Source organism: Pseudomonas simiae (genome assembly GCF_900111895.1).
In the GTDB taxonomy this organism is placed as follows: Bacteria; Pseudomonadota; Gammaproteobacteria; order Pseudomonadales; family Pseudomonadaceae; genus Aquipseudomonas; species Aquipseudomonas simiae.
Genome location: NZ_FOKB01000002.1, coordinates 1 through 57671 on the forward strand (window position 1 = coordinate 1; position 57671 = coordinate 57671).

48 protein-coding genes and 1 tRNA gene (1 of these 49 running past the window's edge) are annotated in these 57671 nt (G+C 60.8%); 27 read left to right on the plus strand and 22 right to left on the minus strand.

Annotated elements, in window-relative coordinates; translation table 11 throughout:
- The first annotated feature begins 194 nt into the window (after positions 1-194).
- The 3 genes from BMZ57_RS05950 to BMZ57_RS05960 are packed head-to-tail and all read left to right on the plus strand — an operon-like array spanning position 195 to position 3760.
- Positions 195-854, plus strand: a complete 660-nt coding sequence (locus tag BMZ57_RS05950) for a paraquat-inducible protein A (protein ID WP_010213403.1) — start codon at positions 195-197, stop codon at positions 852-854.
- The gene (locus BMZ57_RS05955) at positions 841-1464 is read left to right on the plus strand and encodes a paraquat-inducible protein A (protein WP_010213402.1); all 624 of its coding nucleotides are present in this window, start codon (positions 841-843) and stop codon (positions 1462-1464) included. Before BMZ57_RS05950 ends, BMZ57_RS05955 begins: the two co-directional genes overlap by 14 nt.
- Complete coding sequence (locus BMZ57_RS05960) at positions 1457-3760, plus strand: PqiB family protein (protein WP_010213401.1); 2304 nt, start codon at positions 1457-1459, stop codon at positions 3758-3760. Before BMZ57_RS05955 ends, BMZ57_RS05960 begins: the two co-directional genes overlap by 8 nt.
- Positions 3761-3821: 61 nt before the next feature.
- On the opposite strand, the gene mksF is transcribed toward BMZ57_RS05960, so the two are convergent.
- The 3 genes from mksF to mksB are packed head-to-tail and all read right to left on the minus strand — an operon-like array spanning position 3822 to position 8633.
- Complete coding sequence (mksF, locus tag BMZ57_RS05965) at positions 3822-6662, minus strand: Mks condensin complex protein MksF (RefSeq protein ID WP_010213400.1); 2841 nt, start codon at positions 6660-6662, stop codon at positions 3822-3824.
- Positions 6659-7366, minus strand: coding sequence for an Mks condensin complex protein MksE (gene mksE / locus BMZ57_RS05970; RefSeq protein WP_010213399.1), 708 nt, complete (start codon positions 7364-7366; stop codon positions 6659-6661). The genes mksF and mksE overlap by 4 nt, the downstream gene beginning before the upstream one ends.
- Entirely contained in the window at positions 7356-8633 is a 1278-nt protein-coding gene (gene mksB, locus BMZ57_RS05975) for an Mks condensin complex protein MksB (RefSeq protein WP_010213398.1), read from the minus strand. The genes mksE and mksB overlap by 11 nt, the downstream gene beginning before the upstream one ends.
- A gap of 187 nt (positions 8634-8820) precedes the next feature.
- On the opposite strand from mksB, the gene BMZ57_RS05980 reads away from it, so the two are divergent.
- Entirely contained in the window at positions 8821-9567 is a 747-nt protein-coding gene (locus BMZ57_RS05980; protein ID WP_031291041.1) for a hypothetical protein, read from the plus strand.
- Positions 9560-10012 carry a ribosomal protein S18-alanine N-acetyltransferase gene (gene rimI, locus BMZ57_RS05985; RefSeq protein ID WP_010213396.1) on the plus strand — a complete coding sequence of 151 codons (453 nt, stop codon included), beginning with the start codon at positions 9560-9562 and terminating at the stop codon, positions 10010-10012. The genes BMZ57_RS05980 and rimI overlap by 8 nt, the downstream gene beginning before the upstream one ends.
- A gap of 120 nt (positions 10013-10132) precedes the next feature.
- Here rimI and BMZ57_RS05990 read toward each other — a convergent pair whose 3' ends face one another.
- Positions 10133-10537 carry a hypothetical protein gene (locus BMZ57_RS05990; RefSeq protein WP_010213395.1) on the minus strand — a complete coding sequence of 135 codons (405 nt, stop codon included), beginning with the start codon at positions 10535-10537 and terminating at the stop codon, positions 10133-10135.
- Positions 10538-10676: 139 nt separating this feature from the next.
- Here BMZ57_RS05990 and can point away from each other — a divergent pair, with 139 nt between their 5' ends.
- A complete protein-coding gene (gene can, locus BMZ57_RS05995) occupies positions 10677-11321 on the plus strand; it encodes a carbonate dehydratase (RefSeq protein ID WP_010213394.1) in 645 nt (214 codons plus the stop codon).
- Here can and BMZ57_RS06000 read toward each other — a convergent pair.
- The 4 genes from BMZ57_RS06000 to BMZ57_RS06015 all read right to left on the minus strand — a co-directional run bounded on the left by BMZ57_RS06000 (position 11318) and on the right by BMZ57_RS06015 (position 16661).
- Positions 11318-11845, minus strand: a complete 528-nt coding sequence (locus BMZ57_RS06000) for an SET domain-containing protein (protein ID WP_042571025.1) — start codon at positions 11843-11845, stop codon at positions 11318-11320. The two genes, can and BMZ57_RS06000, sit on opposite strands and share 4 nt — an antisense overlap.
- Before the next feature lie 143 nt (positions 11846-11988).
- On the minus strand, positions 11989-13158 hold the full coding sequence (locus BMZ57_RS06005) for a hypothetical protein (protein WP_010213390.1): 1170 nt from the start codon (positions 13156-13158) through the stop codon (positions 11989-11991).
- A gap of 122 nt (positions 13159-13280) precedes the next feature.
- A complete protein-coding gene (locus BMZ57_RS06010; protein ID WP_042571026.1) occupies positions 13281-14981 on the minus strand; it encodes an acid phosphatase in 1701 nt (566 codons plus the stop codon).
- Positions 14982-15242: 261 nt separating this feature from the next.
- Complete coding sequence (locus BMZ57_RS06015; RefSeq protein ID WP_010213387.1) at positions 15243-16661, minus strand: short-chain fatty acid transporter; 1419 nt, start codon at positions 16659-16661, stop codon at positions 15243-15245.
- A gap of 185 nt (positions 16662-16846) precedes the next feature.
- Between BMZ57_RS06015 and BMZ57_RS06020 the strand changes: the two genes are divergently transcribed.
- The gene (locus BMZ57_RS06020; protein ID WP_010213385.1) at positions 16847-18136 is read left to right on the plus strand and encodes an MFS transporter; all 1290 of its coding nucleotides are present in this window, start codon (positions 16847-16849) and stop codon (positions 18134-18136) included.
- A gap of 3 nt (positions 18137-18139) precedes the next feature.
- Here the strand turns inward: BMZ57_RS06020 and BMZ57_RS06025 are convergent, their stop codons facing one another.
- Positions 18140-19510: a GntT/GntP/DsdX family permease gene (locus BMZ57_RS06025; RefSeq protein ID WP_042571027.1), complete on the minus strand. Its 1371-nt coding sequence runs from the start codon at positions 19508-19510 to the stop codon at positions 18140-18142.
- A 242-nt stretch (positions 19511-19752) separates the two neighbouring features.
- Here BMZ57_RS06025 and BMZ57_RS06030 point away from each other — a divergent pair, with 242 nt between their 5' ends.
- From BMZ57_RS06030 to BMZ57_RS06040, 3 genes are read left to right on the plus strand one after another with little or no spacing between them, the layout of a single operon-like run.
- Positions 19753-20973 (plus strand): TolC family protein, encoded by a 1221-nt coding sequence (locus BMZ57_RS06030; RefSeq protein WP_044286595.1) that lies wholly within the window; start codon positions 19753-19755, stop codon positions 20971-20973.
- A gap of 18 nt (positions 20974-20991) precedes the next feature.
- The gene (locus BMZ57_RS06035; RefSeq protein ID WP_044286596.1) at positions 20992-22098 is read left to right on the plus strand and encodes an efflux RND transporter periplasmic adaptor subunit; all 1107 of its coding nucleotides are present in this window, start codon (positions 20992-20994) and stop codon (positions 22096-22098) included.
- An 18-nt stretch (positions 22099-22116) separates the two neighbouring features.
- Positions 22117-25254, plus strand: a complete 3138-nt coding sequence (locus tag BMZ57_RS06040; RefSeq protein ID WP_010213376.1) for a CusA/CzcA family heavy metal efflux RND transporter — start codon at positions 22117-22119, stop codon at positions 25252-25254.
- Here the strand turns inward: BMZ57_RS06040 and BMZ57_RS06045 are convergent.
- From BMZ57_RS06045 to BMZ57_RS06055, 3 genes are all read right to left on the minus strand, one after another.
- On the minus strand, positions 25178-26614 hold the full coding sequence (locus tag BMZ57_RS06045; RefSeq protein ID WP_010213375.1) for a heavy metal sensor histidine kinase: 1437 nt from the start codon (positions 26612-26614) through the stop codon (positions 25178-25180). The genes BMZ57_RS06040 and BMZ57_RS06045 overlap by 77 nt on opposite strands.
- Complete coding sequence (locus BMZ57_RS06050; RefSeq protein WP_069673382.1) at positions 26611-27285, minus strand: heavy metal response regulator transcription factor; 675 nt, start codon at positions 27283-27285, stop codon at positions 26611-26613. The genes BMZ57_RS06045 and BMZ57_RS06050 overlap by 4 nt, the downstream gene beginning before the upstream one ends.
- Before the next feature lie 344 nt (positions 27286-27629).
- Positions 27630-28949: an OprD family porin gene (locus BMZ57_RS06055; protein ID WP_069673381.1), complete on the minus strand. Its 1320-nt coding sequence runs from the start codon at positions 28947-28949 to the stop codon at positions 27630-27632.
- Positions 28950-29174: 225 nt separating this feature from the next.
- On the opposite strand from BMZ57_RS06055, the gene BMZ57_RS06060 reads away from it, so the two are divergent.
- The 3 genes from BMZ57_RS06060 to BMZ57_RS06070 all read left to right on the plus strand — a co-directional run bounded on the left by BMZ57_RS06060 (position 29175) and on the right by BMZ57_RS06070 (position 31572).
- A complete protein-coding gene (locus BMZ57_RS06060; RefSeq protein WP_044286599.1) occupies positions 29175-29507 on the plus strand; it encodes a DUF2790 domain-containing protein in 333 nt (110 codons plus the stop codon).
- A 106-nt stretch (positions 29508-29613) separates the two neighbouring features.
- The gene (locus tag BMZ57_RS06065; RefSeq protein ID WP_069673380.1) at positions 29614-30930 is read left to right on the plus strand and encodes a methyl-accepting chemotaxis protein; all 1317 of its coding nucleotides are present in this window, start codon (positions 29614-29616) and stop codon (positions 30928-30930) included.
- A gap of 54 nt (positions 30931-30984) precedes the next feature.
- The gene (locus tag BMZ57_RS06070; protein WP_044286600.1) at positions 30985-31572 is read left to right on the plus strand and encodes a flavin reductase family protein; all 588 of its coding nucleotides are present in this window, start codon (positions 30985-30987) and stop codon (positions 31570-31572) included.
- 174 nt (positions 31573-31746) lie between these two features.
- Here the strand turns inward: BMZ57_RS06070 and BMZ57_RS06075 are convergent, their stop codons facing one another.
- Positions 31747-32568 carry an AraC family transcriptional regulator gene (locus BMZ57_RS06075; protein WP_069673379.1) on the minus strand — a complete coding sequence of 274 codons (822 nt, stop codon included), beginning with the start codon at positions 32566-32568 and terminating at the stop codon, positions 31747-31749.
- A gap of 141 nt (positions 32569-32709) precedes the next feature.
- Here BMZ57_RS06075 and BMZ57_RS06080 point away from each other — a divergent pair, with 141 nt between their 5' ends.
- Both BMZ57_RS06080 and ddlA read left to right on the plus strand, forming a co-directional pair.
- A complete protein-coding gene (locus BMZ57_RS06080; RefSeq protein ID WP_069673378.1) occupies positions 32710-33348 on the plus strand; it encodes a LysE family transporter in 639 nt (212 codons plus the stop codon).
- Positions 33349-33392: 44 nt separating this feature from the next.
- A complete protein-coding gene (ddlA, locus tag BMZ57_RS06085) occupies positions 33393-34487 on the plus strand; it encodes a D-alanine--D-alanine ligase (protein WP_044286601.1) in 1095 nt (364 codons plus the stop codon).
- On the opposite strand, the gene BMZ57_RS06090 is transcribed toward ddlA, so the two are convergent.
- Genes BMZ57_RS06090 through BMZ57_RS06100 form a run of 3 tightly spaced genes read right to left on the minus strand, consistent with a single transcriptional unit; the run spans position 34477 to position 37873 of the window.
- Positions 34477-35202, minus strand: a complete 726-nt coding sequence (locus BMZ57_RS06090) for a purine nucleoside phosphorylase YfiH/LACC1 family protein (protein ID WP_021491951.1) — start codon at positions 35200-35202, stop codon at positions 34477-34479. The two genes, ddlA and BMZ57_RS06090, sit on opposite strands and share 11 nt — an antisense overlap.
- Positions 35203-35227: 25 nt before the next feature.
- The gene (gene ggt / locus BMZ57_RS06095; RefSeq protein WP_021491950.1) at positions 35228-37057 is read right to left on the minus strand and encodes a gamma-glutamyltransferase; all 1830 of its coding nucleotides are present in this window, start codon (positions 37055-37057) and stop codon (positions 35228-35230) included.
- A gap of 36 nt (positions 37058-37093) precedes the next feature.
- Positions 37094-37873, minus strand: coding sequence for a PhzF family phenazine biosynthesis protein (locus tag BMZ57_RS06100; RefSeq protein ID WP_010213357.1), 780 nt, complete (start codon positions 37871-37873; stop codon positions 37094-37096).
- Positions 37874-38053: 180 nt separating this feature from the next.
- Here BMZ57_RS06100 and BMZ57_RS06105 point away from each other — a divergent pair, with 180 nt between their 5' ends.
- On the plus strand, positions 38054-42352 hold the full coding sequence (locus BMZ57_RS06105) for an AvrE-family type 3 secretion system effector (RefSeq protein WP_069673377.1): 4299 nt from the start codon (positions 38054-38056) through the stop codon (positions 42350-42352).
- Between the two features lie 2 nt (positions 42353-42354).
- Here BMZ57_RS06105 and idi read toward each other — a convergent pair whose 3' ends face one another.
- The 5 genes from idi to BMZ57_RS06130 all read right to left on the minus strand — a co-directional run bounded on the left by idi (position 42355) and on the right by BMZ57_RS06130 (position 47118).
- A complete protein-coding gene (gene idi, locus BMZ57_RS06110) occupies positions 42355-42897 on the minus strand; it encodes an isopentenyl-diphosphate Delta-isomerase (protein ID WP_010213355.1) in 543 nt (180 codons plus the stop codon).
- 31 nt (positions 42898-42928) lie between these two features.
- The gene (locus tag BMZ57_RS06115) at positions 42929-43735 is read right to left on the minus strand and encodes a class I SAM-dependent methyltransferase (protein ID WP_044286604.1); all 807 of its coding nucleotides are present in this window, start codon (positions 43733-43735) and stop codon (positions 42929-42931) included.
- On the minus strand, positions 43732-45951 hold the full coding sequence (locus BMZ57_RS06120; protein ID WP_233094831.1) for a cytochrome P450: 2220 nt from the start codon (positions 45949-45951) through the stop codon (positions 43732-43734). The genes BMZ57_RS06115 and BMZ57_RS06120 overlap by 4 nt, the downstream gene beginning before the upstream one ends.
- Before the next feature lie 347 nt (positions 45952-46298).
- Positions 46299-46375: transfer RNA gene (locus BMZ57_RS06125), tRNA-Met, on the minus strand.
- A gap of 191 nt (positions 46376-46566) precedes the next feature.
- Complete coding sequence (locus BMZ57_RS06130; RefSeq protein ID WP_010213349.1) at positions 46567-47118, minus strand: RNA polymerase sigma factor; 552 nt, start codon at positions 47116-47118, stop codon at positions 46567-46569.
- A 263-nt stretch (positions 47119-47381) separates the two neighbouring features.
- Here BMZ57_RS06130 and sctW point away from each other — a divergent pair, with 263 nt between their 5' ends.
- From sctW to sctU, 11 genes are all read left to right on the plus strand, one after another.
- Positions 47382-48446 (plus strand): type III secretion system gatekeeper subunit SctW, encoded by a 1065-nt coding sequence (gene sctW / locus BMZ57_RS06135; RefSeq protein ID WP_010213348.1) that lies wholly within the window; start codon positions 47382-47384, stop codon positions 48444-48446.
- Entirely contained in the window at positions 48443-50536 is a 2094-nt protein-coding gene (sctV, locus tag BMZ57_RS06140) for a type III secretion system export apparatus subunit SctV (protein ID WP_021491945.1), read from the plus strand. Before sctW ends, sctV begins: the two co-directional genes overlap by 4 nt.
- A gap of 34 nt (positions 50537-50570) precedes the next feature.
- Positions 50571-51470, plus strand: coding sequence for an FHA domain-containing protein (locus BMZ57_RS06145; RefSeq protein WP_031290790.1), 900 nt, complete (start codon positions 50571-50573; stop codon positions 51468-51470).
- Positions 51471-51478: 8 nt separating this feature from the next.
- A complete protein-coding gene (locus BMZ57_RS06150) occupies positions 51479-52825 on the plus strand; it encodes a FliI/YscN family ATPase (RefSeq protein WP_217628733.1) in 1347 nt (448 codons plus the stop codon).
- Entirely contained in the window at positions 52812-53240 is a 429-nt protein-coding gene (gene sctO / locus BMZ57_RS06155) for a type III secretion system stalk subunit SctO (protein WP_069673374.1), read from the plus strand. Before BMZ57_RS06150 ends, sctO begins: the two co-directional genes overlap by 14 nt.
- Positions 53241-53428: 188 nt before the next feature.
- A complete protein-coding gene (locus tag BMZ57_RS30045; RefSeq protein ID WP_010213343.1) occupies positions 53429-53695 on the plus strand; it encodes a type III secretion system HrpP C-terminal domain-containing protein in 267 nt (88 codons plus the stop codon).
- On the plus strand, positions 53692-54705 hold the full coding sequence (locus BMZ57_RS06165) for a FliM/FliN family flagellar motor switch protein (RefSeq protein ID WP_044286608.1): 1014 nt from the start codon (positions 53692-53694) through the stop codon (positions 54703-54705). The genes BMZ57_RS30045 and BMZ57_RS06165 overlap by 4 nt, the downstream gene beginning before the upstream one ends.
- Positions 54702-55355, plus strand: a complete 654-nt coding sequence (gene sctR / locus BMZ57_RS06170) for a type III secretion system export apparatus subunit SctR (protein ID WP_021491941.1) — start codon at positions 54702-54704, stop codon at positions 55353-55355. Before BMZ57_RS06165 ends, sctR begins: the two co-directional genes overlap by 4 nt.
- A gap of 7 nt (positions 55356-55362) precedes the next feature.
- The gene (gene sctS, locus BMZ57_RS06175) at positions 55363-55626 is read left to right on the plus strand and encodes a type III secretion system export apparatus subunit SctS (RefSeq protein ID WP_010213339.1); all 264 of its coding nucleotides are present in this window, start codon (positions 55363-55365) and stop codon (positions 55624-55626) included.
- 10 nt (positions 55627-55636) lie between these two features.
- A complete protein-coding gene (sctT, locus tag BMZ57_RS06180; protein WP_044286609.1) occupies positions 55637-56425 on the plus strand; it encodes a type III secretion system export apparatus subunit SctT in 789 nt (262 codons plus the stop codon).
- Entirely contained in the window at positions 56422-57519 is a 1098-nt protein-coding gene (gene sctU / locus BMZ57_RS06185) for a type III secretion system export apparatus subunit SctU (protein ID WP_042571039.1), read from the plus strand. Before sctT ends, sctU begins: the two co-directional genes overlap by 4 nt.
- On the opposite strand, the gene BMZ57_RS06190 is transcribed toward sctU, so the two are convergent.
- Positions 57520-57671: the 3' end of a hypothetical protein gene (locus BMZ57_RS06190; RefSeq protein WP_021491940.1), read on the minus strand. Its footprint extends 187 nt past the window's final position; 152 of the gene's 339 nt are visible here — the last part of the coding sequence; the start codon falls outside the window, past its right edge; it ends in the stop codon at positions 57520-57522.

Sequence of the window (57671 nt, forward strand, 5' to 3'; positions counted from 1 at the left end):
GGTTTCCCCATGTGAGAGTAGGTCATCGTCAAGATTAAATTCCAGAACCCCTGTTTGCTAACGCAGACAGGGGTTTTGTTTTGGGCGGTCGAAAACATTAGCGCCTCGAATCCCCCGACAAATTTGCACAGTTATTTCTGAACCAGACCACTAGAATAGGCACCTAACCTTTTTTTAGAGTCCGAGCCCTACTTATGCCCGATCCGGTTGATGCCCTTGAGGTGTCGGATTTACCGCTGGACGACCTGGTGGCATGCCATGAGTGCGACTTGCTGATGCGCAAACCAGTGCTCGCCCTTGGCGAAAAAGCCCAATGCCCGCGTTGCGGTTACGAGCTATACGCTCACCGCCACAACGTCGTTGAGCGAAGCCTCGCCTTGGTGCTGGCGGCGTTGCTGTTGTACATCCCCGCGAACTTTCTGCCGATCATGCAGCTCAATCTACTTGGGCAGTCCTCTGAAGACACGGTATGGAGCGGCGTCGTTGGCTTGTTCGATACCGGCATGCAAGGCGTTGCCGCCGTGGTATTCCTATGCAGCATGGGTATCCCATTGCTCAAGCTGCTTTGCCAGTTGGCAGTGTTGCTCAGCATTCGCTGGAACATCGGCCGCAGTTATGGACTGCTGTTTTACCGCATCTACCATCACATGAAAGACTGGGGGATGTTGGAGGTCTATCTGATGGGCGTACTGGTGGCGATCGTTAAACTCGCCGACATGGCCGCCATCACGGTGGGCCTGGGTCTTGTCTGTTTCGTCAGCTTATTAATGGTTCAGGTGCTGCTTGAGGTGGTGATGTCGCCCCACCAGATCTGGCAAGCGTTGTCAGGAGAGGATGATCATGCGGGCGATTGATGCAGGCATTCTGATTTGTACCGAATGCCATGAGTTGAACAAGCAAGACCCCGATAGCGACGAGCAGCTCTGCACGCGCTGCGGTGCGTTGATCCATGCCCGGCGCCCCAATAGCCTCACTCGCACCTGGGCGTTGCTGATCACTGCGGCAATTTTGTACATCCCCGCCAACCTGCTCCCCATCATGACGATCAATTCCTTGGGGCAGGGGGATCCCAGTACCATCATGGCCGGTGTGATCCAACTCGTTCAGCACGGCATGTTCCCTATCGCCGCCGTGGTGTTTATCGCCAGTATCCTGGTGCCGACATTTAAGCTGGTCGGCATAGGTCTGCTACTGTTCTCGGTGCAGCGTCACCAACCGCTGTCCGCGCAACAACGCATTGTGATGTACCGTTTTATCGAATTCATTGGCCGCTGGTCCATGCTGGATATCTTCGTGATCGCCATCCTGGTGGCGGTTGTAAACTTTGGGCGACTTGCCAGCGTCGAGGCTAATCTCGGCGCGGCAGCGTTCGCCAGTGTGGTGATCTTGACGATGCTTGCCGCAGTAACTTTCGATCCCCGACTGATTTGGGATAACACGGAGTCGGACGACGACCATGAGTGATTTGCCTAAAGCTAAAACCCGCCCAGCTTCCAACTGGTCGGCTATTTGGGTGCTGCCCCTGATTGCCCTGATCATCGGTGGCTGGCTGGGGTGGCGTGCCTATTCCCAACAAGGCATCGATATCCAGGTGCGCTTTGAAAGCGGCGAAGGCATCCAGGTCAACAAGACCGAAGTGGTCTACAAAGGTATGCCGGTGGGCAAGGTCAAGGCTCTGGCCTTGGACGACGAGGGTAACAATCGCGGGGTGATCGCTACCATCGAGATGAACAAGGACGTCGACCAATACCTCAAAACCAATACGCGCTTCTGGCTGGTCAAACCGAGCGTTAGCCTCGCCGGTATCACCGGCCTGGAAACCCTGGTGTCAGGCAACTACATCGCCGCCAGCCCAGGCGACGGTGAACCCACGCGCAAATTCAAGGCGCTCTCCGAAGAGCCGCCGTTGTCCGACGCGAAACCGGGCCTGCACTTGACCGTCAAGGCCGACCGCCTTGGTTCGCTCAACCGTGGCAGTCCGGTGTTCTACAAACAGATCCAGGTCGGTCAGGTCAAAAGCTACTTGCTCTCCGAAGACCAGAGCACGGTCGAGATCAAGGTCTACATCGAGCCAACCTACGCCAGTCTTGTGCGTAAACACACACGGTTCTGGAACGCCAGCGGCATCAGCATCGACGCCAATCTCTCCGGTGTAAAAGTCCGCAGCGAATCCCTTTCCAGCATCGTCGCCGGCGGCATCGCCTTCGCCACGCCGGAAAATCGCAAGGACAGCCCGCCCACGGATCCGAGCCTGCCCTTCCGTTTGTACGAGGATTTTGACGCGGCCGCAGCCGGCATCCGGGTCAAGGTCAAGCTCACCGACTTCGAAGGTCTGCAAGCTGGCCGTACGCCAGTGATGTACAAAGGCATCCAGGTCGGTAGCCTGAAAACCCTGAAGGTCGACCCGGACCTGTCCAGCGCCAACGCAGAACTGACCCTCGACCCACTGGCCGAGGATTACCTGGTGCAAGACACCCAGTTCTGGGTGGTCAAACCTTCGATTTCCCTGGCCGGCATCACCGGGCTTGAAGCCTTGGTCAAAGGCAATTACATCGCCATCCGCCCTGGTGACAAAGGCACCGCCCCACAGCGCGAATTCGTTGCCCGCGCCAAGGCTCCACCGTTGGACCTGCGCTCACCAGGCCTGCACATGGTGTTGTTCACCGACAACCTCGGCTCCCTGGATGTCGGCAGTCCGATCCTCTACAAGCAGGTCAAGGTCGGCTCGGTGCAGAGCTACCAGTTCTCGCGCAAGAACAAGCAATTGGTGATCGGCGTCCATATCGAGAAGGAATACGAAAACCTGGTCAACGGCTCGACGCGTTTCTGGAATGCCAGCGGCGTCACCCTGACCGGTGGCCTCACAGGCGGCATCCAGGTCAAGAGTGAATCCCTGGCCAGCCTGATGGCCGGCGGCATCGCCTTCGAAACCCCGGAGCCGAACGTGCCTCTGAAAAAGCGCATCCCGCGTTTCCGCTTGTTTGCCGACCGCGAAGCCGCCAACCAACACGGCACCTTGGTGACCATCAAGGTCGACCGCGCCGATGGCATGCGTCCTGGCACGCCCGTACGTTTCAAAGGTTTGGACGTCGGTAAGATTGAGAGTGTCGACCTGAGTGCCGACATGCAATCGGTGCTGCTCAGCGCCCGTATCACCCAAGTGGCAGACCGCATTGCCCGCGCCGGCAGTCAGTTCTGGGTGGTCAAGCCTGAGCTGGGACTGATGAAAACCTCTAATCTGGAAACCCTGGTCACCGGGCAATACATTGAAGTGCTGCCAGCGGCGAAAAATGCCGGCCCACAAAAGAGTTTCGTCGCGCTGGATCAACCCCCGGAAGCCGTGCACCAGGAAGCTGGCTTGAGCCTCACCCTCAGCGCCGCACGCCGCGGTTCACTGAAGGAAGGCGTACCGGTCACTTACCGAGAAGTCACCGTGGGCAAAGTGACCGGCTACGAATTGGGCCAGACCGCTGACCGCGTACTGATCCACATCCTGATCGAGCCCAAGTACGCTCCCCTGGTGCGCAGCGGCAGCCGCTTCTGGAACACCAGTGGCTTTGGTCTCGACTTTGGGCTGTTCAAAGGCGCGACGGTACGCACCGAGTCCCTGGAAACCCTGGTCGCCGGCGGTATCGCCTTCGCCACCCCAGACGGTGAGCGCATGGGCAACCCCGCCCGCCCACAGCAAACCTTCGCGCTGTTCGACAAGTTCGAAGATGAATGGCTGACCTGGGCGCCTAAAATCCCACTCGGCAAATAAACGCCGACAAAAAAGGCCGCGATCCCGAAGATCGCGGCCTTTTGCATTTCAGCGAAACAAATCAGACTTCATCCAACTCCGGCTCATCCGCCTGCACATTCATTGTCGCCTTCACCACATCGTGGCGACGGATGTACTTCCAGTCCGCCTCGTCGATATAGATCCCGTTCGGCCCACTGCCGCCTTCCAGGTCGATCGCCACCTGGGCGGATACTTGTGGCTTCACGCTGGCCAAAATCGGCACGAAGCCCAGCTGCAAGCTGGTTTCCAGCAACGCCGCCTGGTTCTTCTCGTCGATGTCCGCCGCTTCGTCAAGGTAGTACGGCAAGCGCACACGCCCAGCCTGGTCGCGGTCCATCAAGTGCAGCAACAGATACATGTTGGTCAGCGCCTTGATGGTCATGGTGGTGCCGTTGGACGCCGCACCATCGATGTCGGTGTGAATCACTGGCTGGCCATGCACCTTGGTGATTTCGAACGCCAGCTCGAACAAGTCCTTGAGGCCCAACTGGTTATGGTTGGCCGCCACCAGGCGAGCCAGGTATTCCTTGGCTTCTTCGTTCTTGTTGTCTTGTTCGGCGCTCTGGCTCAGGTCGAACACCGACAGCGTCTCGCCTTCTTCATACTGGCCGGCACTGTGGATGATCTGGTCGATATGCTTGAGGGCTTCCTTGTTCGGCGCGAGCACGATGCGGAAGCTTTGCAGGTTGGAGACCTGGCGTTTGTTGATCTCACGGTTGAACAGCGCCAACTGGTGCTCAAGGCTGTCGTAGTCGCTGCGAATATTGCGCAGGGTCCGCGCAATGTCGGTGACCGCCGCACGGCGCGCCTTGCCCAACGTCAGGGCTTCATCGGTACGGTGTGCATAGGCGTTGATCAACAACTGCAGGCGACGCTCGACATCGTCCTCGCTGTCGAACTTGGCCACGCCCTTGAGACGTACCTGGGCATACAGTGCTTCGATCTGCCCATCGGCGCGCAGCAGACCTTGCCAGCTGTCCTGATAGTCATTGAGCAGGGGCAGCAGGTTGTCCATGGAGTCGTCGACCGGGTCCATGAACGGCGTACCGAATGGCAAGTCCGCCGGCAGCAGTTGACGACGGCGCAATGCGTCATCCAGCGTGCGTTGCTTGGCTTCCATATCGCCGATCTGACGGCCCACCAGTTGCAGCTTGGCCGACAGCTGCTGGACGCGTTCAGTGAAGGCATCACTGGAGCGTTTCAACTCATCCTGCGCTGCTTCCATCTGCGCCAGGTTTTCCAGCTTCTCGCCTTCCTCCGCGCTCAGGGTTTGTGCACGGCGGAAGTCTTCCAGCGCCTTTTGTGCATCCAGCACCTGTTGGTACAGCGCTTCGGTCTGAGTCTTGCTCGCAGCGCGGTCAGACGCGACGGCCTGCTGGGTTTTCAGTTGCTTGAGTTCTTTTTCCAGGCGCTCTTTCTGGTCGCGCAATGCCGCGCGATCCGCAAGCGCCTGCAACGCCGGCGGTTCGATGTGGGAGATGTCGATGGACAGCCCCGGTACTTCAAAGCGTTCGCCTTTGAAGCCATCGAGGATCTGCTCCAGGGATTTGACCCACTGGCCATCCTCGTCCAGCGTGATGCCATGCTCGCCCAACGGCAGGCTGAACAACGAACTGTTGAACAGACGCATCAGACGCTCGACATCTTGCTGTGAGAATTCTTCCCGCAGCTTGGCGTAGCTGTTGTTGTCCGCATGGTCGAGCTGCTGTTTGACCGACTTCAGGCGCTTTTCCAGGTCGCGCAGGCGCTCGTCCAGATCCTCGGCGCTGAACTGCCGCGACTGCGCCAATGCGCCCGCCAGCTCATCGTGAGCATCCTTGGCTGCCAGCAGCTGTTGCTCTAGCACCTTCACGTCATCCACCAGCGCAAAGCGATGTTTGAGCACCGACAGCTCACCCAGCCAACGCTGGATCCCGCTGATCTCACGCTCCAGGCGCATCAATTCCTGGGTGCCGCCGCGCTGGTCATTCTGCAGCGCGTCCTGCTCGTTACGGTAATGCTCGGCCTGAATGGTCAGTTCTTCCTTGCGCGCACTGGCGTAGTCCGACCAGGTGCCCAGCAACGAATCCAGCAAGGGTGACAGGCGATGCAATTTGCCGCGCAGGATGTCGCGTTGTTTCACGCCGTTGGAAAGCGCTTCGACCAATGGACCGGCGGCGACCAAGGAGTTGTAGTCCTGCTCCATGCGCCTTACATCGCGGAAGGCTTCTTCGCACGCAGCGATGTAATCCACGCTGCCGGAACGCAGGCTGTGTTCAAACGCATCGAGGAACAGCTGCTTGAGCTTGGCCGCGGTGATTTCCCGCATGTGCAGCAGGTTGATAAACAGCGCGCGGAAGGTCTTCAGGCTTTGTTCGCTGGTGGAGCGCAGCGGAATCAGGGTCAAGTCCAGCGGAATCGACGTATGGCCGCCCACCAGCAAACGACGTAGCTCATCGGGCTTGAGTTCGTAGGCTTTCAAACCCTCGCGCTCAAGGTTGGTGAACAGCTCCTTCTGGCGCAGGCAGGTGTCGTTCTTCTGGTAGTGGGCCAAGTCCAGCTTGCCGGCATAGGCGAAGAACTGGTGACCGAAACCACCGCCCGGGCCGCGACCGACCACGCCGATCACGTGCGGGCCGTGGGGTAGAGAGACCTCCACCAGGATGTAGCTGGTATCGGTGGCGAAATAGAAACGCCGCGATTGCTCCAGGGTGTACTTGCCGAAACTCATGTCCGACATGCGCGCCAGGATCGGGAACTGCAAGGCGTTGATCGACGCGGATTTACCCAGGTTGTTCGCGCCATACACCGACAGCGGTTCTTCCAGTGGGAACAGGCCCAGGCTGTAACCGGCGGTGTTCAATAGGGCGAAGCGGCGGATGCCGTAGCGTTCCTTACTCATGCGTCGGTCTCCTGTTCTTCGGCAATGGCGCGGGCCAGGGCGTCTTCTTCGCTTTCGTCCGCAAAGTCACTCAAGTCCAGCGGGTCATCGGTTTTCAGCAATTTCTCATCGCTGTCTTCGTCGATGATCACCGGTGCCGGCAGCGGCAACACGCTATGGATGCTGGCCGCAAGATCGCGGTCCTGCTGCACCGACAGGCACACATCGAGGAAACGGTGCATTGGCGGCAGGAAGCGATAGATGCCGTTGTCTTCGCTGGCGAACCCGAGTTGAGTCATGCGGCGCATGATTTTCTCTTCGAGCTCTTCCTGGGTCTGCACTTCGGCCTGGATAAACAGGTCGCGGTACTTCTCCAGCAGCGACGGCAGTTCATCACGGCCCAGGCTGCCACCATCCAGCACGGCAATCGGGTCACGGCCCTGATCGGCCAGGTGCTCGACGATGATGAAGGTGAACAACGCCAGGCGCTGGGCGGTCTTGTTAACCTGCGCGGCGGCCACGGCGGTGTCCGGCACGAAGTAGTAGAAGCCGCGGGTATCGCAGACCAGCTCAAAGCCCAAAGCCTTGAACAGCGTGCGGTACTGGTCTTGGAAGTTCGACAGTTGCGCGTACAGCTCCGGGTCGCGGCGGCTGACGTGGTAACCCTTGAACAGCTCGCGAAAGATCGGCGCCAGCTGGGACAGTTCGGATAGATCAAGATGCATGAGGTGTACTCGCAGAGTGCTCGGCGACGTCGGATCCAGCCGGGAGCAGGGCGAATGAGCGCAGGCTGACCTGGTGCTCGTGTGTGTGGTAATCGCGGCGTTCCAGGCGCTCGCGCTTGAAGCGTTTTTCGCGGGACAGGCGCGAGAACCAGTACAGCAATTCGTCGGTGGCGCCGTCCGGTTCCTGTTCCAGCAGCCAGGTCATCAGATCCGGCATCGGCAGTGCGTCTTCGCAGCGCTCGAGCATCTCCTTGACCGTGCGCGGTGCGCGCTGGGCGTCGCCCTTGTGGGACTTGTGCGCCTTGGGGAAACGCGCCGGTTTCGGCTCGAAATTCGCCAGGGCGTACACATAGGCTTCGACCTGGCTGGCACTGCCGAGAAACGTGCTTTGCGGCCGGGTGAACATCGGCATCGCCGCTTGCGGCACCGCGTCCAGGCCTTTGCGGCGAATCGCCGACAGCGCCAGCGCCGCGCCACGGGTCACGGCATTGTGTCGGCGGGCTTCTTCACGCAGTGGCAGCAACAGCTCGCGGGCGTGACGCAAGGTCAGCTGGGCGCTGGTCTGCATTTCGAGGATGCGCGCGTGAGTGCGCAGCAGCATGTCGTCATCCACCAGGTGGCCGAGGCGCTGTTGCTCGGTGAGCATGCGCAGCAGCACATTCTCCACCTTGCGCACGCCTTGCTCGAACGCGCCGTCGGCGTTCACCAATTGGATCATCGGTTCGACGTACTCGTCCCAGGTGGCCAACACCTCCGCGTAACGCTGGCGCAACGGGATCTGCCGGTCGCTGGTCTTGGCGCGGTCGGCCACGGCAGCGAGGGCCTGTTCGTCGTTGGCGAGTTTTTTCAGCACGTCCCGCACGCGCATGTCGAGCAGGCGCAGTTGGCGGGCCAGGTCGTGGCCATCACGGATGTCGAAGGCGTCCTGGATATAACCCGCCAGGCGCTCAAGGTGGCGCAGGTAGGCTTCGATTTCCAGGCACAGGCCAAGCCGGTGCTCCTTGCGAAGATAGGCGAGGAAGTCGTGGATCTGTGCGTTGAGCTCGAAACGGTTCGGGCTCTTGGCGACAGGCACCAGGATATCCAGGCGAATCCACACGTCCAGCAGGCTGGTGATGTCCTGGGGCGTGCTGTCCAGTTGTTGGGCGGCCAATTGTGCGCGCAGTTCACCCAGGCTCAGGGTGCCTTGGTCGAAGTGTTCGCACAGTGGCTCAAGTAAGGCCCAGTGTTCGGCGAGGGCGCGCAGGACGCGCTTGGGTTCGATCATGGGAATGGCCGGCTGGTTGGCGATTAAAAGTCGCGATTGTACTGCATCGGGCGCGGGATTTATCCACAGCCGGTCAGTGCGCAGTGGGCGATTGTTGCCGAACAGCGGTAGAATCCCCGCTCTTTAGTTATCCACAAGTGGCCGAGCTGTGCTTATCGAGTCCCGACGTCGCGCTTACTTGACCGCCATGCAGGTGGTCAACTGGCTGCCCCGCACCGAACTGCCGTTTGCCGCGCCGTCGCGGCCGGAGCTGTTGCAGGCGCTTGAGCCCTTTGAGGCGTTCGAGTCGTCGGGCGAGGAGGCGGCCGCGCCGGTGGCGGTGGTCAAGCCTGCGCCTGAGACGCGCCCGGTCGTCGAACGGGCGAAGGTCGAAGTGCCGCGTCCGTCGCCGGTGACCAAGGCCGCCAAGGTGGTGGAAGAGGCGGCGCCGGTGGTCAAGGCCCCGGTGGTGCCGCCACCGCGTTTTGCCCTGCAATTGCTGCGTGCCGGACGCTGTCTGCTGCTGGTGGAATTGCCCACCGGCGAACGTTTCCAGACCCGCGACCCTGCCTACATGCTGCTCAAGGACATGCTGCGCGCCGCCGGCCTGCCCGACAGCCCGCAGATCGTCGGCGACCCGGTGCGCTGGCCGCTTCTGGTCCGCGGCAACATGGACCAGGGCCCGGAAGCCGCTCGGGATTTTGTGCAAGGTTTTGTGTCGGCACGCCTGGAGGACGAACCCTGTGTGTGCCTGTGGCTGATCGGCCTGCCCGCCGTGCGCTTTGCCGGCGAAGCCAATGCCGAAGCCTGGTATCGCGAACTGCAGGTCGAAGGCCTGGGTTCGGTATGGGCCCTGCCGGGCCTGGAATTATTAATGGAAGAGCCACAGCGTAAGGCTGATGTCTGGCAAGCCATGCGCCGGCTGATGGCGCGCTGGAAAACAACCGATGAGTGAGGCTTTATCCTTCCGCCCGATGACCGAGGCTGACCTCGACGCCGTGCTGAAAATCGAATACGCGGCGTTCAGCCATCCCTGGACCCGTGGCATTTTTCTCGATGGGCTGGGCAAGTACCAGATCTGGCTGATGTTCGAAGGGGAGCAGCAGGTGGGGCATGGCGTGGTGCAGATCATCCTCGACGAAGCGCACCTGTTGAACATCACCGTAAAGCCGGAGAATCAGGGCCGCGGCCTTGGCCTGGCGCTGTTGGAACACTTGATGTCCCGTGCCTACGCCGCCAGTGCACGTGAGTGCTTCCTGGAGGTGCGTGACAGCAATACTGGCGCGTTCCGCCTGTATGAGCGCTATGGCTTCAATGAAATTGGCCGGCGTCGAGATTACTACCCTGCCATCGGGGGCCGCGAAGACGCGGTCGTCATGGCCTGCACGTTGGTGGATTAACCACAAATCCAAATGTGGGAGCGGGCTTGCTCGCGCAAGCAGTGTGTCAGTCAAGATATCGGTCGACTGGCACTCCGCATTCGTGAGCAAGCTCGCTCCCACCTGTTGAACCGCGTTTTTTCAGCGGTTGCCGTCAATCGGATCAAGGTCGGCCAGCTCTGCCTCATCCAACCCATTCCCGCCGCCAATTTCATCTTCATCGACGATACTCAAGTCCCAATCCGCCTGCTCGCCTTCACCGGCTTCCTGGGCATCCCGCGCACCGTCTTCATGGATCAGCGTTTCCGGGCTCATGTCATCATCCGTAGACTCATGATCCGCCGTCGAAGCGCCCGTCATCCCGGCCTCACGCACCCGCTCTTCGGGCATCAGATGCTCGCGCTCACGAGGTGGAATCTCATCGCCAATCTCTGCCGTAGGCGCTTCCTCGTCAAAATCCAGCTCGCGCATCGAGCCCATCCGGTCTTCGTTGTCGTCAATGGGTTCAGGCTGCGTAGCGCCGTAGGGACGTCGTGATTCAGTCATGGCCAATCCTCATACTGTGGGGCTTATAGTGTGTGGACAGGCTGCGCGTCCCAAAGATTCAAGCTAATTTGCGTGCGGCGTGACCTGGACGAAGGGTTGTCAGTCACAAAACTGCGCATCATTCCTGAGGCTTTCCCTGATGAACGAACTACAAGACCTGCTTGATAACAACGAACGCTGGGCGGACGCGATCAAACAGGAAGATCCCGAATTCTTCGCCAAGCTCGCCCGCCAACAAACCCCGGAATACCTGTGGATAGGCTGTTCCGACGCCCGCGTCCCGGCCAACGAAATCGTCGGCATGCTGCCGGGTGATCTGTTCGTGCACCGTAACGTGGCCAACGTGGTGCTGCACACCGACCTCAATTGCCTGTCGGTGATCCAGTACGCGGTGGACGTGCTCAAGGTCAAACACATTCTCGTCACCGGCCACTATGGCTGTGGCGGCGTGCGTGCTTCGATGCAAGACCGGCAGTTCGGCTTGATCGACGGCTGGCTGCGCACCATTCGTGATCTTTATTACGAAAACCGTGACCTGCTGGCCCAGCTGCCGACCGAAGAAGAGCGCGTCGACCGCCTGTGCGAGCTGAATGTGATCCAGCAAGTGGCCAACGTTGGCCATACCAGCATTGTGCAAAACGCCTGGCACCGTGGGCAGAGCCTGTCGATCCATGGCTGCATCTACGGCATCAAGGATGGCCGCTGGAAGAGCTTGAACACCACCATCAGTGGTTTCGAGCAGCTGCCGCCGCAGTATCGCCTGCGTCCGTTGGGTGAAGCCTAAGGGCGTTTGCGCTCGCGCCACCGGGCCATGAACGCCTGCCCCTCGGCGTTCAGCGGCTCGTCACGGCCGGTAATCCAGCCCCGGCAGTTGAGTTCGCCACACTGGCAGGCGAACTGTCGGAACAGCGCGTCTTCGGTCACCGCGTAATCCATGGTCAGCAGGGCGCCGGCAGGGATTTCATGCAGGGCCCAGACCTCCAGGTAGTGCACGTCGAGAAACACGTTCGGTTTGCACGAATGCGACAGCAGCCCACTGAACCAACAGTCGTAGAGGTGGATGCGCGGCGACAGCTGCAAGGTGTGCAGGCGTCGCTCGCTCAAGACGTAGCCGGAGATCCTGGCGATGCATACACGCCCGTCAAAGGCCGCGAGAGTCTTGACCCCGGCAACCCTGCCGCCGGGGGCCTGTATGACCTCGAATTGCGTGCTCGACGGGTAGCCTTGTCCTTTTGCCAGCTCTGATTTGAAAGGGTAAAGGCAGTCACTTACCGCGGTTCTAGCCTTATCCATGGCTTGAGTCTTCATAACTCTCCTGGCTTAGGCTGCATCGACCAGAGGGTGGGGCTGACTACCAGTCTTGCAGCTGTTGGACGCGGCTCAAGACTCGCTGAACAGGTAGCCGATTGCTACTGTCAATGTTGACAGTCAAATCGGCTTTTTTGTGCGAACTACAGCGCCGGCGCCGCAATGGCCGGTGCGGGGGCCGCGTTCTTCAGTTGTTTCAACTGGGTCTTGATGGCCGGCGTGGCGCATTTGGCGTTGGCCTCCTCCGTGGACAGGTTGCGCACCGAGGTATAGAACAACTCGCAGGTTTGCTCCTTGCGTGTGACCTGCCAGGTGTTCATGCACGCCTTGAGCAACACATTCGGATCGCTTGCCGGTTTCTGCCCCATCCCGGCTTGCCAGCAGGCGGCGCTCAGATCCTGGCCCATCACCTTCAACCCGGCCTCGTCGGCTTTCTGCTCGTTGCCGTCGTAAGTGTCGGGGCTCGCGGCATACCAAATGTAACTCGGGTGGTTGGCGCCCAGCACCGGGACGGTCTTGCCGGCGACCGGGCTGATCTGCGCCAGGCCCAGCACCGCCACGGTCTGCCCGTATTGTTGCTTGATCCAGCTGCGCACCGGTGCACCGAACGCCACCATCGGCAACGCTCCTTTGGCCGGCAGACTCAGTTCCTGGACCATGCGCGTCTGGTATTCAGTGAAGTAGCCGTAGACGGTTTCCAGGTCCTTGCCCGCGTTGGACGGCGCGGCGATGGGCGCGATATCAATGATGGTCTGGTAAGCCGGTGTTTCAGTAGCCGGGATACCGTTCTCCGTGAGCAGGGTGGCCCAACGGTCGGTGGTGGCCGATTCCAGGTAGTCCTGGGCCTGGGTCAGCGAGTAATCCGGCGGGAAGTGCAGCAACTCGATGCTTTTGCGGTTCTCCAGGGCCATGCCCAGCGGCAGGAACAGGTACCAGTTATAGGCCCATTTGCCGTCGCTGTTGAGCTTGCTCGCGCCTTGGTAGGCCAGGTCAGCGGTGTTGAGTAGCGTGGTCAAGGGCTGGCCGTAGCCGTCCGGCACGCCGGTGAACGTCGCCGACACCTGCCCGTCACGGGTTTTGACGCTGACCTTGGCGCGGTTGTAACCGTCACGCTGCAGGCTCTGGTTCAAATAATGCTCGGCAGTCTGCTCGAGCGTCCACGGCCGGAAGCAGATCACGTTGCAGTTATTGGGGAACGCGAACAACTGGGTCACACGTTGCGTGCTGCCCAGTTGCACCTCGATGTCGGCCTGTACGGCCGCACTGGACAGCAGTGCGGCCAGGGTGAATGACAACCTGTTCGGTTTGAACATACTCGATTCCTTGTCAGCGAAAGCCCGTCTGCGCGGGGTGAAAGCCCACGTGCACACAGTAGCGGTTGACCAGGGAAACCGCGTGCTAAATCACCGTGCATGTCGCTATTGGATAAGAAAACCTACAGGTTGAACTGCAAGGCGTTGCTCAAATCACCCATGGGCTTCTGGCCACGGGCCGTCATCGCGTCGTCGCGCAGCTTGAGGCCGTCCAGTTTCTCCAATTGGAACACCCGGGTGATCAACCGCAGGATCGACGCCGTGTCGTAAACCGTATGGTCCACCGTGCCCTTGCGCGCGAATGGCGAGACCACAATCGCGGGAATCCGTGTGCCAGGGCCCCAACGGTCGCCTTTTGGCGGTGCGACGTGGTCCCACCAGCCGCCGTTTTCATCCACCGTGATAATCACCACCATGTTTTTCCACTGCGGGCTTTCCTGCAGCATTTTCAGGGCGCGGGTGATATGGCGATCGCCCGAAGCCACGTCGGCATAACCGGCGTGCATGTTGAGGTTGCCCTGGGGTTTGTAGAACGTCACCGCCGGCAGTGTTCCGGCCAGGGCATCCGCCATGAAGCGGTTGGTGCTCGGCTCATCGCCCAGGCCGCCATCGCGCAGGCGTTTGTTGCGCTCAACGCGGTTTTCCGGGCCTTGCTGCTTGAAGTAATTGAACGGCTGGTGGTGGTACTGAAAGCTCGGGATCTTTGGAATGGCCAGCGAATCCTTGTGCTCGTCGATCGTGGCCTGCCAGGCACCGCCGTACCAGGCCCAATCGACGTTCTTCTTCGACAGCTTATCGCCAATGTGTTCGTGGGACTGCGGCACCAGCACGCTGGGCAGATCGGGCTTGGCGTAGTCCGGGCGCTCGGGATCGCGGATCCAGGTCGGCCAGTAGGGAGGTGCCATGGTGTTGACCGCATAGCCGTCCGGCGTCAGTGCGCTGGGGCCGAATTGCGGGGGGCCGGTCATGGCGCTGGCCGGGGATTGGTCCAGCGGCTTGAGGCGCGTGCCGGTCGGGTCGTCGCCCTGCAGCGTGGCGATCTGGGATTTGGCCACGGAATTGGCGGCGTCCGGGTAAAACGGCACCTGAGCGCTGATCAAGTACTGGTGGTTGAGGTACGAGCCGCCAAAGGCACCTTGAAAGAAGTTGTCGCAAAGCACGAACTCTTTGGCGACGTCCCACAAGCGCAATGAGTAGCGCGTTTGCGGGTAGTGACCAAACGTCAGCGCACCCGAGTCGGCCCAGGCGACAAAACTGTCGTTCTTGCCACCATTGATCTGCATCTGGTTCTGGTAAAACACGTGCCACAGGTCGCGGGTGACCAGGCTCAATGGCAGGTCTTCGCCGTTCGGACCTTTCAGTGCGTAAGGTGCGTTGGGCAAGTGCTCCTGATATTGGGTGGCGCTGGGGTAAACCACCCCGTCAATCGTCTGCGGCCCAAGCTGAGTCACGCCGCCCCAGACTTGCGGCAGCGTGTCCAGCAGGCTGCCGTCGCGGTCGCGTTGCTGGTAGTCGGCGGGTTTGAGTGCGGACAGCGGGCTTTCCACACCAGGGAAATCGGCAAACAGGTTGTTGAAACTGCGGTTCTCGCCGTAGATCACCACCACATTCTTCACGTTGTCGTGCAGGGCCTTGTCCAGTTCGGCAGGCGTCAGATCACGTTGGGTGACCGGGCCTGGCTGATCCGCCGGGCTGCCGCAGGCGCTCAGGGTCGCCCCGGCGCCAAGCACGGCAACGCCGCCTAAAAAGCGTCGACGGCTGGAGTCGGGGAGGGTGTCGGAGGGCTTTTTTACGGAATTCTGGTCTTCTGTTTCGTTGGTCATCCGAGGCTTCTCGCGGCTGTTTTTAGTTTATTTGTTGCTGGATGTTTCGGTGAAGAGGCGGCAAATATGGCAAAACTTGAACGGTTCAGTCTATAAGGCGAGGCCTTAGGGCATAAAAGTTCTGAGGGTGACTCATGGGTTTTGTAGCGTGGCCGCGCTGCACTGCAATCCTGTGCACCTTGATCGGTGGCGTGCCGATCAAGGTGACGGAAGCGTGCCGGGCCTGGGGTGAAGCTTAGGCAGGAGATGTGACAGAAGCGTTTACGGCATCACGGGCGGCAGGTACTTGAGTGTCGTCCCCAGCGCCCACAGCAGGAACAGCACCAACGGCGTGTGCACCAGCAACTGCACAAACGAGAAGCCAATCAAATCCCGCGCCTTCAACCCCAATACGCCCAGCAACGGCAGCATGTAGAACGGGTTGATCAGGTTCGGCAGCGCCTCGGCCGCGTTGTAAATCTGCACCGCCCAGCCCAGGTGATACTGCAGGTCATTGGCCACTTGCATCACGTAAGGCGCTTCGATGATCCACTTGCCGCCGCCCGACGGGATAAAGAAGCCGAGCACCGCCGAGTACACGCCCATCAACAATGCATAGGTGTCGTGGGAGGCGATGGAGGTGAAGAACAGCGAGATATGGTGCGCCAGGGTCTGGCCGTCACCGCCCTTGACCACGGTCATCAGCGCGGCAATCGAACCGTACAGTGGGAACTGGATCAGCACGCCGGTGGTGGTGGGCACCGCACGGGCCACTGCATCGAGGAAGCTGCGCGGGCGCCAGTGCAGCAGGGCGCCAACCATGATGAACAGGAAGTTGTAGGTGTTCAGCCCCGAGATCGCGCTGATCGCCGGCTTGGTTGAAAACTCATGGAACAACCAACCGGCCGCCAGCAATGCCAGCAGGACGGTCAGCAACGGGCTGTGTTCCAGCCATTCGCCGGGGCGGGTCGGCGCCTGCAGCTTGGGCATGTTGAACGCCGGGTCGACGCCGCAGGCCTTGGCATCACGTGCGCTGTTCGGGCCGGGGGCGGTGGCGTAGGCAATGATCAGCGAGACCACGATCAATGCCAGCAACAGCACGCCGGATTGCCATAGGAAAATGGTGTCGTTGAACGGGATCACGCCGGTGATCGACAGGATCGACGGCGGCAGGCTGGCCGGGTTGGCCTGCAACTGCGCGGCGGACGATGACAGCCCCAGCGCCCATACGGCACCAAGCCCCAGGTAAGCGGCTGCACCGGCTGCGCGGTAATCCATGCGCAAATCCGTACGACGTGCCAGCGCCCGCACCAGCAAACCACCGAATACCAGGGACAGGCCCCAGTTCAGCAAGGAGGCGACCATCGAGATCAACGCTACCCAGGCCACGGCCGAGCGACCGTTCTTGGGGATACGCGCCAGACGGTCGATCAGTTTCACCGCTGGCGGAGAACTCGCGACCACATAACCGCCGATCACCACAAAGGCCATCTGCATGGTGAATGGAATCAGGCTCCAGAACCCGTCGCCGAACGCTTTGGCGGCTTCGGTCGGCGCGGCGCCCATGCCCAATGTCGCCACGGCGACGATGATCACGGCGAGTGCCGCAAACACCCAGGAGTCTGGAAACCAGCGTTCGGCGAAGTTGGAGCAGCGCAGGGCAAATCGGGCATAGCGGCTTTCTTCGATAGCGTCGGCCACGAGTCTTTCCTCTTATAGTTATTAGGGTGAAGGCTATTTCCCGGCATGTTCCGCTACGGCCATTGATATGGGAATGCAGTTATCTTCATCGATCCATGAGGAAAACAAATATATCTGTCGCGATTGCCATCACTGGGTTCAGCTCATAACCTGCACGCCATTTTGTTTGTCTGCCGAGTCTTCACATGACTGCCACCTTTCCTGCACAGGCGCAGCGTTTTTCCCGCTCCGACTACAAAACCCTGGGCCTGGCCGCCCTGGGCGGTGCCCTGGAAATCTACGACTTCATCATCTTCGTTTTTTTCGCGTTGACCTTGAGCCAGCTGTTCTTTCCGCCGGAAATGCCTGAGTGGCTGCGCCTGCTGCAAAGTTTCGGCATTTTCGTCACCGGTTACTTGGCGCGCCCGCTGGGCGGCATCCTGATGGCGCACTTTGCCGATCATCTGGGGCGCAAGCGCGTGTTCAGCCTGAGCATCCTGATGATGGCGCTGCCGTGCCTGCTGATCGGGATCATGCCGACCTACGCGCAAATCGGTTATTTCGCACCGCTGATCCTGCTGGCGTTGCGCGTGCTGCAAGGCGCCGCGGTGGGCGGTGAAGTGCCCAGTGCCTGGACCTTCGTCGCCGAACACGCGCCGACCCACCATCGCGGTTACGCATTGGGTTTTCTGCAAGCCGGCCTGACCTTCGGTTACCTGCTCGGCGCACTGACGGCGACCCTGCTGGCGCAAGTCTTCACCCCGGTCGAAATCCTTGACTACGCCTGGCGCTTTCCCTTCCTGCTCGGCGGCGTGTTCGGTGTGATCGGCGTGTGGCTGCGTCGCTGGCTCAGCGAAACCCCCGTGTTCCTCGAAATGCAGGCCCGCCGCCAGGCCGCCGCCGAACTCCCTCTGCGCACCGTGCTGCGTGACCATCGCGCCGTGTTGCTACCGGCGATGATCCTCACCTGCGTGCTCACCTCTGCCGTTGTGGTGCTGGTGGTCATCACCCCGACCATGATGCAGAAAACGTTCGGCATGAGCCCCAGCCACACATTCGCCTTGAGCGCCCTGGGTATCGTGTTCCTGAATATCGGCTGTGTGCTGGCCGGCTTGCTGGTCGACCGCATCGGCGCCTGGCGCGCGGTGCTCGTCTACAGCCTGTTGCTGCCGGTGGGGATTGCGGTGCTGTACGCCAGCCTGATCAGCGGCGGTATCTGGCTGGGTGCGGCGTACGCCGTAGCGGGCTTGAGTTGCGGAGTAGTAGGCGCGGTGCCATCGGTGATGGTCGGCCTGTTTCCAGCGCAGGTGCGGGTGTCGGGAATTTCCTTTACCTACAACATTGCCTACGCGCTGTGGGCGAGTACCACGCCGTTGTTGCTGATTGCGCTGATGCCGACCAGCCCGTGGATTTGCGTGGGGTACTGCGTGGTGATGGGGGCGGTGGGCGTAGTAAGTGTGGCGCTGTTCGGTAAGCGCCACACCCTGGCTGCCTAAGGCTCAGGTCAGGAAGTGCCAGAGCAGCAGCGTACCGACCAGGCCCACCACGGACACAATAGTCTGCAACACCGACCACACCCAGATCGTCTGCTTCAACTGCAGGCCAAAGTACTCACGCACCATCCAGAACCCGGCGTCGTTGACGTGGCAAAAGAACACTGAGCCGGCGCCAATCGCCAGCGCGACCAACGAACTCTGGGTCGCTGCGAGCCCGGCCATCATCGGCGCGAGGATGCCTGCGGTGGTCGTGGTCGCGACGGTGGCCGAGCCGGTTGCCTGGCGCAACGCCACGGCGATCAACCAGGCCAGCAGCAGGTAAGGCATGTGCGCGCCTTCGGCGACCTTGCTGATGGTCTGGCTCACGCCGGCATCCAGCAGCGTTTGCTTGAGACCACCGCCAGCGCCGATGGTCAGCAGCAATACGGCGATGGGCGCGAGGGCCTTACGCAGTGTGTTGCCGACTTCCGCGCGTGGCATGCCGGCAGCCCAGCCCAGGCAGATCACGGCGGCGATCACGGCCAGGCCGAGGGCGATCAGCGGTTCGCCGAGGAATTTCAGGGTCAGGCCGATGGCGCTTTCAGCCGGCAGCGCGACTTTGGCCAAGGTGCTGCCCAGCATCAGGATCACCGGCAGCAGAATGATCAGCAATGACACGGTAAAGCTTGGCTGGCGCGGTGCCTTGGGTGGTGCGCTGAACAGCGCGCCGATGTCGGCCGGCTCGTCTACGTGGAGACGTTTGGACAGCCAGTTGCCATAGATCGGGCCAGCCAGGATCACCGCCGGCACTGCCAGGCAGAAGCCCAGCAACATGGTCAACCCCAGGTCGGCATGCAACGCGCTCACTGCGATCAGCGGCCCCGGATGCGGTGGCATCAGGGCATGCAGGGTGGTCATGCCCGCCAGCGCCGGGATCGCGATTTTCAGCAGCGGCTGGTTCGAGCGTTTAGCCATCACCAAGATGATCGGCACCATCATCACCAAGCCCACTTCGAAGAACAGCGGGAGGCCGATCACCATGGCCACCAGCGCCATCACCCAGGGCAATGCCTTGCCCTTGCCCAACCCGAGCAAGGTGGTGGCGATACGGTCGGCAGCACCCGACTCCGCCATCAGTGCGCCGAGCATCGAGCCCAGGGCGATGATGATCCCGGCTTCACCGAGGATCGCCCCGGCGCCTTTGCTGAACGCCTTGGCCACTTCTTCGGGCGGCAGCCCGGCGCCGACCCCGGCGATAAAAGTACCGATCAGGATCGACAGGAACGGCGGCAATTTGGTCGCACTGATCAGCACGATGATGCTGGCGATGGCCAGCAGTACACAGAACATAAGGCGGGTGTCGTGAACCATCCACACGGCAGTCGATAACTCCAAAACAGGGCTCCTCATCGAACAGGTCGGGAAAATTGTTTCTTTTTGTTTCCTGCTCGAAAAGCATACCTGATACGACGTTGGCCAAGTGCTTATGTGCCGTTTTGGTGCGATCAGCGGTAAGAGGCGGTGATGCCCGCCGCAGAGCCATTGCTGTCGGATTTGTAATCTTTGCTCCACCGCCTTGATAAGTCGCGACGGCTACATTGCCCCCGCTTGTACTTCATGGGCGTGGAACTCTTGTTATGGCAATTTCCGTTAAAAAACTTCTCGGAGCGGGTGTGTTGTGGGTGGTTGCCAGCGCCGCCCAGGCACAAACCCTGACCCTCGATTCAGCCCTGCAAACCGCTTTCGCCAACAACCCCGATTTGGCGGCCGCGCAATGGGAAATCGACATCGCCCAGGGCGGGCGTCAGCAGGCCGGTTTGATCCCCAACCCGGTGGCTTCCTGGGATGTGGAAGACACCCGCCGCGACTCCCGCACCACCAGCATCAAGATCAGCCAGGCCCTGGAACTGGGCGGCAAACGGGGGGCGCGTATCGACGTCGCGTCCCGTGTGCAGGACGCCGCCGCATTGACGTTGGAGCAGCGGCGCAACAGCCTGCGCGCCGAAGTCATCGACAACTACTATGGTGCGCTGCGCGCACAGGAGCGCCTCGACCTGGCGCAGCGTTCCATGACGGTGGCCGAACGCGGGCTGGTTGTCGCCAACGGTCGGGTGACAGCAGGCAAAGCCTCGCCGGTGGAGGCCACGCGGGCCCAAGTGCAGTTGTCGGAGATTCGCCTGGAACGTGACCGCGCGCAGATGGGCCTCACCGATGCCTATCGTCGCCTGGCCGCCAGCACTGGCAGCGCGGCGCCGAACTTCCAGGCCGTCGCCACACGAAACCCTTCCACACTGGCCGTGCCGTCAGCCACCCAGTTGCTGGCACGCCTTGAGCAAACCGCCGAGTTGCGCCTGGCCGAACTGAGCATCCTGCAATACGAAGCCAGCATCGGCTTGGAAAAAGCCCAGCGTATTCCCGACCTCGATGTGTCCATCGGCAGCCAATACGATGCCAGCGTGCGTGAACGGGTGAACCTGGTCGGTGTGTCGATGCCGATCCCGTTGTTCAACCGCAACCAGGGCAATGTACTCGCCGCGACGCGTCGCGCCGACCAGGCTCGCGACCTGCGCAACGCCACCGAACTGCGCCTGCGTACCGAAACCCGCCAGGCCGTCGACCTGTGGCAGTCCGCGAATACCGAGGTGCGCGTATTCAATCAGCAGATCCTGCCCGCCGCCCAAAGCGCGGTGGACAGCGCCACCCGTGGTTTCGAAATGGGCAAGTTCAGCTTCCTCGACGTGCTGGACGCCCAGCGCACCCTGATCGCGGCGCGCACCCAATACCTCACTGCCACCGCCCAGGCCACCGACGCCTGGGTGCGTATCGAGCGGATTTACGGCGATCTCGCCCGTTTTTGATTCTCTTTGGAGTCCACTATGAAGAACCGACACGGCGTCGCACTCGCCGTCGCCCTGGGCCTGATGCTGTCCGGCCTCACCAGGGCCGACGAAGAAGAGGGCGCACTCGAACTCACCGAACAGCAGATCCAGGCGGCCGGCATTCAACTGGCGATGGCTGAACCGCGTTCAATCGGCACGCTGCTGACGTTACCGGGGGAAGTGCGCCTGGATGAAGACCGTACCTCTCACATCGTCCCGCGTGCGGCGGGCGTGGTGGAGTCGGTGAAGGTCAACCTCGGTCAGTCGGTGAAGAAGGGTGAGTTGCTGGCGGTGATCGCCAGCCAGCAGGTGTCCGACCAGCGCAGCGAGTTGGCGGCCAGCGAACGACGCGTCGAACTGGCACGCACCACCTTCCAGCGCGAACGCCAATTGTGGCAAGACAAAATCTCCGCCGAGCAGGATTACCTGTTGGCGCGCCAGACACTGCAAGAAGCCGAAATCGCCCTGAACAATGCCCGCCAGAAGATGACCGCGCTCAGTGGCAGTGCTGGGCTGGTTGGCGGCAATCGTTACGAACTGCGCGCGCCCTTTGCTGGCGTGGTCGTGGAAAAACACCTGGGCGTTGGCGAAGTCGTGGGTGAAACCAGTAACGCCTTCACCCTCTCGGACCTGTCCCACGTGTGGGTCACGTTCGGTGTATTTCCCAAGGACTTGAACAAGGTCCGGGTCGGCAAACCGGTCAACGTCAGCTCTACCGAAATGGGCACCGAAGTGCAGGGCACTGTGGCGTTTGTCGGCAACCTGCTCGGTGAACAAACCCGCACTGCCACCGTGCGCGTCAGTGTCGCCAACCCTGACGATGCGTGGCGCCCGGGCTTGTTCGTCAACGTGCAACTCGTCACAGATTCTTACGAGGCCAAGGTCACCGTCCCACAAACCGCAATCCAGACCGTCGAGGAAAAGCCCTCGGTCTTTGTACGCACGCCCGAGGGTTTCATCACCCGCCACCTGGAACTGGGGACGAGTGAAAACGGCTACGTTGAAGTGCGCCAGGGCCTTGAGGCCGGGGCACAGGTGGCTACTGTCGGCAGCTTCATCCTCAAGTCCGAACTGGGCAAAGGCTCGGCCGAACACGCCCATTGATCCCGCGAGTGATTCCCCATGTTTGAGCGCCTTATCCAATTTGCCATCGAGCAGCGCATCATCGTGCTGCTGGCGGTGCTGTTGATGGCCGGTGTCGGCATCGCCAGCTATCAGAAATTGCCCATCGACGCCGTGCCCGACATCACCAACGTGCAGGTGCAGATCAACTCGGCGGCGGCCGGGTTTTCGCCGCTGGAAACCGAACAGCGCATCACCTTTCCCATCGAAACCGCCATGGCCGGTTTGCCGGGTTTGCAGCAGACCCGTTCGCTGTCACGTTCCGGGTTGTCCCAGGTCACGGTGATCTTCAAGGACGGCACCGACCTGTTCTTCGCTCGCCAGTTGGTCAATGAGCGCTTGCAAGTCGCTCGTGAGCAATTGCCCTTGGGGATCGAAACGGCGATGGGGCCAATTTCCACCGGGCTTGGGGAAATTTTCCTATGGACCGTTGAGGCCAAGGAGGGCGCGCGCAAGGACGACGGCACGCCTTACACGCCGACTGACCTGCGCGTCATCCAGGACTGGATCATCAAGCCGCAACTGCGCAACGTGCCGGGCGTGGCCGAGATCAACACCATTGGCGGCTTCGCCAAGGAGTACCAGATTGCGCCCGACCCCAAGCGTCTGGCCGCCTACAACCTGACCTTGAATGACCTGGTCACCGCGCTGGAGCGCAACAACGCCAACGTCGGCGCCGGGTACATCGAGCGTAGCGGCGAGCAACTGCTGATCCGCGCGCCGGGGCAATTGGCGTCTATCGAGGACATCGCCAATATCGTCATTACCAGTTCGGATGGCACGCCGATTCGCGTGCGCAATGTCGCCCAGGTCGAGATCGGCCGTGAACTGCGTACCGGTGCCGCCACGGAAAATGGCCGCGAAGTGGTGCTGGGCACCGTGTTCATGTTGATCGGCGAAAACAGCCGGAGCGTGTCCCAGGCCGTGGCGAAAAAGCTTGAAGCGATCAACCGTTCGCTGCCCGAGGGGGTGGTCGCCGTCACCGTCTACGACCGCACCAACCTGGTCGAAAAAGCCATTAGCACCGTGAAGAAAAACCTCTTCGAAGGCGCTCTTTTAGTGGTGGCAGTGTTGTTCCTGTTTTTGGGCAATATCCGCGCCGCGCTGATCACCGCGATGGTGATTCCCCTCGCGATGCTGTTCACCTTTACCGGCATGTTTACCAATAAAGTCAGCGCCAATTTGATGAGCCTTGGCGCGCTGGATTTCGGCATCATCGTCGACGGCGCGGTGGTGATTGTCGAGAACGCCATCCGCCGGCTGGCCCACGCACAGCACCGCCATGGCCGACTGCTGACTCGCAGCGAGCGCCTGCACGAAGTGTTTGCCGCCGCCAAGGAAGCACGACGGGCGCTGATCTTCGGGCAACTGATCATCATGGTGGTGTACCTGCCGATCTTCGCCCTCACCGGGGTGGCCGGGAAGATGTTCCACCCTATGGCGTTTACCGTGGTGATTGCCCTGTTGGGCGCGATGATTCTATCGGTGACCTTCGTGCCGGCGGCGATTGCGCTGTTCGTCACCGGCAAGGTCAAGGAAGAAGAAAACCTTGTCATGCGCAGCGCGCGTCGGGTCTATGCACCGGTGCTGGACTGGGTGATGGCGCGTCGTCCGTGGGTGTTCGGCTTGGCCGTGTTGACCATCGTCGCCTCGGGCGTTGTTGCCAGCCGCATGGGCAGCGAATTTATCCCCAGCCTCAGCGAAGGCGATTTCGCCCAGCAGGCCTTGCGCGTGCCCGGCACCAGCCTGACGCAATCGGTGCAGATGCAACAGCAGCTGGAAAAAACCTTGATGGCCCAGGTGCCGGAAATCGAGCGGGTATTTGCGCGCACCGGAACTGCGGAAATTGCCTCCGACCCGATGCCACCGAACATTTCCGACAGCTACGTGATGCTCAAGCCCAAGGACCAATGGCCGGACCCGCGAAAGTCCCGCGAAACCCTGATCGCCGACATCCAGCGCGCCAGTGCGATTGTGCCGGGCAGCGCGTACGAGTTATCGCAGCCGATCCAGCTGCGTTTCAACGAGTTGATCTCCGGTGTGCGCAGCGATGTGGCGGTGAAGGTGTTTGGCGATGACATGGACGTGCTGAACAAGACCGCCGGGGAAATTGCCGAGACCCTGCAAAAGCTCGGTGGCGCCTCGGAAGTCAAGGTTGAACAGACCTCCGGCCTGCCGGTGCTGACCATCAATATCGACCGCGACAAAGCCGCGCGTTTTGGCCTGAATGTGGGCGATGTGCAGGACACCCTTGCCGTCGCTGTCGGGGGGCGCCAGGCGGGCACGCTCTACGAAGGTGACCGGCGTTTCGACATGGTCGTGCGCTTGTCTGACGCGCTGCGCACCGATATCGACGGGTTGTCGCGGTTGTTGATTCCGGTACCGGGTAATGCGTCTGGACAGTTGGGTTTCATTGCGTTGTCCCAGGTAGCGAGCCTGGACCTGGTGCTTGGCCCGAACCAGATCAGTCGTGAGAACGGCAAGCGTTTGGTGATCGTCAGTGCCAACGTGCGCGGACGCGATATCGGCTCGTTCGTGGAAGAGGCTGAGGCGGCGATTCTCGCTCAGGTCAAGGTGCCGGCGGGCTACTGGACCACCTGGGGCGGCCAATTCGAACAGTTGAAGGAAGCATCCGAGCGGTTGCGCATCGTGGTGCCGGTGGCGTTGCTGCTGGTGTTTGGTTTGCTGTTCATGATGTTCAACAACCTCAAGGACGGCCTGCTGGTATTCACCGGGATTCCGTTCGCCTTGACCGGTGGGATCATGGCGCTGTGGCTGCGGGATATTCCGCTGTCGATTTCGGCAGGAGTGGGCTTTATTGCCTTGTCCGGCGTGGCGGTGTTGAACGGCCTGGTGATGATTGCGTTCATCCGTAACCTGCGCGAGGAAGGGCGCTCATTGTCGATGGCGATCAACGAAGGCGCGTTGACCCGGTTGCGCCCGGTGTTGATGACGGCATTGGTGGCTTCCCTCGGGTTTATCCCCATGGCGCTGGCCACCGGCACCGGCGCCGAAGTGCAGCGGCCGTTGGCGACGGTGGTGATCGGCGGGATTATTTCTTCTACGTTGCTAACCTTGCTGGTGCTGCCGGCGCTGTATCAGTGGGCGCATCGCAAGGACGAGGAAACACCAGGCTGAACCGCGTGAAACGGCCCGGCTGGCTGCTGACGTCGGCGTGCCCCTGATGCAGGTGCATGATCGACTGCACAATCGCCAGCCCAAGGCCGGTGCCGCCTTCAGCACGGGCGCGGCTGTTGTCGGCGCGGTAGAAACGCTCGAACAGATGCGGCAGGTGATGGGCTTCGATGCCGCGCCCCGGGTTGCCCACCGACAGCGACACGCTCTGCTCATAGCTTTCCACCAGCAGCAAGACGCTGGCGTCGCGAGGGGTGTGGCGAATGGCGTTGGACAGCAGATTGGAAATGGCGCGCTGAATCATCAGGCGATCTCCCGTTACCCAGGCGTCGCCGCGCAGGGTCAGGCTGACGTTTTTGTCCTCGGCGCTGAGGGCGAACAACTCCATCACCCGCTGCGCTTCCTGCTCCAGCGACACCGGTGCAAACCCGGCCCGCGCCGCCGGGTGGCTGACCTGGGCCAGGAACAGCATGTCGGACACCATGCGCGACAGGCGTTCCATTTCCTCGGTGCAGGACTCCAGGCTGGCCTTGTATTCGTCTGAGGGCCGCTCGCGGGATAAAGTCACCTGGGCCTTGCCCATCAGGTTGGTCAAGGGAGCGCGCAGTTCATGGGCCAGGTCGTCGGAGAACTGCGTCAGTTGCTGCACCCCGGCGTCCAGGCGGTGCAGCATGAAGTTGATGCCCTGGGCCAGTTCGCCCAGCTCTTTGGGCAGGTTGTCCAGGGACAGCCGGTGGGTCAAGTCCTGGGTGCTGACTTTGGCCGCCACGCGGCTGAACTGCTGCAGCGGTGCAAGCCCGCGTTGCACCAGCCACCAGGCGCCCATGCCGATCAGGATCAGCAGCATCGGCAGGGCGATCACCGTGGAACGCAGGTAGGCACTGAGCAACGCTTCATCATCAGAGCGGTCCAGGGATAGCAGCACGCGTACGTACTCGCCGCCTTGCAACGGCATCAGGCGCGTCGCACTGAGGATACGATTGCCCTGGCCGTCGACCCAGTTCAAATAAGCCAGGTTTTTACCGGTGGGCACGTCGAGCAACAGCGGTTGCTGGGGCTTGGCGCCGACGCTCAGAAGTACCGGCGCATCGGAGCGTGCGCCGATGATGGTCAGGTAGATATTGTCGTGGCCCATCACCAGGTCCAGCAGTGAGTGCGGGCGGTTAGTGATGCGGTGTTCATCGAGGCCCTGGCCGAGGGTATGGGCCAGTTGCTCCATTTTGTTTTCCAGGCCCTTGCGTGCCAGCTTGTCCAGTTCGTGGGTCAGGGCCAGGTACGCCAGGCTCGCCAGCAGCACAACCAACCCGGCGCCCATCAGGCTGACCGTCAGCCCCAGGCGCATCGACAGGCTGCTGGTCTTCATGGGCGCGCCTCCAGCACGTAACCCACGCCGCGAATCGTGTGGATCAGCTTCACCTCACTCTGATCATCGACCTTGGCGCGCAGGCGGCTGATGGAGACTTCCACCACATTGGTGTCGCAGTCGAAGTTCATGTCCCACACCAGCGAGATGATCTGCGTGCGGGTCATCACCTGGCCGGCCTGGCGCATCAGCACGTGCAGCAAGGCAAATTCTTTGGTCGTCAGGTCGATCCGACGGTTGCCGCGATAGGCGCGATGCCGGCGTGGGTCCAGTTCCAGGTCCGAGACGCGCAGCACATCCGGCAGCGGGATGTGCTCGCTGCGTCGCAACAACGTGCGCACACGGGCCAGCAGCTCGGGGAACTCGAAGGGCTTGACCAGATAATCATCGGCGCCCATGTCCAGGCCCTTGATCTTGTCGGCCAGCCGCCCACGCGCGGTGAGCATCATCACGCGCTGGTTACCGTCGCGGCGCAGTTGCTCCAGCACTTCCCAGCCGTCGGTGTTGGGCAAGTTGACATCCAGGATCACCAATTCGTAGCTGTGTTGCCTGGCAAGGTGCAGGCCATCAATGCCGCTGGCGGCGCAATCGACGACATAACCGCTTTCGGTCAGGCCTTGCTGCAGGTAGTCGGCGGTTTTCTGTTCGTCCTCAACCACAAGGATACGCATGGGGAATTACCTTCAAAGAAAACGACAGGGGCATGGCCCCATAGCGAGGCTGAATTGAGCGTAGGAAAATTCTGAACCGTGAAGTAGCTTTAGGGTCAAGCCGCCTCAGGCAAGTGCGACGATTCGTCACTCAAGTCTGCACTCAAAAAAAACGCCCCAACCGGGGCGTAAAAGTTCATCTCTGTTCCAAAGGAGCTACACAAAAGCCGCAGAGATGAGGTGTGTTCGATGTGCAGTGTAAAAAGTGCAACTTAACGAGAAGGTGAGGCCGATATTACAGTTCTGTCAGATTTCAACTTGTGAACAGATGTAGCGCATTAGAAAGTGAATGTAATTGGCCTGCCTCACAGCACCGCAATTGGATATTCGACAATCACCCGAACTTCTTCCAAGTCCGACTCAAATGCACTTGAGCGCACCGTCGCCTGGCGCAGTCGCAACGACAAATCTTTCAAACGGCCCGCCTGCACCACATAGCGGGCTTCGATATCCCGTTCCCAGCGGCGCTGATCGGTAAGCGGATTGCCGGCCCCATCACGGCGCATGTACACCGCGTTGGCGTTGCTGTAGTCAGCGCCGGAGCCTCTGCCGTAGCGGGTCATGAATGACAGGCCGGGAATGCCGAAGGCCTGCATGTCGAGGTCGTAGCGCACCATCCATGAGCGCTCCTTGGGCGAGTTGAAGTCGCTGTACTGGATCGAGTTGTTGAGGAAGATCGAGTCCGACTGGCGCAGGTAATCGAAGTCGTCATCGCCGTTGTTGCGCTGGTGCGAGACAGCCAGACTGTGGGCGCCGACTTTCACGCCGAGCCTGGCGCTCCAGATGTTGTTGTCGAATGCCCCCAGCCGCTTCTTACCTTCGTCCACCGCCTTGTAGTAGCTGAAGTCGCCGAACAGCGAGACCTCGTCATTGAGTGGATAACGGGCGGCGCTGCCGAAATAGTACTGGTCCCAGGCGTCTTTCAAGCGACTGCTGTAGAGGCTGAAGCTAAGGTTTTTGTTGACGGTGTAGTCACCGCCGAAATAGCCGATCCAGGGCGAGTCGACCGGGCCTGCGTAGAAGGTGGCAAACCCCTTGTCCATGCCGCTTTGCGCAGGCTGGCTCATGCCGGTCAAGCGTCCGCCCTGCAAGCTCAGGCCTTCCAGGCTGGTGTTTTGCGCGGTGACGCCACGAAAGCTTTCGGGCAAGACGCGCGAATCGCCGTAGGCCACGACCGGGGTCAGCGGGAATACATCGCCGGCTTTGATCACGGTGTCCAGCACACGCAATTTCGCGGCACCCCCGACTTTGCTGTAGTTGTCTTCCGGGTGGTTGCTGCTGTCCACCGGCAACACGCCGAACGAACCTTTGCCACCGCTGCGACCGGTGCCCGAGTCGAGTTTCACGCCGACCATGGCAAATGCGTCCAGGCCGAACCCCACGGTGCCTTGGGTAAAGCCGGATTCGAATCGTCCAATCAATCCCTGCGCCCAGGCTTCTGAATAGCCGTTGCCGGTGGGGCTGGACTGGCCCTTGCGATCATCGCGATTGAAGTAAAAATTACGTGCCAGCACGTTAACGGTGCTGCCTTCGATAAACCCCTCGGGTGGGTCTTGCGCGGCCACAGCCGTGAAGGGCAAGGCGGCGCACAGTGAGAGGTGAAGGCTGTAGTGACGGATACGCATGGTTCGCTCCTGGTGACTGGCAGTGTTCAGCTTCTTATGGGAGTGGGCGTTCTTATTGATCTGGCCCGGGCTGATAGTTGCAAACCCTGGATAACGAAGACGTGGCGTGAACATTACAATTATGGAAACTCACCGTTATCTAACAAATAAGTAATGTTCTGGTGAAGATTGCGTCAGGGTCAGTTGGTTAGTCTCGACACTGAACTTTCAATCGAGGAACTAAGCATGAACGTTTATTCAATCGGCCTGGGTGTGTTAACGGCAGTCTTGTCTTTTGGTGCCTTGGCTGAAGGCGGGGGCGATCGTACGTTCGCGCTGATGATGGAGCGTAATGAAAAGGCCATGGCCGACTACGCCGCCAAAAAGGGCAAGCCGGCACCCGAAGTCCAGGCCTATCGCTATGGCATGAAGCTGGACATTGCCGAGGTGGTCAACGTCACGGCACCGATCCGCTCGTGCAACACGGTGCCGTCGCGCATGACCTACGAAGACTCCAGCGGCAAGCTCAATACCCTTGAGTATCAAGTGATGGGCGTGTGCCGAAACAATGGCAGCTGATGGAGCTAAAAATATACTCGGGAATGGGGCTAAAGCCCTCTTCAGAAAACACCGGGAGCGCCGATGCAGGTCAGATCCATCTCCCCCATTAGATCATCGGTGCCCCATGTTCAACACCCGTTTGAAGCAGGAGCTGGCGGCTCTTCGCGAAGAGTTGTCCAGCTTGAATCAGGTCAAGGAGAGCCTGGAAAGTGAAATGCTGTGCCTGACGCTGGACGCCGAAGGCCGGGTGGAGTGGGCCAATGCCAACTTCCTGCAGGAACTGGTCTACCAGAGTGGCCAACTGCTTGGGCGTCCGATCGAAGACTTGGTGCCGGCCCACGTGCGCAAAGACGAGTTCCAGCTGCGCTTCAAGAACGCACTGGTGCGCGGCGAACATTTCGCCGGCACCGTGCGCTTGGTGGGCGGCAATGGCCAGGAAGTGTGGCTGCGCTCGATTGTGCAGCCAGTGCGCAGTTCCGATGGGCGCATCAAGCATTTCTCGATTTATTCCAGCGACCTCACTCGCACCATCGAGGCTTCCCGTGAGCATGAAAACCTGATCACCGCGTTGGTGCGTTCCACCGCGGTGATCGAGTTCGACCTTGGTGGCCACGTGCTGACGGCGAACGATCGCTTCCTCAGTGGCATGGGCTACAGCCTGGCGCAAATCCAGGGCAAACATCACCGCATGTTCTGCGAGCCGGAGGAATACAACAGCACCGAGTACCAGGACTTCTGGAAACGTCTGAACGCCGGTGAGTTCGTCGCGGCGCGCTTCAAACGCGTGGACAGCCATGGCCGTGTGGTCTGGCTGGAAGCCACCTACAACCCGGTGATGGATGCCACCGACCGGCTGTACAAAGTGGTCAAGTTCGCCACGGTGATCACCGATCAGGTCAACCAGGAACAGGCGGTTGCCGAGGCGGCAAACATGGCTTACAGCACTTCGTTGCAAACCGATAACAGCGCCCAACGCGGTACGACCGTCGTGACTCAGGCAGTGGATGTGATGCGCGACCTGGCCAAGCACATGCAACAGGCTGGCGAAGGCATTGAAGCGCTGAACGCCCAGTCCCAGGTGATCGGCACCATCGTCAATACCATCAGCGGCATTGCCGAGCAGACCAACCTGCTGGCGCTCAACGCCGCGATCGAAGCGGCGCGTGCAGGCGAGCAGGGGCGTGGTTTTGCGGTGGTCGCCGATGAGGTGCGGCAACTGGCCTCGCGTACCAGCAAGGCGACCGAGGAGATTGTGGGCGTGGTCCGTCAGAACCAGGACATGGCCCGCGATGCGGTCAGCCTGATGACCGACGGACGCCTGCAAGCCGAGCAAGGCCTGGCTCTGGCGGCCGAAGCGGGCACGGTGATCGTGGAGATCCAGGACGGCGCGCAAAAGGTGGTCAGTGCGGTCGGGCAGTTCGCCAACCAACTGTCGAGTTGAGCCCGGGGCTTCGGGTATCGTAGGCGCTTTCTGGCATAAAAGAGTCGACCGTCCATGAGCCCTACCCACCGTCGCCCCGTTCCGCTGTCCAAAGCCTACCGTTTGCTCAACCATGGCCCGACCGTGCTGGTGAGCGCCGCGCACAACGGCCAGCGCAATATCATGGCGGCTGCTTGGGCCATGCCGCTGGATTTCGAACCGCCTAAAGTCGCCGTGGTGCTGGACAAGGCCACTTGGACACGTCAATTGCTGGAAGGCGCCGGCACCTTTGTGCTCCAGGTGCCTTGCGCGGCCCAGGTGGATCTTGTGCAGACGGTCGGCAACACCACCGGCTCCGAGACTGACAAGTTTGCCGCTTACGGCTTGCAAACGTTCAAGGGAGAACACACCGAAGCACCGCTGCTGGAAGGTTGTGTGGCGTGGTTGGAATGCCGCCTGCTGCCCGAGCCTCACAACCAGCAGACTTACGATCTTTTCCTGGGTGAAGTCGTCGCGGCCTATGCCGACGACCGCGTATTCAGCGACGGCCGGTGGCACTTCGAAGGGCATGATGAACTGCGCACGTTGCACCATGTGGCAGGCGGGCATTTCTTGACCATCGGAGGTCAACTCCAGGCTTCGAGCTTGACGCCGCAGGCGTGAAACTCACCACTTCGGTGAGTACTGCCGGTACGGCGGATAGACCAGCGAGATCGTCCGACTGCGCCCGGCGACGGAGGGTGAGCGCATGAACCGCTTCGGCGTCCGGTACTGTTTCCTCGCACTGTTGCTCTGGCAGGCGCGCTGTTGGCGCTGCGCCCCAAGCGCCCGGCCGGGTCACCTGTCCTGGAAACGGTCTGACATTTTTACCCAGCGCGACGGTGGCATGCCGTAGGTGCTGCGAAACTGCCGGGTCATGTGGCTCTGGTCGGTAAAGCCGGCGGTCATCGCCGCGTCCACCAACGATTGGCCCTGGGCCAGCAGGCTGCGCACCAGATCCAACCGACGCATGGTCAGGTAGCGGTAGGGGCTGGTGCCGAACAGCAAGCGAAAATCCCGCGACAAGGCCCAGCGGTCGCGGCCGGCATGGTTGGCCATTTCATCCAGGGTGATGCTGCGGCCCAGGGCGCTGTGGATAAATTCCCGCGCGCGCTCGGCGGCCACATAGTCGAAGGTCTTGCGGCTGATGATGGCGCCCGACACGTTGCTGAGCGCGTGGGCCAGGTCGAACAGGGCGTCCTGTTCCTGCAACGGGTCGATGGGGTTTTCGAGGTTCTGCAGCAGCACTTCGCTGGTGCGGAACAGCCTCGGATCCGTGGATAAACCGTTAGGGATGAACGGCAACGGCTTGCCGCCGAGAATCTGCTGGATCAGCGACGGCTCGACATAAATCATCCGGTACTTGAACCCTTCGTCGCTGCCCGCATGACCGTCGTGGGTCTCATCGGGGTGCAGGACCATGGTGGTGCCGGGCAGGCTGTGGACCATGTCGCCGCGGTAGTGAAAACTCTGCACACCCATCAGCGTCCGCCCAATGGCATAGGTGTCATGGCGATGCGGGTCGAAGGCGAAGCCGGCAAAATAGGCCTCGATACGGTCCAGGCCGCTGGCATGTGGGGCGCGGTGCAGCCAGTCGAGGATGGCAGTGGGTTTGCCCATGGTGGCGTGTCACAAAAAAGAGAGGGAAGTACGTTAACCCAGTCTGGCTCGGATTGTCTGCCGAGGTCTTGTACGATTGTGCAGGGTGTGGGCGAGGCCTATGATTGCTGTTCGTGCCTTGCACTGATGGAGCGGCCTCTCATGGATTTTTCCAACCCCGCCTACCTGGCGCCCCTGGTTTCGCTGGCCCTGCTGTGGACGGTGGCAGTGGTGACGCCCGGCCCCAACTTTTTCAACACGGCGCAATTGGCCGCCAGTTGTTCGCGCCGCCATGGCGTGGTGGCATCGGCCGGCGTGGCGACGGGTACCATCCTGTGGGGACTGGCCGGAGGCCTGGGGATCAAGTCCTTGTTTACCGCTGCGCCGATGCTGTACCTGGCGTTCAAGATCATGGGTGGCTGCTACTTGATCTACCTCGGGTTGAAGCTGTTCAAGCGCTCGGCACCGGCCATGGGCCAGGGCATGCTGTCGGCTGAGGCACGGCGCTCGTTGTTTTCCGCATGGCGACTGGGCCTGCTGGGCAACTTGTCCAACCCCAAGGCGGCGCTGTTTGTGGCCACCATCTTCGCGTCCACCATGCCGCCGTCTCCCTCGCCGATGCTGCTGACCCTGGCGGTAATCACCATGGCCACCTTGTCGTTCAGCTGGTATTCGTGTGTGGCCCTGGTGTTTTCCAGTCAGCGCATGGCCGACCTTTACAGCCGTTCACGCAAATGGCTCGACCGCTTTGCCGGGGGCTGCTACCTGTTGTTCGGTGCACATCTGGTAGCGAATCGCTGACCACACGTGGTAAGAAGCCTTACTTTCAACAGTGAGGCCGGTTCATGAGCAAGGTGCGGGTAGGTATTATTTTTGGTGGCCGGTCGGCCGAGCATGAAGTCTCGTTGCAGTCGGCGCGCAACATTGTTGATGCGCTGGATCGCTCCCGTTTCGAGCCGGTGCTGATCGGCATCGACAAGGCCGGCCACTGGCACCTCAACGACACATCGAATTTCCTGCTCAACCAGGAAAACCCGGCCCTGATCGCCCTCAACCAGTCCAACCGCGAGCTGGCGGTCGTGCCCGGCAAGGCCAACCAGCAACTGGTGGAAACTTCGGGCACGGGCCTGCTGGAGCATGTGGATGTGATCTTCCCCATTGTCCACGGCACCCTCGGCGAAGACGGTTGCCTGCAAGGCCTGTTGCGCATGGCGGACTTGCCTTTCGTCGGCTCCGACGTGCTCGGCTCGGCCGTGTGCATGGACAAGGACATCAGCAAGCGCTTGCTGCGCGATGCTGGCATTGCGGTCACCCCGTTCATCACCCTGACCCGTAGCAACGCGGCACGTACGTCGTTTGAGGCTGCGGTGAACAAGCTCGGCCTGCCGATGTTCGTTAAACCCGCGAACCAGGGTTCCTCGGTAGGCGTGAGTAAAGTCGGCGATGAAGCCGAGTACCACGCGGCCGTCGAACTGGCCCTGGGTTTTGATGAAAAGGTGTTGGTTGAATCCGCCGTAAAAGGTCGTGAAATCGAATGCGCCGTGCTCGGCAATGAAAACCCCATCGCCAGTGGTTGTGGGGAGATCGTGGTGAGCAGCGGTTTCTATTCCTACGACAGCAAGTACATTGACGACCAGGCTGCCCAGGTGGTGGTGCCGGCCGATATCAGCCAGGAAGCCAGCGAGCGCATTCGCGGGTTGGCCATCGAGGCGTTCGAGGTGCTGGGCTGTTCCGGTCTGGCACGGGTCGACGTGTTCCTAACCGACGACGGTGAAGTGCTGATCAACGAAATCAACTCACTGCCCGGCTTCACCCGCATCAGCATGTACCCCAAGTTGTGGCAGGCGGCGGGCATGAGCTACAGCGAGCTGGTGAGCCGGTTGATCGAGCTGGCATTGGAGCGGCATGCGGGGCGTAAGGGGTTGAAGATCAGTCGGTGAGACGAGCAATCCACGAATAGATCAACGTCTTCTGTTCCTCCGGGTTATGCGTCCTTCGGCGATAGCTGGCAAAGGTGGGAGAGGTGCAGTAAGTGCACACCTTACTCACCTCGATCTGCTCCCGCCGGATGCCGGCTGCTTGCAGCAACATCACCCCATAGCCACTCAAATCTAACCACGCACTTCCCGCTTGCCTGGCGTGGGGTGGTGCAATTTCAGGTGGCAGCAACGGCGCGGGCTGCGCGGCGCTCCACGGCGCTCGCCCGTTCAACCACAAGTGCCCCTGATCCGCCTGGAACTGTGTGATAAACCCCTCGCTCACCTCATAGCAGCATGGCTTGATCGACGGTCCGATCGCCACCCGCAACTGGTCGACGGCAATGCCTTCATCAGCAAAACGCTGCACGGCGTTAGCTACAATCCCGCCTTGCAAGCCTTTCCACCCGCCATGGACGGCCGCTACCTTCTCGCCGTTTGTGGCGGCGATGAGAATGGGCAGGCAATCGGCCGTGATCACCGCGATGGGGTGGGGCTCGCCGGTATATACCCCATCCGCCTCCACCGTATTGGGCACCGCGCCGGCTTGCCATTCAATCACTGAGGCGCTGTGCATTTGCTTGCAGATGAACACCGCTTCCGGGCGCAGCGGATCATCGATCGAACAAAAACCGTGGTCGATGCCGGGGATGGCGCCTAGGTTGTCTGCTTGCTGCACGGGCGTTTCTCCGTTGAATGATTAATCAGTCGCCGACCGCTTCGCCTTCACGCCGAGGGTCGGCGCCGCCGCTCAGCGACACCTTGCCCTGGGCATCCCGGGTGAGGACGATGGCCTGGATGCCGCTGGTCATATCGATCTCGCTCAGCGCATGGCCTTTGTCCTTGAGGGCCTGTTTCAGCGCGGGGCTGAACAGGCCGCTTTCCAGTTCGGTCGCGCCATTGCGGCTGCCGAAGTTGGGCAAGCTGATGGCGGCTTGCGGATCGAGTTTCCAGTCGAGCATCGCCACCAGGGACTTGCTCACGTACTCGATGATTTGTGAGCCACCGGGGGAGCCGACCGTGGCCAGTAACTCGCCGCTCTTGCGGTCGAACACCAGGGTCGGCGCCATGGCCGAACGCGGGCGTTTACCCGGCTCGACGCGGTTGGCCACGGGCTGGCCGTTTTCCTCGGGGATAAACGAAAAGTCGGTCATCTGGTTGTTGAGCAGGAAGCCCTGGACCATGACATGGGCGCCAAACGCCGCTTCCACCGTGGTGGTCATCGACACGGCGCCGCCGAGGTCATCCACCGCCACCACTTGCGATGTGGAAATGCGCAGCGGCGATCGATCCGGTGCGTAGGCCACCTGGATGCCCGCCGGCACGCCCGGCTTGGCGATGCCCATGCTGCGCGCGCCGATCAGGGCGGCACGTTTTGCCAGGTAATCCGGCGCGACAAGGCCCGCCACCGGCACCGGGACGAAGTCCGCGTCGGCGACGTAGAGGCCACGATCGGCAAAGGCCAGGCGTCCGGCTTCGGCCAACAGGTGCACGGCTTCGGGGGTTGGCTCGAGGCCAGCGGGCGACGGGCTTTTCAGCGGTTGCATCGCTGCGATGGCCAGGGCAGGATCGCGGGCTTCCAGCGCCTGCAAGGTGCCGAGGATTTGTGCGATGGCGACGCCGCCCGAGGATGGCGGCGGCATGCCGCAGACTTTCCATTGTTTGTAATCAGTGCACAGCGGCGTGCGTTCCTTGGCGGTGTAGCCCTTGAGGTCCGCCTGGGACAGGCTGCCGGCGTTGCGATGGCCCTGCACCTTGCGTGCGATCTCATCGGCAATCGGCCCTTGGTACAGCGCATCCGGCCCTTCCTTGGCGATGCGTTTGAACACATCGGCCAGCGCCGGGTTTTTCAACAGGGTACCGGTGGCTTTGGGTGTGCCATCGGCGTTCAGGAAGTACGCCGCCATGTCCGGCGATTGCGCGATATAGCGGTCGGCCGCGATCAGGCTGTGCAGGCGTGGAGAAATGGCAAAACCCTGTTCCGCCAACCGGATCGCCGGCTCGAACAGCTCGGCCCATTGCAGATGACCGGTCTTCTTGTGCGCCATTTCGAGCGCACGCAATACCCCAGGGGTGCCGACCGAGCGTCCGCCGATCTGCGCTTCCGGAAATGCCATCGGCTTGCCGTCAGCCCTCAGGAACAACTGCTGCGTCGCCCCGGCCGGAGCGGTTTCTCGGCCGTCATAGGCGTGCACCTTTTTCCCGTCCCAGAGCATGATGAACGCGCCACCGCCGATGCCGGAAGACTGCGGCTCCACCAGGGTCAACACCGCCTGCATCGCAATCGCCGCATCGATCGCCGAACCGCCCTTGCGCAGCATTTCGCGCCCGGCCTCGGCCGCCAGCGGGTTGGCGGCCGCTGCCATATGACGCTTGGCCTGTTGGGTGGTGAGGTCGGTGCGATAGCCTGAACCCAGCTCCGGTGCCGGTGGCGGTTCGTTGACAGAGGTGTTGCATGCAGCCAGGGCAAGGGCTGCGGCAATCACCGACAGTTGACGGCGGGAAATCGAAAACACGCGCTGAACTCCGTTCATTTTGAGAATGATCTGTTGTCCTTGGGGCACTGCTTTTTACAGGTAAATCGTACCTTGCAGGTAGAGCACGGCATGGCCGGAAATGATCACGCGGTCACCCTTGAGTTCGCAGCGCAGCTGGCCGCGGCGCGTTCCGCCTTGCTCCGCTGTCATGCTCGACTTGCCCAAGCGTTCGGCCCAGAACGGCGCCAGTGACGTATGGGCCGAGCCGGTGACCGGGTCTTCATTCACGCCCACGTTGGGCCCGAACCAGCGGGAGATAAAATCGAACCGTGCGCTTTTGGCGGTCACTGCAATCCCGCGTTTCGGCAAACCCTTGAGGTGGGCGAAATCCGGTTTCAGTGCGGCGACTTGCGCTTCGTCTTCCAGCAACACGATGTAGTCATCGGTGCTGAACACTTCGGCCTGTTCAATGCCCAGCGCGCTCAACATTCCATCGGGTGGCTCACAAGGCTGGGGTTGCTTGGCCGGGAAGTCCATTGCCAACTCGTCACCGTTACGCGTGACCCGCAGTTCGCCACTGCGTGTCGCAAAGCGCAACACTTCAGGCGCATCCCCCAGCAGGTGAATCAACACCCAGGCCGCCGCAAGTGTGGCGTGGCCGCACAGGTCCACTTCGACCTCCGGGGTAAACCAGCGCAACTCGTAGAACTCGCCACGGGGTACGAAGTAGGCGGTTTCGGAGAGGTTGTTTTCCGCTGCGATGTTTTGCAGTTGCTCATCGCTGAGCCACTCGGTCAGCGGGCACACCGCAGCCGGGTTGCCGCCAAAGACCGATTGACTGAAAGCGTCGACTTGAAAGATATCCAGTTTCATCGAAAGCACTCCGTGTAGGGATGGAGCCGGACACTAACAGTGGGTCAAGCGAGCGTCAAAATACAGTTGAGTGGTTTTTTCGTGCGCATGCAGTCGCCGTTGTGGAAAGGCCCGTGGTGGAACCAAACAGAGCGGATGCCCACTAGACAGCTGTGATGAATTTTGTTTGGGAGTATTGCCATGCGCACGGAATTGAAAGCTCTTTTCAAGTTACAGAATGATCTGGTGGAACGCTTGAAGAGGCCGGGCCAGGAACTGTCTCCGCCAGTGTTGCTGCACTATCAACCCTTGCACCCGACCTCAATGCAGTTCGATGTTTCCCTCAACGATGGCAAGGTACAGGCTGATACGACACTGACTGGCCGTGATATCGCCCACCACCTCAACCAGCCCAATAAACACTATGTGGCTGATGGTCCTTCGACAGCAGGTACGCATACGTTGCGGATGAAGGACGAGCGCCAGCATGTGTTTCACATCCATTCCACACCGGCGGTCGCGGCGGTGTTCAAAAGCAGCCTTCCGGATGCAACCGGCGACGTTGTCGAGAGTCCGGGGCGCGCGCATCTGGGCAGCGTCAGCGCGGTTCAAACGACGGTGGATGGCCAGCAATTTCGCCTGGACGGCGATCGACTGTTTCGCTTTGAACCCCTCACACTGTCGTGGATGCATGACGCAGACGCTCGTGCATTCAGCCGTATTGGCCTGACGAACGAGGGGCAGTTGCTAAAGACCCCCAAGGGCGTTGCCGACAGCAGTGCGCATGGCCGCACTACGGTGCAGCTGAACCAGGCCCGGGAGGCTTCTTTGGTGCATGTCCAGGGCGGGAGTGTGCAGGCCGTGCAGCCGGTGGATGAGCTGGGAGCGCCCGTGCAGCTCGCCCGTATCGGGTTGTCGGGAAACGCGCTGTATGGCGCGACCACGGACGGAGAATTGGTCCAAGCAGACCTGCGCATAGCGCGAGATCAACAGTTGCCGATGGTCCGTCAACCGCTTGAATCGCTGGAGCGGGCGTTGAAGGGAGCCGTCAGTGTCGAAGGCTTCTTTCATGATGATGCGGGGCAACTCAATGCTCAGGTTCGCGACGCACGTCAGCAATTGCACAGCGTGCCCCTGGGGGACGCGAATACCCTACGTCCGCAATGGAACCTTAGCGACGTGCTGGTCAAGGGCATCGAGAAAGGCCTGCCGCTGCCCAGCCAACACGCACTGGCGGCGGCGGTCGATCTGGGACAGCGGGGCAAGGTTGCCTTGGATGCGGGCAACCTGTTGACCTGGGACGCGGCGGCGCAACGTTGGCAAGACACCGTTCAGCCCGGTGTCGAGCATCTGGAGCGTGGGTTGGATGGTCGTGCCTATGTGCTGCAAGAAGGGCAACTGAAGGCCGTGGCCATCAGCCAAGTGCGCGATCCGCTGATGGAGGGTGCCAGCCATGACTTGGCCGCTCTTCCTGCGCCGCGCCCGCAAGTGTCCCTTGACGAAGTGCTCGCAGGGGATAGTCAGCGGCGCATTACCGGATTCGCTGTCGCTGACGGCCGCAATTTTGTCACCGTCGACCAGACCAACCAGCTTCAGGTCCATCACGATGGGGACGCCCAGCCGTTACACGCGTCACCCGCGATTGACATCAAAACACTGGCCCTGGATCACGTGGGCAATCTTTATGCACATACCCAGGGCGGAGAACTGTTCAGGTTGAATCGCGAAGCCTGGCAGGGTACTACCGCGGGCGTGCAGCACTGGAGCAGCGTTGAACTTCCGGGTCGCCAACCGTTGGAGTCCTTGCGGATGGACGCTGATAAGCACTTGATTGGGGGGTGGAACAAGCAGCTCTACCGACTGGATAATGCCAGCGCCTCAGCACTGGAGTGGGGCCCGATGCAATCGACGACCCCGGCGCCATCGTTAGCCGACACGTTGGCCAGTACGCAACTGCGCGCGCAGTTTCCCGGCGGGGCATTGTCAGTCGGCAGCAATGTCATGGGGCAAACCCGTGAGGGGGTGCCGCTCAAGCGTCAATATTCTCAAGGGATCAGCGCACACTTTCATCCCCTGGAGGCTCTCAGCCAAAAAGCCAAAGGTGTTCAGCAGCACTTCAATGGCCGCAAGGGGTTGGAGGGCATCTACGCTGACGATCGGCGACTGCACCAGCAACTCACTCCTCTCGCGCAGAGCAGGCCGGTTTCGGCTGAATTGGATCTGCGGCTCACCGCGTTGAGCGAACCAGGACCGCGACAGGCCCTGGCCGGGCAGATTCGCCAGGCGCTGACGCAGGTGGAGGAGAGTAGCCAGTCAAGCGCACGCCGCTTGGGCGACGCTCACGGTGTAACGTTCGACCCCAGGCCCACATTGAACAGGGCGGAAATCAACCCTGGCTCGACGCTGCATCAGCTCTATGAAGCGTTTAAGAGAGTCTCTCCCTCGTCGGAAAAAACGACCGCCGCGTTGTTGGCCAACTTTGAGGGGCAGGGCGTGACGCTTCCCACGGCCAAGCCCGGGGGCAAGCGGGACCTCGATCACCCCTCGGCATTGATCGAAGGCGATCTGATCCATCATGCGAGTACGCTCAAGCAATTGGCGGACCTGGTACAGGCGCTCGACGCTACATCAGGCCATAGCCCAAGCGCCTTGGCACGCTTGGAAAAGTCTCTTGCGGATGTCATGCAAGCGTTCCAGGACAGCCCTGTGCACACATTGGCCAGCCAAGGTATCGCCAGTTATGCGCAGGCCGAATCCTTGTATGGCAACTTCAAGCTGTTGGCCAAGGACCTTGGCACACCCGGCTCTGCGCTTCACTGGCATCTTTCGGGGCTCTTGGGATTGCCCAAGGATGCCTCCATCAAAGACGCGATGACGCAGCAAGTACAGCAACTGAGCAGTGGCCAGACCCTTTCCCCGAGCCGAACCCAAGGCAAAAGCCTGGGGTTGATGGTGACGGGGATAAAGCCAATTGCCCCCGTAGAGTTTTTCCTGGGCGTCTCCAAGTCTCATACCCATGGGGTAAGTATCAGCCGTACCGACAAAGGCGCTCGGGTTGAAATCAGTTCGGACGACATGCGGCGACTGGCGGGTTCGGTGGGCTCGGGCGTGACCTTAGGCAAAGGATCGGGCGCAGTAGGGCCGGGCTTGAGGGTTGCAGCGGAACTGACGGCCGCAGTTGCAAAAAACCAGGGGGCAAGCATCGCCTTCGACGTCAAAGAGGCGGACTTTGGCAAGATGATGTCGATCCTTACCGGTGAGACAGGTAGCGTCTATGATCTGCTGGCTTTGGGGGAGGAGCATGCGGCAGGTAAGAGTTCGAAGGTCAGTGGTGACGTCAATGTGGACGCACTTGCGCAATTGCGCTTGATGTACAGCCCGCAGGAAGACATCGCAGAGCTGGACTCGGTTATACGTGCTGGCGTTGGCGGGGTGGCAAACCTCAATCTTTTCCATACCGATAAGAGTCAGTCCGCCACACGCACTGCAACCGGCACCCGTCACAATGCGGCAACCAGCGCACAGTTCCTCCGGCAAGGAGGCGTGGGGGCCAATATCGCGCCCCTCAATGCGTTAGCGTTGGTCAGCGCCGAAAGCGGTGGGCCCAGCGCGGCGGTGTTTGCATTGCCGGAACTGTCGGTCATGGTCAAGTTTGATCGCGGCGAATCGCAGGCCTTCAGTTTTTCTTTCAAGCATCCGCAACCGGTGACTCAGTCTCAGGTTGATGACCTGAAGCGCAGTGTGTCGCTTTACTCACCGACGTTCAGGCAGGATCTGGCTGCGATCGAGCTGTCGGGGAATACGGTGGATCAGCAGCTAGCCTCGGTGCAACGGTTTCTCGCGACGCACCCGCCGATAGCGACGAAGCCGGATGCTTACCATGCCATCAGCCAGTCATTGAATGGGTTGATGGTCCAGCAGGACCTGGTGAAACAGGGTCTTCGCCAACTGGCGTCAGTGGAGTCTTCTGTCACCCGCGTGGGGTTAAGGGACGATGGCCGTCATACCTGGCTGGATGATGTGGCGCCGGCCAACAAAGCGGCGATCGAGCAGTGGTTGAGGGATGACCCACAATTTGCCCAGGTGCTCGATCAGTTGCAGCATGGCGAGGGCACTTCGGTGACGCTTGGCATGGAGCTCAAACCAGAGATCCTGCGAGCGATAGAGCGCAGTCACCTTGCCGGTGAAAGTTCTGAGCCGCTGATCAGGCGCGCACTGAGCGATCGCACCAATCTGCGGGTCAAACACATGAGTCTGAGCTATACCGCCACCCAGTCCCATGGCATGTCGATACCCGCGATGACGAATCTCAGTTTTTCCAGCAGTGCGGGCCTGAGTCATACCCAGAAGCGCGTCAATGCAGACCTTGAATATGGTCTGGACGCCGATAAGCCCTTGCGGATGAACCTGAACGACACGCTGGGCAGCCGGCCGGGCAATGATCTGACGATTGACCTGGGAGACCTGCGTGTGAGGACACCAAGCCTGGCAAGGCGCTGAACTTATTCCTGACATGCGGGGGTATCGAATGTGGGGTGCTGCGCTAGCAGGCGGCACCACTGCATTCGAAACCAGGGTGTGAAGGGGACTGCCGGATCTGAAAGTTGGGCTGATACTTGCGCGCGGGTCAGCCACGCGACCTCACTGACTTCCTCCGTGGTCGGGGAGACCACCGCGTCAGATTGAGCAATCAATACATGACAAAGTTCGTGTTCTGCCCCGATCGAACCAAAGTGCGCATGGTATTCAAAACTGTACAGCGAGCGGCAGGAGGCAGAGATACCCAGTTCTTCGCGCAGACGGCGTGACGCCGCATCCGGAACAGTCTCGCCAGGTGCCGGATGGCTGCAGCAAGCATTCGACCAGAAACCGGGCCACAGCATTTTACCTGCTGCGCGACGTTGAATCAGATGGCGCCCGGCGCTGTCGATCAGGTGTACCGAAAAGGCGCGATGCAGCCGTCCCGTTCCCAGGTGTGCGTCGCGTTTGTCACACACACCGATCTGAATATCGTGTGCATCGACTAAAATCACTTTGTCGTTCATCGGGTGTCCTCTTTCGTGCAGATGCGGTCGCTTACCCACGTTCGGGCACTTGTCCCCAGGCGCTGATAAACGTCAAAGCGGCCTCGGTGAACGTCGGGGAGGCGCGCAGTTTGACCATGGCATCAAGGTCGTTCTGAGAAAGTAGGCCGCGCTTGAGCAGTGCCGGCCCGGCGTGTGCTGTAGTTGTCGCCCAGAAGGCATCAGCCGGGCTGTCGTCGCCGATTCGGCCTTCCAGGGTGCGATAGCCGATGTTGGAAAGCCCCCGTTCACGTAGCCGGCCTGGAAGGGTATCGGCCCAGAGCATGTCGGATCCAATGGACTGCTCCAGGAGCGTGACGCCGGCCTGGGCGACTTTGCGGAACAACGGGTTGGCTGTTCCAAGGCTGGGTTGCAGACTCACATCTTCGATTACCAGCCAGCCGCCTGGACGGACCCAGGTGGCCAATCGGGTCAGAATGTCTTCGCGTTCGGGAAGGTGGCACAACAAGGCCCGAACGTGCACCACGTCCAAAGACGCCGCAGGAAAATCATCGGTCGCGGCATTGTGAGTGATCACCCGAATGCCGGGTATGTCGGTGAGAAATCGGGGGTCAATGTCGGTGGCGATGACAGTCGCGTCGGAGTATCGCGTGCTCAGCCAGCTTGCGAATGATCCAGCGCCTGCGCCGAGGTCAAGAATGGTCGGCCTTTCCGGGAGAGGCAGCAGGCCAAAGACTGTTCGACTCAACGGGTCAAAGGCACGCTCCAGGGTGCGCAGCCGCATTAGTTGGCCGGCCTGCTGATCACCGAGATAGCTGTTGGTGTAGCCGGGTTCCTCGGCTGGGCCAGTGGTGTTCACAGTGCGACCTCCAGCCGGTCGGGGCAGCGATTGAGGAAGCCGTGTTCGGCGGGCTGGAACCCTGGAGCCCAGCGCACGCCTGGAAAGGTCTGTAGCAGCAGGCGGGCGCCGATCGTGATCTCCATCCGTGCCAGTATCGATCCCAGGCAGAAATGCCGACCCGCTCCGAAGGCAAAATGATTTGTCTCCTGGTGAGGGCGCGACATATTGAAGGTGTCCGGATCGGTGAAGTGGTCTGGATCACGGTTGGCCGAGCCGATCAGGCAGGCGAAGGTCGCGCCGCAAGGAATGGTTCCAGACGGCAGCTCCAACGATTCACGGGCCTCCCTGAGAACGAGCTGCAAGGGAGGATTGCGTCGCAAGGTTTCTGCGAGCGCATTGTCCATCAAGTCTGGATTGGCCATCACCGCCTCCTTGACGCCGGGCTCGTCCAGCAGGTTCACAATGAGATTTGCCAAGGCACCGTGGCTGGTCTCGCTGCCGGCCGTCATCAGGATCGCGCAGTAGGCTCTGACGAACGCCTCGGACAATGGCTGACCGTCAACCCGTGCCGCCAGAAGATGAGAGATCAAATCGTCGGTGGGTACCGTGCGTCGGGCGTCGATATGTGGCTGGATGAAATCGTAGAAACGGTCGCGGTTGGACAATCCACCGGTCAACAGGGTCGGATCCTGTCGATAGTTGCCCATGTAGGTGAAGCCAATGGCACACCACTTTTTCAGCTGCTCTACCTCTTCAGTGGTCTGCGCCGGGAGACCCAGTGCACGGGCCATCACCCGCACGGGCAACGCGCAGGTGAAGTCGGCAATGAGGTCCACCTGGTGACGGCCCTGCATCTGCGCCAGCAGGTCCATGCTCGCCGAAGTGATCGATGCTTCGAGTACTTCGAGGGCCTTGCTGCGGAACGACGGGCTCAATAACGCTCGATGCTGGGCATGCTCACAGCCGTCCATGGCGACAAGGGTGTGCCCCAGCAACGGTCCGATCTGCCAGCTGTAGTTGTTGCTGCTCGCTCCGGGATGGGTCAGCGCTGCTTTGACATCCGCATACCGGCTGACCAGCCACACATCCGTGGGCTCGTCGTAGACGATCGGCAGCGTGGTACGCAAACGCTCATAAAGGGGGTAGGGGTCGATTTCGAATTGCCGGGATTTCAGGGTAGGCGGGGTGAGGTTCAGGTCCACCTGCTGGTTGATCCGACCCGTCGGGTCGTTGGCCTGCAGGTGATACCGGGACACGCTCCTGTGCCAGTCGCCCGCCGCACGGGCAACCTGACGCAGTCGGTCCGGGTCGGTGGCGGCGGATGGTCGTTGGCGGGTGTGCTTGGCGGCGAGCTCGGTGAATGCCGAGACAGCCGCGTTCACCATCTGATGGGCCGCTTCGATCGATGCAGGCCAGTCGGTGCCGGCGCTGTCCGCGAGAATCGACACCAGGTTGAAGCGCTCGCCACACACCACATCTTTGGCAATCGAGTGGATATCGTTTGTCCAGGTGATGATATCGGCAGCGTGCTCCCGCAGCCTGCTCCACCATTCGATATCGGCTGAGTGTTGGTAGGGGTCGAGCGTTTCGGCCGCATCGATGAGATCAAAGAAGAACAGTGCACCGAACGAGTCCCGTCGCAACGGCAGATATTCGGACAGTGTGAGTGCCGCTCCTGTTTCGCGCATGTTTACCAGTGTCGCCTGCGCACGCAGGTGTCTGAGCAAATTCTGTACAAGTCTATGCCGCCAACGCTCGTTACCCCAGTTCCGTGTCCGTGGCCACAGATCATCAATCAGGACACCGAGCATGGGGTCATCAAATCGGCCGATTTCATCCAGCGGATCGGCACCGTCGTTCTCGGTTATTGCCTGCACCGCTGTGACGAAACGCTCCAGTACGCCATTTTCTGCCCAGGGCCCATCATCGATTCGGTCATCGAGTATGAGTGCCCACAGATACCAGCACACCAGGGTTTCGGCTTGCTGCGTGGGCGCCTGCCCGCACAGCGCCATCCCCAGGTCGAGCAGCGCAGTGGTACTTAGCCGGTGTGCCCCTCGGCGACCGATCAGGCCGTATCTTTGCGCCCAGGCGAGCACACGCTCCCTCAACACATCGTGATCAGAGCGCGGTGTCGGGTTGGAGAATGGCAGTTGTATGTCGGGAATGATCAGCGGTGTTGGCGGTGCGACATTCACCTCTGAATTGTTTGTCACAAGACATCCTTGTTTCATATCCAAGCAGCCTCCGCTTGAGGGCAGTTCAGGGCAATGTGGCTGTATTCAGCCATGGGGATCATGCTTGGAAGCGAATGTCTTCGGATGTAGTCGTTATCTGATGTCGATACCGGAAATCACACAGAACGGATACAGAAATGGAGTTTCAGTGCTCGTGGTTAACCCAACTGTCGCCCTGTGGTGAGCATTTCCGGGCCGATGAGCGTGTCGCGCAGGGGAGGGACGTTCAGGACATGGCGCTGTCAGGCTGTTGCCTTGTGAAACGCCAGAAACAAGAAGGCCCGCACGAGGCGGGCTTCTTGAGGTGATTCATAGACTGCTGTAGACGTCTATGGATCGGTACTTGGTGGCTACACAGGGACTTGAACCCCGGACCCCAGCATTATGAATGCTATGCTCTAACCAACTGAGCTATGTAGCCAAGTGGCGCGCATTATTCGCGTAGAACGGCAATGCGTCAAGCATTTATTTTGAATTTTTATCTACGCTTTCAACTGTTTAAGCGAAATCAGCGAATCTGGCGACGAGTGGATCACTCTTCGCCCTGCCGAGTACCCGCGAAACTCGATCGCGTTGAGCAGATATCCCTGCCGCTCAACGCGTGCACTGACGCTACGGGTGTTTCGGGTTGTGCGTGGCGCGTTTGAGCTGTTCGCGGGCCCGTGACAGGCGTGAACGCACGGTGCCGATAGGAATGTCCAACGCGTCGGCTGTGTCCTGATAGCTGCCGTCGGTTTCCAGTGAGGCGTACAGGGTCTTGCGCATTTCCACCGGCAGATGGTCGATAGCGCTCAGGGTTTTTTCCAGGCGACGGTTGACCTCAAATTCCCAATCCAGGTTGCGATTGTCCTCCTGACCATGCCAGAGCGACTCGTCAAACTCGCAATGCACCGGCTTGGCGTACATGCGCCTGAAGTGGTTACGGATAAGGTTTTGCGCGATACCACACATCCACGTGCTGAGCGTCGCATTGCCGCTGAAACGCTCTCGGTTGCGCCAGGCTTCCAGGTACGTCAATTGCAGAAGATCATCTGCATCTTCCGGGTTGAGTACGCGCTTGTGAATGAAGCGCCGAAGTTTTTTTTGCTGTTCGTCTGTCAGGTGAAGCATGAATTGAGGCGAGCTGCCAACGAGGTGCGCTAAAGCTTCAATAGGGATATTCATGATTGTTTCCTTGGTGTAGACGCAGTCGAAAAGGTGTCGACGGGAACCCCTTTAGCACTGGCTATGCCAAGACTGTTTTTTATATAACTGACTGATTTTTATGAATAAATATTTTGTAGTGGAGTGATTTTGCGCAGGACCTTGCATAGATGCCACGGAGGTCTGTGCAAGTCTTTTCAAATTTTTCGTGGCATTCGACTTGATGGAACCGTTTGAGCTGGCCTTGCCACACAGGGAAACACTCTTCCTGTTCAGGTCTGTCCATGAAAGTCGAATCTTCCCCGGATGTGCCAGCCGTCCAGCAGTTGGATCAACCTGCTGTCAGCCAGACCTCCACGCCGGTGCCAGTTCCGGGCTTGGATGAGCTCGCTCACCTGTTCAGCCTGGAAGTGCAAAACAACAGCCAGCCCTTGAGTCAGCGGAAGATGAGCGTGCGCGTGCCTCCGGCCGAACAGCTTGCGCAAATTTATGATCAGTTGGGGCACCCTGCCCAGGCGACCCTTGCGAGCCTTTCGCGCCGCATCCGCTGGCAATTGCTGCAGCATCCCAGTGTCGACAAATTGCTGTCGCTGGCTGGCGGGGACCCCGCGCGTGCATTCGTGGTACTCAAATATGTGGCAACCCAGGCAGACGCTGAAGTGCGCCCATCGGAAGCGGCGTTGGCCCGTGATGCCATCGCCAAGCTGGAGGTCCGCTTCAAAGGGCAGATCCAGGCAGGCCTGAACATTGCTTTGGCGCTGCAGGCGGGCAGTGCCGATCCACAGGAGCGCCAGGCGCTGCGTGCGCTCTACTACGCCAGTGTGGTCACACGCCAATCGTTGTCGACGATGATGCAGGCGCTGCTGGGGGTGTATGGCGGTGAACGGCTTGCCGAAGGGCTCAAGATGATGCGCAAGGCTTTGGCGGACGACATCGCGGCCAAGGTGTCATCACTGCCTACGCCGATGCTGCGTACCCTGTTACTGGGGCTGCAAAGCTGTGGACAGTTGAGCGGCGTGTTGACCGGTTGCAACGCCCTGCTCCAACGCCTGGGTATCGATCATGATGCCGTGGCCCTGCTGCAACGCCTGCTGGGTTACGCCGGTGCAGGTATCGCTGCTGCTGAAATACTGCGACTCGGGAGCGACCTGTTGGGCAGTTCGAGCCCCCAGCAATTGTTGGCCCTCAATGCACTGTATCCGCTGGTCCAGCAACTGCCATTGGCGATATGGCTCGACAGTCGAGTACGCGAAGAAACCCTGCGTGGTTTCCTGGCCGTGATCGGCGAACTGGATCGGGTGACACGTGGCCCTGCGCGTCTTCCTGCTGAGCTGGGGGGCATGGCGTGACTGCGCTTTCGGCCATCAACAGCTTTCTGCTCAAGGTCGCGCAACGCGCAGAAGTGCTGGGCGCCGTGGTGGTGATGGCCATCGTCTTCATCTTTATCGTGCCGCTGCCCACCTGGCTGGTGGACATCCTGATCGCGCTCAATATCTGCATCTCATGCCTGTTGATCGTGTTGGCGTTGTACCTGCCAGGCCCCCTGGCGTTCTCATCGTTTCCGTCAATACTGCTGCTGACCACCATGTTTCGCCTGGCGCTGTCGATTGCCACGACGCGCCTGATCCTGCTGGAGCAGGACGCCGGTCATATCGTCGAGGCCTTTGGTAATTTCGTGGTTGGCGGCAACCTCGCCGTGGGGATGGTGATCTTCCTGATCCTGACCCTGGTCAACTTCCTGGTGATCACCAAAGGCTCGGAGCGGGTGGCCGAAGTGGCCGCGCGTTTCAGCCTGGACGCGATGCCCGGCAAGCAGATGTCCATCGACAGCGACTTGCGTGCCGGCTTGATTGACGGCATGCAAGCGCGGGACAAACGGGAACAATTGTCCCGTGAGAGCCAACTGTTTGGGGCCATGGACGGCGCGATGAAGTTCGTCAAAGGGGATGCCATCGCGGGGTTGATCATCGTTGTGGTCAACCTGTTGGGCGGCTTCTCCACGGGCATGTTCCAGCATGGCCTGAGCGCTTCCGAGTCAATATCGCTGTACTCGGTATTGACCATCGGCGACGGCCTGATCGCACAGATCCCGGCGCTGCTGATCTCCCTCACCGCCGGCATGATCATCACCCGTGTGGCGCCGGACGGACGCAGGGGCGCCAGCAACATGGGCGCCGAAATCGCCCGGCAAATGACCAGCGAACCCAAGAGCTGGATGATCGCCTCGGTGGGCATGCTCGCCTTTGCCGTGGTACCCGGCATGCCGACGGGCGTGTTCATTCTGATTGCGCTGGTTACCGGCAGCCTGGGGTACTACCTGATGCGCCAGCGTCAACGGCAGGAACAGCCCGCTGCTGAAACCGCCGAAGCGGTGCGTCCCGAAGAGAACGGCAGTGAGGATTTGCGTGGGTTTGATCCGTCGAGACCCTATCTGTTGCAATTCTCCCCGGTGATACGAGGGACGCCTGAGGTGGCTGATCTTGTTCACTCGATTCGCCAGGCCCGAAATGCACTGGTCGCCAATATCGGCCTGACGCTGCCACCGTTTGAGGTGGAGCTCGACGACTCACTGGCCGACGATGAAATGCGTTTCTGTGTCCACGAAGTACCGATGGTCAAGGCATCGGTTGTCAGCCATGTGGCGGTTGAGCGTAAGGCGTTGTCGGTTGAGCCGGCGCACGCCATTGCGGGGCTGGTAGAGCGCGATGAACAGGATTGGCTCTGGTTGGCACCGGATGATCCGCTGCTGGATGATCCGCAGTTGGAGCGCTTCACCGCGGCGAGCCTCATCGTCGAGCGCATGAAGCAGGCGATGATGCTCAGCGGGCCGCAGTTCCTGGGGATCCAGGAAAGCAAGTCGATCCTCAGTTGGCTGGAACACAACCAACCGGAACTGGTCCAGGAGCTGCAGCGGATTATGCCGCTGTCGCGGTTTTCGGCGGTCCTGCAACGCCTGGCCAGCGAGGGTGTGCCGTTGCGCGCCGTTCGGCTGATCGTCGAGTCGCTGATCGAGTACGGCCAGCATGAACGTGAGCCGGACGCGCTGGCCGACTACGCGCGCATCGCGCTCAAGGCACAGATCTACCACCAGTACAGCGAAGCCGACGGCCTGCATGCCTGGCTGTTGTCGCCGCAGACTGAAAACATCCTGCGTGAGGCGCTGCGCCAGACTCAGACGGGGGTGTTCTTCGCCCTTGATGACGAACACAGTGCGGTGTTGGTCAGCCTGCTCAATCAAGCCTTTCCCGTACGGCCAAAACTCAAGAGCGTGATGCTGGTCGCACAGGATTTGCGCAGCCCGCTGCGCACGCTGCTGCTGGAGGAGTTCAACCACGTGCCGGTGCTGTCTTTCGCCGAGTTGGGCAGCGCCTCCAAGGTCAAGGTGCTGGGGCGCTTTGACTTGGGCCAGGACGAATTGATGCGCGGTGCGGTGGCATGAAGGTTCGGTTTTGTTCAGCACGGAGGGCTCGATGATGTTCGAGTTGCGCGTGCTTGATGGGCGGCATCAGGGAGCGGCGCTGCCCTTGTTCGGGGAGCAGTGGAGCATCGGTGCCCACGCCGATGCTGACCTGGTGCTGAATGACCCTGGCATCGCCGAGCAGCATGCCCGGTTGCGGCTTGTCGACTCGAACTGGTCGGTGCAGGCTGAGGCCGGGTTGTTGCAGGATGCCGATGGTCAGGTGCTGGCGCAAATTGCGCACCTGGGGCTGAACGTAACGTTTTCGGTGGGGAACGTGCGGTTGTGCGTCACCTTGGCCGATGAGCCCTGGCCCCAGGCCCCAGCCCCCGCACCGGCTGTGTCGCCACGGGTCAGTGAACCGGTGCCGGTGCTTAAGTTGTCGGCCATCTCCCAGGCGCAGCAGAAGCGCCTGATCACGCTGGTGCTGGTGGTGACGGTGATCTTCATCGTGGTGGGCATGGCGTCCACCGGGAAGCCTGAGGCTCAGGCATCCCTGATGCCGCCTGTGGTGCAGAAGCACGAATTGGCCTCGCCGTTTGAGGTCCGCCAGCAGCTGTTGAAGATGCTCGGTGAACGTGAATTGAGCCAGCGTGTCAGCTTGCAAGTGGTCAATGGCCAGGTCGCGCTCAATGGGGATGTCTCACAGGATGATGTGGAACTGGTCGCGCGCATGCTCAGCCGTTTTGGCGAGCAGTTCGACAGCGCGGTCCCGGTGATCAGCCGTGTGCGCGTACGCGATGGGACGTTGCCGTTCAAGATTGTGCAGATCGTGGGCGGGCCGAATGGACACGTGGTCCTGGAGGAGGGCAGCCGACTGTTTGTCGGGGATGAAGTCGACGGCCTGCGCCTGGTGCTGATCGACAACAGCAAGGTGGTGTTCGATGGCGAACAGCGCTATGAGGTGCGCTGGTGAGTGCGGAAATGCAAGCACGGCTGGAGGCCTGGCAACAGCGTCAAGTCCAGTCGCTGGCCACCTTCGCGCCGGTGACGATGCGAGGGCGCATCCAGCGCGTCAATGGCATGTTGCTCCAGTGTCGGCTGCCCCAGGCGCGTATCGGTGACTTGTGCAGGGTCGAGAAAAAGCCGGGCGACTACATGCTGGCCGAGATCATCGGTTTTGATCAGCAGGACGCGGTACTCAGCGCCCTGGGCAATCTGGAGGGGGTGCAGGTGGGCGCTGGCGTGGAGCGTCTTGGCGTCGCGCATCGGGTTCAGGTCAGCGAGGCATTGCTGGGGCAAGTGCTGGATGGTCTCGGGCGGCCGATCACGGGAGAAGGCCCCGGTGCGTTTGTCGAGGCCGATTTGCCTGACACCAGTGCGGTGTTGTGTGAGGCGCCGCTGCCCACTGAGCGCCCGCGCATCAACCGCGCGCTGGCCACCGGCGTGCGGTCGATCGATGGCCTGCTGACGTTGGGTGAAGGCCAGCGCGTGGGCCTGTTCGCCGGCGCCGGGTGCGGCAAGACCACCCTGCTGGCGGAGATCGCCCGTAACGTGGACTGCGATGTCATCGTGTTCGGCCTGATCGGCGAACGGGGCCGCGAGCTGCGTGAGTTTCTCGATCATGAACTCGATGAACAGCTGCGTTCCAAAGCCGTATTGGTGTGCGCTACGTCCGACCGATCCAGTATGGAGCGAGCCCGCGCGGCCTTCACCGCGACGGCACTGGCTGAAGGTTATCGGCGCAAGGGGCTGCGTGTGTTGTTGCTGATCGACTCCCTGACCCGGTTTGCCAGGGCCCAGCGCGAAATCGGTTTGGCCGCCGGCGAACCTCTCGGTCGCGGCGGTCTGCCGCCATCGGTATACAGCCTGCTGCCGCGTCTTGTGGAGCGCGCTGGGTTGACCCGTGCGGGGGTAATCACGGCGATCTATACGGTGCTGATCGAGCAGGATTCCATGAACGATCCGGTGGCCGATGAAGTCCGCTCGCTGCTCGACGGTCATATCGTGCTGTCTCGCAAGTTGGCCGAGCGTGGGCACTATCCCGCAGTGGATGTGCTGGCGAGTCTGTCGCGGATCCTGAGCAACGTGGCCGAGCCTGCGGATATTCAGGCGGGTACGGCGTTGCGACGCTTGTTGTCGGCCTATCAACAGATCGAACTGATGCTCAAGCTGGGGGAATACCAGCCCGGCAGCGATGCCTTGACCGACCTGGCGGTGGACAGTCGCCAGGCTGTGGATAATTTCTTGCGCCAGGACTTGCGTGAGCCTGCGCCGATGACGGCGACGCTGGAGCAACTCAAGGAGCTGACCGCCTATGTCCCATTCTGATGGTCTGCTTGGCGAAGTCGAGACGCTGCGGCGCCTGCGTCGGCACCGGGCAGATCGGGCCGAGCGAGCCTTGCGCGAGGCGAAGCGCGCCCAGCAGGCCCTGCTTGCCACTATCCGGCAGGCCGAGGAGGCACTTGAACAGACTCGGCGCGATGAAGCCGAACGCAGTGCCCAACTGCTCAGCCAGCACCAAGGCCAGGTATTGAACCTGCAGGCGCTGAAGTCCTGGGGGGCGCAGGAGCGTTCCTTGTCTGCCGTTACGCGGCGAGGCATGGGGCAGTTGGAAGCCTTGCAGGGCCAGCAGGAAGAAAAGCAGACCTGCGTCGGCCGAGCCCAGAAGCAGGTCACCGTCTGCCTGCGGCAGGTGGAAAAACTTCAGGAGTTATCTCTTTTACTGGCGCAGGAGCCGACATGACCCAGGTTTCAGATAAGCCCGCCGAGCGGCCCCGTCCGCGTGACGCGCGAGAAGAGCGAGAGCCGGGAATGGCGGGTGTCGTTCCTGCGGAGCTAACGCGATTGTTTTCCCAATTGTGGGCTGATGACGGTGAGGGCTCTGGGGCGGGTACCCCGCTAGCACGAACCCGGACGTCGGGTGGCCCGGCGATGATCGAGGCGCTGGCCGAGCAACTGGCGCCGCGCATGCAGGCTGCCTCGCAGTGGCCGCTTCAGGCAGTCCTGTACTTGCCCCGCCTGGGGCGGATCAACGCCAGTGTGCGCCGAGAACAGGGCGCCTGGAATGTCGAGCTGGATGCGGAAGAGAAGGCGACGGTGCGCTGGCTCAGCGGTGTGCGGCAACAGTGTGAGGACCGGTTCGCGGCGACGCTGGGACAGCCGGTCAGCCTGTTTCTGCCCAATGTCAGTTGCGCATGATCGTGCCACTGCTCGCATTGCCGTTGATCAAGGGCGACTCGGTCGCCGCTCGGCGTCGACTGGGGCGTGGCTTGTGCCTGCCGTTCCAAGTGGCAGGGCGCAACGGTCAGTTGCTGCTCGAACCTGGCCGCGCGCCCGCGGGTGGCGAAGCTCTTTGCTTCGAAACGGTGTGCGGCGTGCTGGCGCTCGCCGAAGCCGGGCCGTTGCTCAGCCTGCTGGGGGAATGTCCGGTGGTCTTGGCGCCGTCCGGCAACGACCCGGAGTCCTGGTTCTGGCCGCTGTTCCAGCTCCACTTGAGTCCGCAGGTGAAGGCCCTGCTGGGCTATGTGCGATTGCTGGAGAGTGCTCGACCCAAGGCGTTCGGCTGTCGAATCAGCGTGATCCTGGGGACAACCCGGGTCGAGGGGTATTTGTGGCTGGCCCCGGAGAGCTTTCTAGCGCTATGCGATGCCGGACCTTGGCGCGCCATCGCCAGGCCGATGCCAGCGTCGTTTCGGTTAGCGATTGCGGTGGTCCTTGGGCGTCTGCAGTTACCGATCGCGCAAGCACGCAACCTGCGTGTAGGCGATGTGCTGGTCTTTGAACAGGCCTGTTTTCTAGTCCAGGGCAGCGGCTACGTGCAGGCGGGTACACGGCGATTGCATGGGCGCATTGACGATGACAGCGGGCCGTTGTGCCTGACCCTTACTTCAATCGAGGACACGTCTATGGACGAAGATTTCATCGCCCCCCATTACGCCGGGCATGAAGAGGATGAACCCGTGATGGACGTATTCGGCCACGAACCGTTCGATGAGCTGAGCATGGCGCTGAACGTACGTTGTGGCACGTTGAACCTTACCCTGGGCGAATTGCGTAACCTTGCGCCTGGCGCGGTGCTCGGCATCGGCGGTTATGCGCCGGGCATGGCTGGCTTGTATTATGGCGACCGGCCGATTGGCCAGGGTCAATTGGTCGAAATAGACGGGCGCCTAGGGTTGCAGTTGTCACGCGTGATGTTCGGTCGATGACATTCCAGGGGATCGATCCCCTCATCCTGGCGCTGTTTGTGGGGGCGTTGGCGTTGATGCCAATGCTGCTGATCATTTGCACATCGTTCTTGAAGATTGTCATCGTGCTGATGATCACCCGCAACGCTATCGGTGTGCAGCAGGTGCCGCCGAGCATGGCCGTCAATGGCATCGCGTTGGCCGCCACGCTGTTTATCATGGCACCGGTCGGTTACGAGATCGCCGAGGGCATCAAGGCCTCGCCCGTGGACACAAGCAGCGTGACCAATTTTTTGCAGACGGGACGTGAGGCTATCCAACCATTGCGTGCATTCATGCTGCGCAACGTGGACCCGGATGTACTGACCCATCTGCTGGAAAATACCGCGCGCCTGTGGCCGGCGAAAATGGCACAGGAGGTCCAGCGCGAAGACTTGATCCTGCTGGTCCCGGCCTTTGTCCTGTCGCAACTGCAGGCGGGGTTCGAGATCGGCTTTCTGATCTACATCCCCTTCATTGTCATTGACCTGATTGTCTCCAACCTGCTGCTGGCACTGGGCATGCAAATGGTCTCGCCAATGACCATTTCCCTGCCGCTCAAACTGCTGTTGTTCGTGATGGTGTCCGGTTGGTCGCGCCTGCTCGACAGCTTGTTCCTCTCCTATCTCTGAGTGGCCTATGGAACCGATCGTGCTGTTCAAACAGGGCATGTTGCTGGTGGTGGTGCTGACGGCGCCGCCGCTGATGGTGGCGGTGGTGGTGGGGGTGCTGACGTCGTTGGTGCAGGCGCTGATGCAGATACAGGACCAGACTCTGCCCTTTGGTATCAAGTTGGTGGCGGTGGGTGTCACGCTGATCATGACCGGGCGCTGGATCGGCGTTGAGTTGATCCAGCTGATCAACCTGACCTTCGAAATGATCGGCCGCTCGGCCCTGAATTGAGGTATCGCCCGTGCTGCTGTATCTCGAGTTCGTGCCCAGCCTGCTCATCGGCATGGCGCGTATTTATCCCTGTGGCATCTTGGTCGCGGCGTTCTGTTTTCAACATATACGTGGCAGGTTGCGGGTCACCATCGTGATGGTCATGGCACTGCTGCCCGCACCGGGTATTCATGCAGCGTTGGAGGGACATGACTACTCGGCGCTGATATTGGCTGCGCTGGTGCTCAAGGAAGTGGCCCTGGGATTATTGCTGGGGGTACTGCTGTCGATGCCGTTCTGGATGTTCGAGGGAGTGGGGGCGTTGCTGGATAACCAACGCGGCGCATTGGCCGGCGGTCAGCTCAATCCTTCACTGGGGCCGGATGCCACGCCGATGGGGCATCTGTTCAAGCAATTGGCGATTTTCCTGCTGATGACTACCTTGGGGTTGGGCGCGTTGACCCAGGTGATCTGGGACAGTTACCTGATCTGGCCTCCCACCGTCTGGTTCCCGCTGCCGGCAGAGAATGGGATGAGCCTGTTTATCGACTTGCTGGGCGATACCTTCACGCACATGCTGCTCTATGCCGCTCCTTTTATCGCGGTGTTGCTGTTGTTGGAGTTCGGCATCGCGTTGCTGGGGGTCTACAGTCAGCAATTGCAGGTCAGTACGCTGGCGCCACCGGTCAAAAGCCTCGCGGGTATCGGTATTCTGCTGCTCTACTTTGCGTTGCTGCAGGACTTGATCGTCGGACGCATGGGTTCGCTGGGTGACCTCAAACACGTACTGGGACAGTTGATCAAGGTCGCGGTCCCATGAGTGATTCCGGCGAAAAAAAGCATCCGGCGTCAGCCAAGAAACTGCGTGACCAACGCAAGAAAGGCCAGGTCGCCCAAAGCCAGGATGTTGCAAAGCTGCTGGCATTGACAGCCATCAGTGAAATCGCCTTATTCACCGCTGAAACCAGCCTGCAACGCTTCCAGCAATTGATGTTGTTGCCGATATCACGTTTGAATCAGCCCTTCACGCGTGCACTGGAAGAGGTGCTGTTCGACGGGCTGGGAGTGTTCTTCTCCTTTGCTCTGTTGATGGTCGGGGTCGCGATTACCACCAAGCTGATCAGCAGTTGGATGCAGTTCGGGCTGCTGTTTGCGCCGGAGGCCCTGAAGATGGATTTCAATCGCCTCAATCCCGTCAGCCAGGTCAAGCAAATGTTCTCAGCCCAACAGTTGATGAACCTGTTGATGAGCGTGACGAAAGCCTTCCTTATCGGTTTGATTCTGTATGTGGTAATCCGGCCCTCGGTGGGCACGTTGATCAACCTGGCCACCAGTGACCTGCAGAGCTACATCGTGGCGTTGATCGCGCTGTTCCGTCATCTGCTGCATGTGTGCTTTGGCATGCTGCTGGTGCTGGCGCTGGTCGATCTGATCCTGTCCAAGCACTTTTTTGCCAAGCGCATGCGCATGACTCAAGTGGAGGTCGTCAAAGAGTACAAGGACATGGAGGGTGACCCTCATGTGAAGGGGCAGCGCCGTTCGTTGGCGTACCAGTTGGCCCAGGAAGAACCGAAGGTCAAGCTGCCCAAGCTGGAGGAGTCCGACATGCTGGTGGTCAACCCGACGCACTTTGCTGTCGCCTTGTATTACCGGCCGGGTAAGACACCGCTGCCGATGTTGGTGAGTAAAGGCACGGACGATGAAGCCCGCAAATTGATCCGCCGTGCCAAGGCGGCCGACGTGCCGGTAATCCAATGTGTATGGTTGGCTCGCACGCTTTACACGAAAAAATTGGGCGCGAGCATCCCTCGGGAAACCTTGCAGGCCGTGGCGCTGATTTACCGAACCTTGCGCGAGCTCGATGATGAGGCCAAGCGCGAAACCCTGGAGCTTCCCGAGCTTGAGCGGCGCTGATCACCTGTCCAAGGCTTGCAGAGTGGCCAGCGACAGCATCCGACTGAGGATTCTGTCGAGAGCGTTGGCGGTTGCCGGCAGCGCGTGCCATATCACCAGGGCGTGCTGGGGATCGAGGTAGATAAAGCAGCCCTCGAACACCAGCGCTTGTT

Coding starts and splice junctions, on each gene's coding strand:
- BMZ57_RS06040 (WP_010213376.1), top strand. CDS start 22,117: ATGTTTGAGCGCCTTATCCAATTTGCCATCGAGCAGCGCATCATCGTG.
- mksE (WP_010213399.1), bottom strand. CDS start 7,366: ATGCATCTTGATCTATCCGAACTGTCCCAGCTGGCGCCGATCTTTCGC.
- sctU (WP_042571039.1), top strand. CDS start 56,422: ATGAGTGATTCCGGCGAAAAAAAGCATCCGGCGTCAGCCAAGAAACTG.
- BMZ57_RS06120 (WP_233094831.1), bottom strand. CDS start 45,951: ATGAAACAAGGATGTCTTGTGACAAACAATTCAGAGGTGAATGTCGCA.
- BMZ57_RS06050 (WP_069673382.1), bottom strand. CDS start 27,285: ATGCGTATCCTTGTGGTTGAGGACGAACAGAAAACCGCCGACTACCTG.
- BMZ57_RS06145 (WP_031290790.1), top strand. CDS start 50,571: ATGTTCGAGTTGCGCGTGCTTGATGGGCGGCATCAGGGAGCGGCGCTG.
- BMZ57_RS06020 (WP_010213385.1), top strand. CDS start 16,847: ATGACTGCCACCTTTCCTGCACAGGCGCAGCGTTTTTCCCGCTCCGAC.
- BMZ57_RS05990 (WP_010213395.1), bottom strand. CDS start 10,537: ATGACTGAATCACGACGTCCCTACGGCGCTACGCAGCCTGAACCCATT.
- BMZ57_RS06000 (WP_042571025.1), bottom strand. CDS start 11,845: ATGAAGACTCAAGCCATGGATAAGGCTAGAACCGCGGTAAGTGACTGC.
- BMZ57_RS06035 (WP_044286596.1), top strand. CDS start 20,992: ATGAAGAACCGACACGGCGTCGCACTCGCCGTCGCCCTGGGCCTGATG.
- ggt (WP_021491950.1), bottom strand. CDS start 37,057: ATGAACGGAGTTCAGCGCGTGTTTTCGATTTCCCGCCGTCAACTGTCG.
- BMZ57_RS30045 (WP_010213343.1), top strand. CDS start 53,429: ATGATCGAGGCGCTGGCCGAGCAACTGGCGCCGCGCATGCAGGCTGCC.
- mksF (WP_010213400.1), bottom strand. CDS start 6,662: ATGAGTAAGGAACGCTACGGCATCCGCCGCTTCGCCCTATTGAACACC.
- BMZ57_RS06080 (WP_069673378.1), top strand. CDS start 32,710: ATGGATTTTTCCAACCCCGCCTACCTGGCGCCCCTGGTTTCGCTGGCC.
- BMZ57_RS06100 (WP_010213357.1), bottom strand. CDS start 37,873: ATGAAACTGGATATCTTTCAAGTCGACGCTTTCAGTCAATCGGTCTTT.
- mksB (WP_010213398.1), bottom strand. CDS start 8,633: ATGATCGAACCCAAGCGCGTCCTGCGCGCCCTCGCCGAACACTGGGCC.
- BMZ57_RS06010 (WP_042571026.1), bottom strand. CDS start 14,981: ATGACCAACGAAACAGAAGACCAGAATTCCGTAAAAAAGCCCTCCGAC.
- sctO (WP_069673374.1), top strand. CDS start 52,812: ATGTCCCATTCTGATGGTCTGCTTGGCGAAGTCGAGACGCTGCGGCGC.
- BMZ57_RS06105 (WP_069673377.1), top strand. CDS start 38,054: ATGCGCACGGAATTGAAAGCTCTTTTCAAGTTACAGAATGATCTGGTG.
- BMZ57_RS06045 (WP_010213375.1), bottom strand. CDS start 26,614: ATGAAGACCAGCAGCCTGTCGATGCGCCTGGGGCTGACGGTCAGCCTG.
- BMZ57_RS06060 (WP_044286599.1), top strand. CDS start 29,175: ATGAACGTTTATTCAATCGGCCTGGGTGTGTTAACGGCAGTCTTGTCT.
- BMZ57_RS06165 (WP_044286608.1), top strand. CDS start 53,692: ATGATCGTGCCACTGCTCGCATTGCCGTTGATCAAGGGCGACTCGGTC.
- BMZ57_RS05960 (WP_010213401.1), top strand. CDS start 1,457: ATGAGTGATTTGCCTAAAGCTAAAACCCGCCCAGCTTCCAACTGGTCG.
- BMZ57_RS06055 (WP_069673381.1), bottom strand. CDS start 28,949: ATGCGTATCCGTCACTACAGCCTTCACCTCTCACTGTGCGCCGCCTTG.
- BMZ57_RS06070 (WP_044286600.1), top strand. CDS start 30,985: ATGAGCCCTACCCACCGTCGCCCCGTTCCGCTGTCCAAAGCCTACCGT.
- BMZ57_RS05950 (WP_010213403.1), top strand. CDS start 195: ATGCCCGATCCGGTTGATGCCCTTGAGGTGTCGGATTTACCGCTGGAC.
- sctR (WP_021491941.1), top strand. CDS start 54,702: ATGACATTCCAGGGGATCGATCCCCTCATCCTGGCGCTGTTTGTGGGG.
- BMZ57_RS06030 (WP_044286595.1), top strand. CDS start 19,753: ATGGCAATTTCCGTTAAAAAACTTCTCGGAGCGGGTGTGTTGTGGGTG.
- BMZ57_RS05980 (WP_031291041.1), top strand. CDS start 8,821: ATGCAGGTGGTCAACTGGCTGCCCCGCACCGAACTGCCGTTTGCCGCG.
- sctW (WP_010213348.1), top strand. CDS start 47,382: ATGAAAGTCGAATCTTCCCCGGATGTGCCAGCCGTCCAGCAGTTGGAT.
- BMZ57_RS06065 (WP_069673380.1), top strand. CDS start 29,614: ATGTTCAACACCCGTTTGAAGCAGGAGCTGGCGGCTCTTCGCGAAGAG.
- sctS (WP_010213339.1), top strand. CDS start 55,363: ATGGAACCGATCGTGCTGTTCAAACAGGGCATGTTGCTGGTGGTGGTG.
- BMZ57_RS06075 (WP_069673379.1), bottom strand. CDS start 32,568: ATGGGCAAACCCACTGCCATCCTCGACTGGCTGCACCGCGCCCCACAT.
- BMZ57_RS06150 (WP_217628733.1), top strand. CDS start 51,479: ATGCAAGCACGGCTGGAGGCCTGGCAACAGCGTCAAGTCCAGTCGCTG.
- BMZ57_RS06005 (WP_010213390.1), bottom strand. CDS start 13,158: ATGTTCAAACCGAACAGGTTGTCATTCACCCTGGCCGCACTGCTGTCC.
- BMZ57_RS06130 (WP_010213349.1), bottom strand. CDS start 47,118: ATGAATATCCCTATTGAAGCTTTAGCGCACCTCGTTGGCAGCTCGCCT.
- BMZ57_RS05955 (WP_010213402.1), top strand. CDS start 841: ATGCGGGCGATTGATGCAGGCATTCTGATTTGTACCGAATGCCATGAG.
- idi (WP_010213355.1), bottom strand. CDS start 42,897: ATGAACGACAAAGTGATTTTAGTCGATGCACACGATATTCAGATCGGT.
- rimI (WP_010213396.1), top strand. CDS start 9,560: ATGAGTGAGGCTTTATCCTTCCGCCCGATGACCGAGGCTGACCTCGAC.
- can (WP_010213394.1), top strand. CDS start 10,677: ATGAACGAACTACAAGACCTGCTTGATAACAACGAACGCTGGGCGGAC.
- ddlA (WP_044286601.1), top strand. CDS start 33,393: ATGAGCAAGGTGCGGGTAGGTATTATTTTTGGTGGCCGGTCGGCCGAG.